Consider the following 55,556-nt stretch of genomic DNA (forward strand, 5'->3'; position numbering starts at 1 on the left):
AAGGGGGCAATGACGAGGATGGGGGCGATAGCGAACGTTGGAGCGGTGGATCGCTAGTCCGGCGTCAGCACCATCTTCAGCGCACCTGCCTCACGCGCTTCGAACAAGCGGTAGGCCTCTGCACCCTCGCTCAGCGGCATGCGGTGGCTGACGTAGCGCTCGGGCCTGAGGCGGCCGGATCGGACGAGCGGGAACAGCGCAGGCAACTCTTCGGGGACCGAGCAGGTGCCGGTGCGGAAGGTGAGGCCGGCGGCGAAGGCGCGCTCCAGCGGGAAGGCGAAGCGGCGGGATTGCTGGACGCCGATGACCGAGACAGTGCCGCGCGGGCGGACGAGGCGGAGGGCGAAATCGACCGTCGCGTCGCTGCCGACGACTTCAACCACGCAATCGAGCTTCTTGCCCTTGCCGTCTGCCTTGATGCGTTCGAGCGCTTCGTCCGGGTGGAGCGTGATCGCGCCTGCGGCTTCAGCGATCGCGCGGCGTTCGGGGATCGGATCGATCGCGTAGACGACGTGGGCGCCCATCACATAAGCGCTGTCAACCGCCATGAGGCCGATGGGACCGAGGCCGATGACCGCGACCGAGGCGCCGGGGACGACGTCTGCATTGCGCACGCCGTACCAGGCCGTCGCCAGCGCGTCGGTCATCATCAAGGCCTGTTCCTCGCTGACTCCTTCCGGGATGGCGACCGCGTTGGCATCGGCGGCGGGGACGCGCACGGCTTCGGCCTGCGAGCCTTGCAGCGCGGCGGAGAGGCCGTAGCAGGCGCCCATATTGAACTCGCAGGTGTTGACCACACCGGCAAGGCACGAGCGGCAGCGGCCGCAGCCGACCGCGGCGGGGATCATCACAAGATCGCCGACCTTGTGGCGCTGCACGCCCTTGCCGACTTCGACGACTTCGCCGACCGCCTCGTGGCCGACGCAGAAGCCGATGTCCTTCGAGAAGCCGTGGCCGTGGTAGATGTGGAGATCCGACCCGCAGATCGAACAGGCGGTGACGCGGACTACGGCATCGCCATCGGACTGCGGCGCGGGGTCGTCCATGCTTTCATAGCGCACATCGCGCGCGCCGTAGTAGCGCAGGGCCTTCACAGCGTGAGCCCTCCATCGACGATCAGCGTCTGCCCGGTGACGTAGCTGGCGAGCGGGCTGGCGAGGAAGAGGACGGCGCCCGCCATGTCTTCCGGCGTGCCGAGACGGCCCTGCGGGATGCGGGCGATCGAACCGGCGAGGCGCTGCGGGTTCTCGGTCGTCACCTTGGTGAGCTTGGTATCGACAAGGCCGGGGGCGATCCCGTTCACGCGGATGCCCTCCCCTGCCCAGGCATTGCCGAGCGTGCGGGTGAGGCTGACCGCACCGGCCTTGGAGGCCGCATAGGCGGGGTTGCCGACATTCGCGCCGAAGCCCGCGACCGAGCTGACGGTGATGAGGCTGCCCTTGGTTTCAAGAAGCTGCGGTTTGAACTTGCGGGCGCAGTTCATCAGGCTGTCGAGATTGACCGCCATGACCTTATCCCAGCCGGGACGCTCGAACTCGCCGCGCTTGTAGACCACGGTGCCCTGGCAGAGGACGAGGACATCGAGGCTGGCGAAGGGCAAAGGCGCGGCATCGATGGCATCGGGATCGGAAACATCGACTGAAGTGTAGCCGAGGCCGGTGAGGTCCGAACCCTCGGAGGGATCGTAGTCCTCTGCCCGCGCGCGGGTGCCCCAGACGTGGACTTCAGCCCCGCGCGCCGCGAAGGCGCGGGCAATGCCGTTGCCGATGCCGCTCGATCCGCCGACGACGAGGACCTTCCGGCCGGTGAAATCGGTATCGCCGCTCATGTCTATCCTGTCTCCCTCGGAGCGCTGCGCTCTCTTGCAGCCTCTTTTTGGCAGCGCCGACCGCTCGCGCAAGCGGGAACCCTGCTTGTTCAGAAAAGTAACCCCCAAGATGAACGCGGGCCAACGCGGCATTCAGGCTCGTGCCACGGCGAATCAGGCAGATTGGCTTCATCGGAACCAGTGAAGGGGAACGACAATGAAGACGATGACCAAGGTTTTTGCAGCGGCGCTCGCTCTCGGCGGCGCGGCGACCAGCACCGGCACGGCCAGCGCACATGACTGGCGCGGCAATGGCTGGGGTTACTCGCAGCAGTATGGCGGCGGCGACCGCGGCAATTTCGGCGGCGCCTGCTCTGGCCAGCGCGGCTACCAGTTGGAACGCGAGCTTCGCTTCAAGACCAGCCGCGGCCTGATCGACTACCGCACCGCGCAGCGCATCCAGCGGGATATCGACAAGCTGCAGTGGAAGGAACAGCACGAATGCCGCGAAGGCGACTGGCGCGCGGTTGGCAAGATTCAGCGCGACTATGCCCGCATCGACCACTGGATCGACGAAGCGGCAGACCAGTATCGCGGCGGGTACTGGCGGCGCTGAAGCGCGCCAGCCCTATCCCCGGCCGCGGTAGGAGGCGACCCCCTGATCGGGCACCCACAGCCCGGCAGGGGGCGCATCCGATTGCCAGAACACGTCGATCGGGATGCCGCCGCGCGGATACCAGTAGCCACCGATACGCAGCCAGCGTGGGCTCATTTCGGCGAACAGGCGCTGGCCGATGCCGACGGTGACATCCTCGTGAAAGCCCGCATGATTGCGGAACGCGCCGAGGAACAGCTTCAGCGACTTTGATTCCACGATGGTTTCGCCCGGCGCGTAGTCGATCACGAGATGCGCGAAATCGGGCTGGCCGGTCACCGGGCAGAGCGAGGTGAATTCCGGCGCGGCAAAGCGCACGAGGAACAGCGATCCGGCGCGCGGATTGGGCACATAGTCGAGCACGGCCTCCTCGGGCGAGGCAGGCAGGCTGCTGGTCTGGCCCAGGTGCAGCGGGATGGCGCCGATATCGGTCATGCGGAAGGTCCTTTCGTGGGCGCGCCTTTGCACCCGTGTGCGCGGCGGGGCAAGCGGGCGCTTGGGGCAGGCCAGAAAAGCGGCGGAATCGCACCATTTTTGGCGTGACGACGGCGGGGGGCGGGGTTAGTCTCCCCCATCAAGGACCCGCAGAGACGGGCCGCATGCAGGACGGAGCTGACCCATGGATTCCCTGGTCTCGACCCAGTGGCTCGCCAGCGAGCTGCGCGCGAGTGATCTGCGCATCGTCGATGCGAGCGCGTTTCTGCCCGAGCACAGCCGCGATCCCGCGCTGGAATACGAGGCGTGCCACATTCCTGGCGCGGTGTTCATGAACCTTGCCGAGCTTGCTGATCCGGCGCGGCCGGGCCTGAACATGCTGCCCAGCGCCGAACGTTTCGCCAGCAAGATGCAGAGCCTTGGCCTCGGCGATGGCAGCCGCATCGTGCTTTACGACGACAGCCCGGTGAAGACCGCGGCGCGCGCGTGGTTCATGCTGACGATGTTCGGCGCGGCCAATGTGGCGCTGCTCGATGGCGGCATCGCCAAGTGGAAGGCGGAAGGCCGCCCCTGCGCGCAGGGCAAGGAAACGCTGCGGCACCGGCACTTCACCGTGTGGAGCGACGACCGGCAGGTGCGCAGCAAGGACGATGTGCTGGCCAACCTCGAGAGCAACGCGGCGCTCGTGATCGATGCGCGGGGGCCCGGGCGGTTCACCGGCGATGTGGCTGAAGTGAAGCCGGGCCTTGCCAGCGGACACATTCCGGGCGCGCGCAACGTCTATTACGCCAGCATGTTCAAGCCCGACGGCACATGGAAATCGCCCGACGAGATCCGCGCTGTGTTCGATGCGGCTGGCGTGGACCTGACTCGTCCGCTGATTAGCAGCTGCGGTTCGGGCGTGACGGCGAACGTGCTGATCTTCGCAGCCCAGTTGATCGGCAAGCACGACGTGGCGCTTTATGATGGCAGCTGGAGCGAATGGGGCTCCGATCCGGCGACGCCGAAAGAGACTGGGGCGGCGCGGTAAAGGGGATCGAAACCGGATCGAATTTCGGTCCGTTTGCGGAGCATCCCGACTTTCCCGAATAGCGCAATTCTGCCATCTTTCCCGGCGGAGTGGAAAGCCCGGCTTAGCTGAGTGCTAACCCCCAAGACTGAGTGGGAAGTCCGGCCAGGCTGTGAGTGCTTCCCCCAAACGGAGTGGGAGGCCCGGTAACGCAGTGGCCTCCCCCCAACTCTGCTAGCCCTGCGCATACCAGACTACTGGCGAGACTGCCTGAGCCGGATGCTTCGACAAGCTCAGCATGAGCGGTTGGGGATGAGCGCCCCTCCCCCTCCCTCGTCATTGCGAGGAGCGTAGCGACGAAGCAATCCAGAGCGGCTGTGTGTGACGCTCTGGCTTGCTTCGCTGCGCTCGCAACGACGAGGTTGGGTGATTGTTTGATGCGGATTGGGCCATTTGGTGCGTGAGCCGATCAACCCCATGATTCCCTTCCCCGCAAAATCCGCCTAAGACCGCTCCATGGCGGAACATGACATCGAAGGCGCAGGCATCGGTACGCGGCTTGTGGGCGTTGGCCGGCGGGCGGAATGGACGGGTAGCGCGGATCATCCCGGTGCGGTGGTCAATCCGCCGGTCTATCGCGCAAGCACGCATCTCTATCCCGATATGGCGGCGCTCAGGGCGCATCCGGCGAACGAGGACGGCAAGTTCTATTATGGCCGGCGCGGCGCGCCAACGCAGTGGGCGCTGAGCGAGGCGCTGACGGCGCTGGAGCCGGGGGCTGAGGGCACGGTGCTCTATCCTTCCGGCGTCGCCGCGATCATGGGAGCGCTGCTGACGGTGCTGCGGCCGGGCGATGTGCTGCTGATGATCGACAATGCCTATGAACCCAGCCGCGCGATGGGGCGCGGTCTGCTCAAGGATTTCGGCGTGGAGACGCGCTGGTTCGATCCGGCGGACCCGGCGGCGTTCGAGGCCGCGATCTGCGAGCGGACCAAGGCGGTGCTGCTGGAAAATCCGGGTAGCCTGACGATCGAAGTCTGCGATGTGCCGCGGCTTTCGGCCATCGCGAAGGCGCATGGGGTGACGGTGGTGCTCGACAACACCTGGGCCTCGCCGCTGGGGTTTCCGGCGCTGGAGCGCGGGGCGGACATCACGATCATGAGCCTGACCAAGCATGTCGGCGGGCATTCCGACGCCATGATGGGCAGCGCGAGCGCGGGTCCGGCGTGGTACCGCAAGCTGCGGCTGCGCGCGCAGGGGCTGGGCAATGTCGTCTCCCCCGATGATGCCGCGCTGATGCTGCGCGGTCTGCGCACGATGGGGCTGCGGCTGGCGCAGGAAACAGGCTCGGCGCTGGCGGTGGCCGAATGGCTTTCCGCGCAGCCGGAGGTGGCCAGGGTGATGTGCCCGATGCTGCCCGGATCGCCGGGGCATGAGCTGTGGAAGCGCGACTTTACCGGCGGCTGCGGGCTGCTGAGCTTCGTGCTGAAAGGCGGCACTTCGGCGGCGCGTGATGCGCTGATCGATGGGCTATCGCTGTTCGGCATCGGCTATTCGTGGGGCGGGTTCGAGAGCCTGGCCACCCCGGTCGACCCAGCCTCCATCCGCACCGCGAGCCCATGGCCGCTGCCCGGGCTGGACGCGGGCGACCTGTTCGGCGTGCGGCTTTCCATCGGCCTCGAGGATGCGGGAGACCTGATCGCAGACCTTGCGCGCGCTCTGACAACATGGCGGGCCGCCGCATGAGCGAGTGGACCAAGCTGCGCCGCACGGTGATCGACTGGGCCGCCTCGCTCGATGACATCGGCTTCGATGTCGGCCGCACGCACATCTCGCTGTTCAACGCGGTGTGGATGGTCGTGGTCGTCATTCTGGTGATCGTGTTCGGGCGTGTGGCCGGCCGTGTCGGCCGGCGCGCGGTACGGGGCATGAAGGGCCTCGACGGGACGCAGAAGGCGCTCGGCGAGAAACTGATGACGGTGACGGTGTGGACCGTCGCGGTGCTCGTCGGCATCGATGCGGTGGGGATCAACCTCACCACGCTGACGGTGTTTTCGGGCGCCTTCGGCCTCGCGGTCGGCTTTGGCCTGCAGAAGACCTTCGGCAACCTGATCGCGGGCGTGATCCTGCTGATGGACCGCTCGATCAAACCGGGCGACGTCGTGGCGGTGAACGACACCAAGGGCAGCACCTTCGGCGTGGTCAGCCGGATCGGGGTGCGCGCGATCACCGTGGCGACGCGCGACAACCGCGAAATCCTGATCCCGAACGAAATCCTGATGACCACGCAAGTCGAGAACTGGTCGCACAGCTCGAAGGAAGTGGGCATCACGATCCCGGTGAACGTGGCCTATGGCAGCGACCTCGACCTTGCCGAAAAGCTACTGCTGGAAGCGGCGATGACGGTGCCGCGCGTGCTGCGCGATCCGGCGCCCTCGATCCTGTTCGATGCCTTCGGGGCGAGCGCGATCCAGCTGCTCATCTACATCTCGATCAACGACCCGGAAAACGGCGTGGGCAACGTGCGGTCCGATGTGCTGAAGGCCGCGTGGCATGCGCTGAAAGACAGCGGCGTGAGCATTCCGCTGCCGCAATCGGACGTGACGCTGCGGGATTCAGATGGGCTGCGGGTGCTGGCTGAGGCGCTGGGCCAGCGGGGAACGCAGGTTCAGACAGGAGGCCGATCTTCCGACGATCGGCGCAACGGCGATAGCGAATGAAATCGCCTTTGCTGCGGGCTGCTGCGGCGTTTTCCGGAATTGCGGTGTTTCTCATCTTCGCGTTCACGCTGCAGGACAGATTTAGCGTACCGTTTGCTCTGACCTACCGCATCGCCTGCGCACTGGCATGTTTCTGGCTCGCTGCAAAACTCATCACCGAATACCCTGATGAGCGCTGGCCAAAGATAGCCTTGTTGATCGCGGCGTTATGCGACCTCGGCTTGTTCTTCTCACCGCTCCGCCACCTTCCGGCGTCAAAGGGGGATATTCTCTTCTTCGCTGCCCCCTACGTTCTGGTATTCCTCACCGCGCGGATCAGCACGTTTCAGGTCAATGATGTCCACCAGCGTGCAGTGCGCCAGCAGATGGTTCTCGGCCTCGTTCTGGCTATCGCCTTCTGTGCCATTTTCTTGTCCATCATGCTAATGCCGGAACATCCGGCGCACTGACGCTGCGAACTTTGCGCGATGCTGGCTTCACCCAGCCGCCGCAGGGCCCCTTGCCGGACGGTAGACTCGGTATTCGATCCCGAGCCCCGGAAGGACGCGGCCTTCGCCAACGAAGAATGTCGTGTTGACCCAGCTGTAGCGCGGGTCTCCGGTCTCCATCCTCGGGTTGGTGACGAAGTACTGATCGGTGAACTCGGTCCCTGTGCCGTTTTCGATGGCGCCCATGACGGCCGCGTTCATTTCGAGCAGCCCGAAATACTGCACGTAGAGAAAGGCCCCGTCGTGGGTTTCGACCTGTGCGCGAACGTCGACCCTGAGGAAGCCATCGGGCCCAATCAGCGCCCACTCGCCGCCCCCGCGGATCACCCCGCTGAGGCGGTCGCCGACCACTTCGCCGCCATCGATCTCGTAGTACATGCGCGTGCCGATGGGGCCTGCGCCGATCGGAAGGGGCGGCTTCAGACCGGCTCTGAAGGTGAACTCGTGCACCAGTTCCATCGGATATCTCCCCCTGCATTTTGACGCGAAGACAGTACCACTCTTTCGAACAGCGGACACAGGCAAACTTCGGCGCTGGCGTGAGCCCACCCCCCAGCCCCTCCCGCATGCGGGAGGGGAGCAACAAGGCGCTACTACTCCCCTACCGCATGCGGGAGGGGTTGGGGGTGGGCGGCGCGCTAAAGCTCACCTAGCCGCCCCCCTAGGTTTCCTCGCTGGCGATTGCGGGGGCGGAGGGCCATCTGGCGCCCATGAGCAATTCGCCCCCCCAGGATTCCGGCAGAATCGGCACCGTCTACCTTGTCGGAGCAGGGCCCGGTGATCCGGACCTTCTGACCTTGCGCGCGGCGCGGCTGCTCGCGGCGGCGGAGCTCGTCGTGCATGACGGGCTTGTCGATCCGGCGATCATGGCGATGATCCCTGCGGGCGCGCGGCTGGTTTCCGTGGCGAAGAGCCGCGCGCGGCACACCTTGCAGCAGCATGAGATCAACGCTCTGCTAGTGCGTGAGGCGCTGGCCGGGCACGATGTGATCCGCCTCAAGGGCGGCGATCCGTTCGTGTTCGGGCGCGGCGGCGAAGAGGCGGAGGCCTGCTATGCGGCGGGGGTTCCGGTTCAGGTCGTGCCGGGTGTGAGCGCGGCGATGGGCGCGGCGGCGGCGGCGCAGATCCCGCTGACGCACCGCGAAAACGCCTCGATCGTCAGCTTCGTGGCGGGCCAGTGCAAGGGCCTTTCCGAGCAGAACTGGGCCGGCCTTGCGGGCGTTGGCCGCACGCTGGTGATCTACATGGGCGTCGCCACGAGCGAGGCGATTGCCGAGAAGCTGATGGCCGATGGCCTCGCGCCCGATATGCCGGTGGCGGTGATCGAGAACGCGGCGCGGCCTTCGATGCGCGTGCTGCGCGGGGCGCTGGCCGGGCTCGGCGCGCTGGTCGAGGAGCAGAAGGTGAAGAGCCCTGCCCTCATCGTGATCGGCGAAGTGACCGCGCGCGAGCGCGCACAAGAATTGCAGAAGATAGCGGAGACCGCTGCGTGAAGATCTTGACGGGAAATGACTTGGGCAGCGGCGATGTCGTCTGGTGGGACGGCAAGGGCTGGTCGCGCGATGTGAACGACGCGGTCGACGTGGGCGATCACGCGGACGCGATCCTCGCTGCCGAGGAAGCCGCGCGGCGCGTGAACGCGAGCTATGCGATTGCCGCGACCCGCACCGAAGCCGGCGTCCGCCCCGCGCATATCAAGGACCGCATCCGGGCGCTTGGCCCGACCGTGCGGCTCGACCTTTCCCTCCGCCCCGGCGATCCCGAAGCCGCGAAGCAGGTGATCTGAACATGTACCAGTATGACCAATACGACCAGGCCATGGTCGATGCCCGCGTCGAGGAATTCCGCGGCCAGGTGGCGCGCCGCATGGCGGGCGAAATCACCGAGGACCAGTTCAAGCCGCTGCGGCTGAAGAACGGGCTCTACCTGCAGCTCCATGCCTACATGCTGCGCGTTGCCATTCCCTATGGCACGCTGAATGGCCGCCAGATGCGCCTGCTGGGCGATATCGCGGACAAGTATGACCGCGGCTATGGCCACTTCACCACGCGCCAGAACATCCAGTACAACTGGATCAAGCTGGAGGACGCACCGCAGATCCTCGCCGATCTGGCGACGGTGGAGATGCATGCCATCCAGACCAGCGGCAACTGCATCCGCAACATCAGCTCTGACCACTTTGCCGGGGCGGCGGCGGACGAGCTGGTCGATCCGCGCCCTTATGCAGAGTTGCTGCGCCAGTGGTCGAGCTTCCATCCGGAGTTCGATTACCTGCCGCGCAAGTTCAAGATCGCGGTGATCGCGAGCGATACCGACCGCGCGGCGATGCGCCTGCACGATATCGGCATCCAGATCGTGACGAACGATGCGGGCGAGATCGGCGCGCGCTTCTTCGTGGGCGGCGGCATGGGCCGCACGCCGATGATCGCGCCAGTGATCCGCGAGTTCGTGCCCGCGCTGCAGATGGTGAGCTACGCCGAGGCCTGCCTGCGCGTCTACAACCGCTATGGCCGCCGCGACAACAAGTACAAGGCGCGCATCAAGATCCTCGTCCACGAGATCGGCGCGGACGAATACCGCCGTCAGGTGGAGGAAGAGTTCGCGCATATCCTAACCCTCGGGCTGGAGCCGCCGCAGGCCGAGTTTGAGCGGATTGCCGCGTTCTTCGCCGATCCGGGCCTCGAAAGCGGCCTCGCCGATGGCTATGACCGCAGCGATCCCGATTTCGCCGTTTGGGCCGACCAGAACACCGCGCCGCACAAGCAGGCGGGCTACAAGGCGGTCGTCATCAGTCTCAAGCCCGCGGGCGGCATTCCGGGCGATGCCACGGCAGACCAGATCCGCCTGATGGCTGACCTCGCCGAAGCCTACAGCCTCGACGAACTGCGTGTGACCCACACGCAGAACATCGTGCTGCCGCATGTGAAGCAGAGCGATCTCTACGCGCTGTGGCAGAAGCTGGATGAAGCGGGTCTGGCCACCGCAAACCTCGACCTGATTGGCGATATCATCGCCTGCCCTGGCCTCGATTATTGCAGCCTTGCCAATGCGCGTTCGATCCCGCTGGCGCAGAAGATTTCGGCGCGGTTCGCCTCGCCGGAGCGGCAGCGCACGCTGGGCGAACTCAAGCTCAAGATTTCGGGCTGCATCAATGCCTGCGGGCACCACCATGCCGGCCACATCGGCATTCTGGGTGTCGATAAGAAGGGCACCGAGAACTACCAGTTGCTGCTGGGCGGTTCGGAAGCATCGGATACCTCGCTCGGCACGATCACCGGCCCCGGCTTCAGCGAAGACGGCATCGTCGACGCGATCGAAACCGCGACCGAAGTCTACATCTCGCAGCGCGCCGAGGGCGAGCGCTTCATCGATACCTACCGCCGCATCGGTATGGCCCCGTTCAAGGAGGCGATTTATGGCTGACACTCTCCTGCGCCTGCGCGTCGATCCGGCAAGCGGAGCGCCCGTGCTGTCGCTCTCAGACTTCCTTGCCTCGGACAACGCCGCAGCCGTGCGCATCGAGCCGGGCGAGGATGCCCGCGCGCTGGTGCCGCATCTCGGGCGCATCGCGCTCGTCGAGGTGAGCTTCCCCGCCTATACCGACGGGCGCGGCTATTCTTCGGCGCGGATCCTGCGCGAAGCAGGCTTCAAGGGCGAACTGCGCGCCGTGGGCGATGTGCTGCTCGATCAGCTCAGCCACATGAAGCGCTGCGGCTTCGATGCCTTCCAGCCCGCGCAGCCGATTGCAGCCGAAGCGGCGCAGCAGGCCTTCGCGACCTGGCCTGATGTCTATCAGAAGACGGTGGACGGCCGCTCGCCCATCTGGGCCAAGCGCCATGGCCTCTAACGAAGCACGCGCAGCAGACCGGATCGACGCCGGACCGCGCTTCACCGAGAGTGACGCGATCCGGCTCAACAATCTGTTTCGCGGCACCGACACGCCCGAGATGCTGCGCAGCGTCCTCAAGGACAGGCTGATCGGCGATGTGGCGGTCGTTTCCAGCTTCGGCGCGGAAAGCGCGGTGCTGCTGCATCTGATTGCGCAGGTCGACAAGTCGATCCCGGTGATCTTCCTCGAAACGCACAAGCATTTCCCCGAAACCATCGCCTACCGCGATGAACTGGTGGTGCACCTTGGGCTGACCGGTCTGCTGATCGTGGAGCCCGATGCCGCGCAGCTGGAAGCCAAGGATGGCAATGGCCTGCGCTGGTCGTGGGATCCCGATGGCTGCTGCGATATCCGCAAGGTGCAGCCGCTGGCGCGCGCGCTGCTTGCGTTCGATGCTTCGGTCAGCGGACGCAAGGGCTTCCAGTCCTCGACCCGTTCGGGCCTGCCGCGCTTCGAGATCGACCGCACCGATGCCGAAGGCCGCCTGAAGTTCAACCCGCTCGCCTCGTGGAGTTCGGACGATCTGGAGGCCTACATTGTCCGCCACGATCTGCCTCGCCATCCGCTGGTGGCGCAGGGCTACCCCTCGATCGGCTGCGCCCCCTGCACCAGCAAGGTCGCGCCGGGTGAAGACCCGCGTTCGGGCCGTTGGAAGGGCTGGGACAAGGTAGAGTGCGGCATTCACGTGCCGGGTTCGCCCGCAAGCGAGAGTGACGGCGAACTGCCTCCGGGGTACGATCCGGCGTTTTGAGGCTTGTGCCTCGCCTTGCCGCTCCTCACCATTGAGCACCTTGCGAGGTCTGGGCGCCAAAGCCTAGGCGCAAGGCCATGGCCCCCGCCCCGCTCACTGTCTGGTACGATGGCGCTTGTCCGCTCTGCACGCGCGAGATTGCGCTGATGCGGCGGCTTGATCGGGCGCGGCGGATCAACTTTGTTGATGTGAGCGAGGACGCGGCGGCTTGCCCGCGCGACCGGGCGCTGCTGCTGGCGCGGCTCCATGCACGGGAGGACGGCGTGCTGCTGGATGGCGCGGCGGCCTTTGCGGCGATGTGGCGAACAATCCCGCTGCTGCGTCCACTTGGCCTGCTGGCGCGGATTCCCGTAATGCTCAAGGCACTCGAATGGGCCTATGTGCGGTTTCTGCGGGTTCGGCCTGCTCTGCAAAGGATGATGCGTTGAGCGACGACAGGTATCGCAAGGTTCCCACCAGCCGCCTGTCGCGCTTTTCGGCGTTCGGCCAGTTGGCGGGCGGCGTTGCGGGCGGTGTGATCGCGGAAGGCGCAAAGCGGATCGCGCGCGGGGAGCGGCCGCAGATGGCGGACCTCCTGCTCACTCCCGCCAATGCGACGCGCGTGACCGAGCAACTGTCCCGCCTGCGCGGCGCGGCGATGAAGCTGGGGCAGATGATCTCGCTCGATGCAGGCGATCTGCTGCCGGCGGAGCTGACCGCAATCCTTGCCCGGCTGCGCGATGCGGCACATTTCATGCCGCCCAAGCAATTGCAGACCGTGCTGGCGGCAACATGGGGCCCGGACTGGCGGCGCAAGTTCGCCCGCTTCGAGGCGACGCCGATTGCCGCTGCCTCCATCGGGCAGGTCCATCGCGCAGTGCTGCACGATGGGCGCACGGTGGCGGTGAAGGTGCAGTATCCGGGGATCGCCGCCAGCATCGATGCCGATATCGACAACGTGGCGACCCTGCTGCGCGTTTCAGGCCTGCTCCCCAAGACGCTCGACATCTCGCCTCTGCTGGTCGAGGCAAAGCGGCAGCTGCACGAGGAAGCGGATTACTTGCGCGAGGCGGAGCAGATGCGCCGCTATGGCGCGATGCTGGCGGGCGAGGACATGTTCGTGGTCCCCGCGCCGGTCGACGAACTGACCGGGCCAAGCGTGTTGACGATGGACTTCATCGCCTCACGCCCGATCGATACGCTGGCCGAGGCAGCACAGGATGTGCGCGACCGGGTGATGGCCGCGATGCTCGATCTGGTGCTGCGCGAACTGTTCGTGTTCGGCTTCATGCAGACCGACCCGAACTTCGCCAACTACCGCTGGCAGCCCGATACGGGCAGGATCGTGCTGCTCGATTTCGGCGCGGCGCGTCCCGTACCGGACGAGACGCGCGCTGCCTATGCGCGGATGATGCAGGCCGGCCTGAATGGCGATCCGGCAGAGCTGAAGCGGCGCATCTGCGAGGTGGGCTTCGCATCCGAAGAACAGATGGCGCGGCACGGCGATGCGTTCGAAGGGGTGATCGGGGTGATCCTCGAGCATGTGAACAAGGCCGAGATCTTTGACTTTGCCGACCGCAGCTTCGTCGCGAAACTGCGCGATTTCGGCGAGCCGGTGGCGCAGGACCGCGACACCTGGCACCTGCCTCCGATGGATACGCTGTTCGTGCAGCGCAAGGTGAGCGGCACGGCGCTGCTGGCGGTGCGGATGAAGGCGCGCTTGCCGCTGCAGAGCATGGTCGCGGCTCGGCTGGCGGGGCTGGTAGAGCCAGCCTGAGGGGCTACTTCAGCCAGCCGGCCTCGCGATACCACGCGGCAGTGGCCTTCAGCCCCTCGCGCGTGTCGATCCGGGGCCGCCACAGCGAGGCGGGCGGCTGCGCGCCCTCCCCCACAGTCCAGTCCGGGTGACAGATGTAGCTCGCACGGTCTGACGTGAGCTTGGCCTTCTTGCCGCGGAACAGCCGGTCGGCCCGGGCGGCGAAGTGGACCAGCCGGGGGGACAGCGACAGCGGACGGATCGGCTTTTCGCGCACCGCCGCACCGATGGCGTGCGCAAGGCGGACGTGTGTCCAGCCGCCGGGTTCGCCATCATCGGGCTCAAAGATCTGGTGCGTGGTTTCCTCGCTGCTTGGAAGCAGCGTGAGCAGCAGTTGGGCCAGATCGGCGACATGGATCACCGAGAGCCGCCCGGGCGGCGGCAACGGCACGAAGCCCCGCCGCGCAAGGCGGAACAGATCGAGCATTTCGGTATCGCGCGGGCCGAACACAGCGGGCGGGCGAACCACGGTCCAATCAAGCCCTGAGGCGCGTACCAGCTTCTCCCCGCGTAGCTTGGATGCGCCGTAAACTGACAGTTGCGGCTCGCGCGCGGAGAGCGAGGAGACGTGGATCATCCGCCCGACGCCCATCTCGTGCGCCGCCTCGATCACGCGCAGGGTGCCCTGAACATTGCCTTCCTCGAAGCCCGCAGGATCGGGGGCGTTGACCACCCCGGCGATGTGGATGACCGCGCTGGCGCCTTCCATCAGGCGCTTGAGGGCGGCCTTGTCGCCCAGATCGCCGTCAATCCATTCGACCCCGCCGCGCAGACGCTGCTTGCGCCGCGTGAGCGCGCGTACTTCGATTTCCTGCCGGCCGGCAGCCAGGAGCACGGCCTGCCCCACGAAACCGGTCGCGCCGGTCACCGCAACGAGCGCGCCCTCTGTCACAGCATCACCAACTGGTCGCGGTGGATCAGCGCCGAGCGCGGCGCATAGCCGAGCAGCGCTTCGTGTTCGGTGGAAGGGTGCCCCATCAGCGCCGCGCATTCCGCCGCATCGTATTCGCTAAGGCCGCGCGCGACGACGGCGCCATCCGGGCCGAGCACGGCAATCGCATCGCCGCGCAGGAAGCTGCCCTCAACCGCCTTTACCCCTGCGGCAAGCAGGCTGGAGCCGCGCGCGAGCGCTGCAGCCGCACCTGCATCGACCGTGACGGAGCCCTTCATCCGCAGCTTGCCGCCAAGCCACGCCTTGCGGGCGCGGGCCTTGCGTCCGGATCTTGCCGGGGGACAGAACAAGGTGCCACGCTCGGCGCCAAGCGCGGCGGCGATGGGGCTTTCCGGGCGGCCATCGATGATCGCCAGCGCGATACCCGCAAGGCCTGCGATCTCGGCGGCCTGCAGCTTCGAGGTCATGCCCCCGGAGCCGAGGCCGGAGGAGGAACCGCCCGTCGCCATTGCATGGATCTCCGGCGTCACGCCGCGCACCACCGGAATGCGCACCGCGCCTTCGAGCCGGGGATCGCGATCATAGAGGCCGTCGATATCCGAAAGGAGAAGCACCGCGCTCGCGCCCGCAGCCTGCCCGACGCGGGCGGCGAGGCGGTCGTTATCGCCAAAGCGGATTTCCTCGGTGGCGACGGTGTCGTTCTCGTTGATGACCGGCACTGCGCCGGCAGCCAGCAGCGTACCGAGCGTGGCGGTGACATTGAGATAGCGGCGGCGGTCTTCAAGGTCTTCAAGCGTCAGCAGCACCTGCGCCGCGATCAGACCGTGCGCGGCAAGGAGTTCAGCCCAGAGCCCGGCGAGCGCGATTTGGCCAACGGCGGCGGCGGCCTGCGCATCGGCGAGGCTCCCCCGCCCGCCCCGCGCAAGGCCGAGCTTGCGGGCGCCGAGCGCAATCGCACCGGACGATACGACGATGACATCCTGCCCACGCGCCCGGGCTGCGGCAATTTCCGCCACCAGCAGCGTAAGCCATGCCCGGCGCGGCTCGCCATCCTTGCCGACAAGCAGCGCCGAGCCGACCTTGATGACAAGACGCGGTGTCTCGGCGGCATCCGTCAGCTGTGGGAGGCGATCAATCGACATGGTGGGGGCCGCTTAGGGGAAATGCGGCAGCGCGGAAAGGGGTTGGGTGGTGTCGCCATGAGCCAAACGCGGAGGAATCGTCTGGCCGCTCTGGATTGCTTCGCTGCGCTCGCAATGACGAAGGAAGACCATACCGCTTCTCGTCATTGCGAGGAGCAAAGCGACGAAGCAATCCAGAGCGCAATGCACTGACGGGGGGAAGTCAGAACCAGATCAGATCGGCGACCAGGGCTTCTGGTCGTCCGCGTCTTCCACTTCACCATCCGGCCGCTCGGTTGCGGTCGCGGCAGGGAGATGTTCGAGCACGGCATCAAGCAGGGCGTTCATGCCCTTGCCCGTGGCGCCGGAAATCGGGAACACGCGGCGCGCACCAGCTGCACGAAGCTCGGCGCGGAAGGCGCTGACGAGTTCGGCATCGACGGTGTCGATCTTGTTGAGCGCGATCAGGCGGGGCTTTTCGTCGAGCCCGCCGCCATAGGCTTCGAGTTCGTCCTGCACGATGTGCAGCGCCTCGGCGGGATCGGTGCCGTTGATATCGATGAGGTGGATCAGCACGCGGCAGCGTTCGATGTGGCCGAGGAAGCGATCACCTACCCCTGCCCCTTCGGCGGCGCCGGCGATTAGGCCGGGAATATCCGCCAGCACGAATTCGCGGTTGCGATGGCGCACTACGCCAAGCTGCGGGCGCAAGGTGGTGAAGGCGTAATCACCCACCTTGGCCTTGGTGTTGGTGATCTGGTTGATGAAGGTGGACTTGCCCGCATTGGGCAGGCCAACAAGGCCGACGTCCGCCAGCAGCTTGAGCCGCAGCCAGACGTACATTTCCTGCGCTGGCCAGCCTGGGCCAACCTGGCGCGGGGCGCGGTTCGTCGAGCTCTTGTAGGAAAGGTTGCCGCGCCCGCCATCGCCGCCGCGCAGCAGAACCTCGCGCTGGCCGGGCTCCGTCAAGTCGAGCAGCACGGTTTCGCCATCCTCGCCGTCGATCACCTGCGTGCCGACGGGGACCTTGATGACGAGATCGTTGCCCGCCGCGCCGGTGCGGTTCTGGCCCGCGCCGCCGCCGCCGCGCTGTGCCCGGAAATGCTGGGTATAGCGGAAGTCGATCAGCGTGTTGAGGCCGGTGATCGCTTCGAAAATGATGTCGCCGCCCTTGCCGCCATTGCCGCCATCGGGGCCGCCATACTGGACATACTTCTCGCGCCGGAAGCTGACCGCACCCGGCCCGCCCGCGCCTGAGCGAATGAAGATCTTGGCCTGGTCGAGAAAATGCATGGCGGTCGCTCTAGCGTAAAACGCGAAAACTGTCGCGCATGGTTGGTTGGCAGGACCAGTATGTCGGAAATTGGCTCCGAGCGAGCCGAGAATGGTGCCGGTCGAGAACCGGCGCGCAGCGACCATTAAGGTCGCGAACACCGGAAGCGCAGAACGGTGCCATTCGCAGGCCGTTCCCCTTATCAACTAGGGGGGGCCAATTTACGGCATACTGGTGGAGCCGAGGGGGATCGAACCCCTGACCTCGTCATTGCGAACGACGCGCTCTCCCAGCTGAGCTACGGCCCCGTTCCCAGTATCTTCCAGCAATCTGGCACAAGGCCATCCTGCCGGGAGCGCGGCCCTTAGCCCAGCGGGACCGCGCTTGCCAAGCGCAAAATGCGCCGAGCCAGATCAGGGTGTTCCGCTGTTCGCGGCAGGCGCGGGCGGCGGGCCGTACCTGGCGTTCCATTCGGCGAGATCGAGCCGGTACTTTTCATAGCGGCGGTAGAAATCGTCGTAGACCACCTCGATGTTCGGCAGGCTGCGGACTGCGAACGCTTCGAGTTCGGCCGGCTTCAGCGTGGGCGTCCTCACCGGGGCCGCCTTGGCGCCCTTCTTCGGAGGCGCAGCCTTGGGCGCAGGCGGCGTTACCGCGTCCAGATCGCTGGTGACGGCAAGCGCCGCATTGCAGAACTCGTTCATCGCCGGCGGTAGCGCGAAATGGTTGTAGACCGAGGTCATGTAAGCCTCGCGCGGGGCGGTGAACTTCGCGCCGTAACGGGCCTTGAACTCGGCATCGACCTTGCGGTTCGCGGCGGCGAGGGTCGCGGTGTAGTTCTTCAGGAAGGCCTTGTAGCGCGGCAGGATCTCGGCGTGCTTGGGGTCGCTGCAATTGAGCGCGGCGACATTCAGGGCCGAGCGCAGGTTCCACAGCATCTGCGTGGACGAGATGTTGCGGTTCACCGACTGGCGCAGACCACTGCCATCGAGCGGCGGGATGGTGAGGTTCTCGCTCGCGCCGGCGGGTGGCTTGGGCTTCGGCGGCGGCGGAATGTAGGGCTTGGCCGGCGGCGGAGGAGGCGGCGGAGGTGGCGGCGGCGCAGGCGCAGCGCAGCTCGCCAGTGCGGCGGCGAGCACGGCAGCGGGCAGGAAGCGGGCAATGCGGTGGAAAGCTGGCGCCACAGGGCGCGAGGTACGAGGCATGCGAGAGGTTCCCCCCGGTTATCTTTGACGCATCCTGTAACCGGCTCGTCGCGCAAAGAAAATGCCCGGCGAGCCGGAAGGCCCGCCGGGCACGTCAACGTGAAGTGACTGGTGCTTCAGATCAGCGGCGGTCGCCCATGAACTGCAGCAGGAACGTGAACATGTTCACGAAATCGAGGTAGAGCGTGAGCGCGCCGAGCACGATCATCTTGCCCGCGAAATCGGTGCCCGCCACGTGATCGTACATCTGCTTGAGCTTCTGCGTGTCGTACGCGGTCAGCCCTGCGAAGATCAGCACACCGAGGAAGCTGATGCCCCAGGCAAGACCCGGCGACTGCAGGAAGATGTTGATCAGGCTGGCGATCAGGATGCCGACGAGGCCCATGATAAGGAACGTGCCGAAGCCCGACAGGCTCTTCGTGGTGGTGTAGCCATAGAGGCTGAGACCGGCGAAGGCGCCTGCGGTGGCGAAGAACGTCGCCGCGATCGACGGACCAGTATAGACCGCGAAGATCGCCGAGAGCGAAATGCCCATCAGCACGCTGAAGGCCCAGAACAGCGACTGCATCGTGAACGTCGAGATGCGGTTCGCCCCAAAGCTCATCACCATGACGATGGCGAGCGGGGCCAGCGCGACGACCCAGCGCAGCGGGGTGCCGAACACCGCCTCTGCCATGCCCGAGGTGGCGAACAGCAGCGCGACGATGCCCGAGAGCAGCACGCCCGAAGCCATGTAGTTGTAGATCGACAGCATGTAGCGGCGCAGACCCGCATCATACGCGGCACCGCGCCCGGCGAGACCCGCCGCAGCGCCGAAGCCTGCCGGGCTCCAGCCTGAAGGCTGGGGGTCATTCCAGTTTGCCATGACGTACCTAACTCCGTTTCAGCCCGGGATGGGCCGAGTGCTGCCAATATCGCCCCAAACCCACGCCTTTTCAAGCATGAGGGCCATAACGGCGTGTATCAAAGCGTAATAAGTTCCGGTTTTGGCCCGGGTCCGGAAGAATGACCGCTGCGCCTCACTTCCGGGCCGCTTCGGTCAGCTCCGCGCTGCGATCACGGGCGGCACGCAGGGTGTCGGCGATCAGCGCGGCGAGGCGCTGATCGGCATCGAGCACCTTGAGCCCGGCTTCGGTGGTGCCGCCGGGGCTGGCCACGCGGCGGGCAAGTTCGCCGGGGGCAGCGGAGGCGGAAGCCGCGAGCGCGGCGGCGCCTTCGACCATGGCCAGCGCGAGCCGATCGGCCTGCACGCGCGGCAGGCCAAGCGCCGCAGCGCCTTCTGCGAGCGCATCGATAAAGCGGTAGACGAAGGCGGGGCCCGAGCCGGCCAGCGCGGTGACAATGTCCATCGCGCCTTCCTCGGCCAGCCATTCGGCGGGGCCAAGTGGGGCCATCAGGGCTTCGGTGCGTTCGCGGGGGGCGCCTTCGGCCGCGCCGTAAAGCGCAATGGGGGATTTGCCGATGGCCGCGGCGAGATTGGGCATGACGCGCACGATCGCAGCAGCCTGCGGGAAAGCGGCGCGCAAGGTGGCCGTATCGACACCGGCAAGGATCGAGAGGAGCAGCGTCCCCTCACCCACATGCGGCGCGATGGCGGGCGCGGAAGCGGCGAATTGCTGCGGCTTGAAGCCGAGCAGTACGACATCGGCAGGCGCGGCCTCAGCAGGTGCTTCGCGCAGCAGGCGCACACCGGTGGGCGCTTCGGCAAGCAGCGGGTCGACCACGGTGAAAGCGGCAGGATCGAAACCGGCGGCGAGCCAGCCGGCAAGCATCGCGCCGCCCATATTGCCGCAGCCGAACTGAAGGAGGGAGAAAGTCACGTTGCGATTCCCGCTTGGAATGAATGGTCGTGAGCGCACATGCCCACCCGCGACCCCTACCGCAAGCGGGAGGGGAGATCAGGCCTCGCCGGCAGCGTCGATCAGCGCGCTGGCGAGGGCTTCGGCGGGGCTCTTGTCGCCCCAGAGAAGGAACTGGAACGCGGGGTAGAAACGGTCGCACTCGTCAACCGCAGCCTCGATCGCGGTCTGCGCCTGAACAAGGCTGAGCAGGCCGTCATCGCCAAGCATCAGGCCGTGGCGGTAGAGCAGCACCGAACCGTTCGACCAGATATCGAAGTGGCCGAGCCAGACCTGTTCGTTGATCAGGGCCATGATCTCGAACATCGCGCCGCGCTTGTCTTCGGGGACGCGGATATCGGGCAGGCACAGGATCTGGAGGACATGGTCCTCGCTGCGCCAAATGCAGCGCAGCTGGTAGCTGGCCCAGCTGCCCTGGATTTCGCCGTGAATTTCGTCCTCGGAAACGAACTCGCAAGGCCAGCCGCGCGCCTCGAACAACGAAGCGAGCATATCGACGGGCGCCGCATCTTCGCGCTCGCTGTCTTCATGGCCGGTTCGCATCGCGTGTTCCTCGGGTCCCGGACTGGGCCCATGCGAGCCATCGCGGAGAGGGCTCTTGGCGGCAATCGGGGCCCCGTCCGGGGCTGGGCAAAACTCGACTAGTCTGTTCATAAGCTGTGGAGAAGCGGTGGAGACCCCCGCCCCTCCGACAGGGCTACTTCGCGCTCAGGCCGTCAACCGCCTGGCCTGCCGGGCTGGTCCACTCGAAGCTCCCCACGCTATCCTTGCGGAGCCGCTCGACAAACGCCAGCGCCTCAGCGTCACTCGCAAAAGGCCCTGTAAGCAAACGATAATTGCTGCGCCATTGGGTGATCGAAGGCTTGCGCCCACGGAGCGCGGCGGAACTGCTGACAAGGCGCTGCCACTCCTTGCCCATCGCCTGACGGTTCGAACCGGTCAGCACCTGAACCCAGATGCGGCTGGGATGCTGCAACTCGGCCTTTTCCTTCTTGGTCTTGGCAGCCTTGCCATTCTCCGGCGGGCATTGGGCCTCAGCCGCGCCCTTGCCCTTGGACTTCGCGGACGCCCTGCCCTTCGCGGGGGTCGCCTTGCCGGCCTTGCCCCTGCCAGACTTACCCTTGGCCGTGGTATCGAGGCAGTCAGTATCGAGCGCGAGCTTTTCCTTGGCGGACTTGGCCTTGGCGTCCTTCGCCAGTTCTTCCTTGGCGAGCTTTTCCTTGCTGCCCCGAGTGACGGTGGGTTCAGGCGCGTCCGCATCGCTGGTGCGCGAAACGGAAGTGGGGCCATCAGGCCGCACGCCGCGATCCTTGGCCGCGCGCTCCTTGGCCTTGGCCGCCGCAGCCGCACGCGCCGATTCGCGCAGCGCCTCGATCCGCGCCAGATCGACCGCCTCGGTGGACGTTGCGGAGGCTTCCTGCTCGGGCGCTTTGAAGCCATCGAACATGCTGCGGAAATCGGCAGGTGCAGGAGCACCCGACGATGTTGCGGCCTGAGTGGGCGCGGGTGGCGGCGGAACTGTGGTGGGCGTCGGTGTGGTTGCAGCTGGGGCTGTAACAAGCGGGGTTACGGTCGGCGGGGTCGAGGCAGCCTGCGTGGGTGCGAGGAGCGCGAACTGCGGGCCGGGCGCAGGGCTAGTGGTGTTCGGCGCGGCGCTTGCCACCTGCGCGGGTGCGGGTGCCGGGGTCACTTCGGCGGGCTTCGAAGTCAGGACCGGATTCGGTGCTGGCGCCGCAGTCGCGGGTTGTGGTGCCGGCGTAGATGCGGACGTCACGGGCCGCGGCTGCGGCGGCGGGGCTAGCGGAGTGCCGGGCGGCACATCAAGCTTTGACAGCACGGTAGGCCGCGCCAGGGTGGACGGCGTAGTGGCCGGGGTTGCCGCCTGCTGCGGCGCGGCAGCCGTGCGGGTGCCGGGCTGCAACCCCCACGGCGCGCTGACGGCGGGCGCGGTCGGCGTGGCCGACTGAAGCGGAGGTGGAGGCGGCGTCTTCACCGCCGGCGCAGGGGCTGGCGCTGGAGTCGCTGCCGCAAACTGGGTTTCGCGCTTGTCTTCCTTGCCCGGACGGCGGCGCTTCGAACGATCATCGCGGCCACGCGCGCCGAGCGCCTCGCCCTGCGGCACGAGCGCAGCATCGACCCGCGGCGTGCGCGGGTGGGCCAGCGCATACTGGACAACTTGCGGATCATCGCGGCCGATATCCGCCGCGCGCGGGAAGCGGCCAAGATTGGCGGCGGCGGCCTGCTGCGCGGGGGTAAGCCGCGGCATGTAGCGCAGATAGGGCGAGATGGCCGCAGCAAGATCAGCCGGCATCGTCGCCTTGGCGATCCCCTCTGCCTCGTCACTTTGCCCGGAAATGGCCATGATGAAGGTGCGCACGCGCCACGCGCCGCGATCCTGGCGCTCGAGCAGAGGCTGGATCACAAGCTCTGCGCCGCGGCGATCTCCGGCGATGACCAGGCTCAGCGCATAACGGCGGCTGGCCTCATCATTCCGCCCTGCGGAAAGCGCGAGCTGATACTCGCGCTGCGCGGCGGCGTTGTCTCCGATCAGATCGTAGGCAAGGCCGCGATCGGTCGCCATTTCGGTGCGATTGAAACCGGTCTGGTCGGCCAGATCGAACCAACGGATCGCCTCGAACGGCTGGTTCGAGCGCAGCATGGCAATGCCCATCCGCGCGCGCACTCCGGCGGTTCCGGGCGCAACCTGTTCGGCGCGAGTAAGGAAGCCGATCGCGGCATCGGTATCGCCAAGATCGAGCGCAGCCCCGCCGGCATCGAGCAGAGCGGTGAGATCGCGTGGATCGCGCGCAAGGCGGGCAAGCGCGGTGTTGAGCGTCTTGGTCGGGCTTGGCGCGAGCGACTGGACCACGGGTATCGAGGTGGTGGCGACCGGCTCGGTCGCGTCATCATCGATCGTTGCGCCCCGCTGCTGTGCCATTGCCGGATGGGCCATGGCCAGCACCATGCCCACGACCATGGCCGATGCGCTGTACCGGAAACCGGAGCGGAGAAAGCGGCTGATCATGGGGCAGACCTTATCGCGGCTTGGGGGGACACGCCAGCCGCCCCCGGCCGGCATATCCCTTCCTGCCGGGCGACCTGCGCCCGGCAGCGGAGCCTTACTGGTTGTTCTGGCGGCCGAGGAAGCGCGGAATGTTGAGCGCGCTGCCATCTTCCGGATCGGCATCATCCTCACCCACGCGGCCCCCGCCGCGCGAGAGATTGGCCATGCGTTCGAACAGCGTGCTGCCCGGCGGGCTGCGCGGCACATCGCCCGACGGATCGGGCTGGGCACGGCCAAAGCGGGGCGGGATCGGTTCAGCATCGCCGAGGCCCAGCGCAAGCTCGCCCGGCTCCCCGGCGGGAGGCGCGGCTTCCTGCGCGTCGGACAGGTCGAGCGTCAGATCGAGCGGATCTTCGGCCGGCGCAGCAGCTGCGGGCTCCGGCTCGCTCTCGGCAGGCTCGGGCGCGACATAGTTCGGCGGCGGCGCGAAAGGTTGCGGTGCAGCGGCAACGGGCTCAGGAGCAGGCGCCGGTTCAGGAGCGGCAGCACGGGAAAGGCCGCCCGGGAACGCCGGACCGCGCATACCGCCGGTCATCGCCGGGCGCGCAGCCGCTTCGGCCATTTCGCCGGTCTGCTCGATGCCGGTGGCAACCACCGAGACGCGGATCTTGCCATCGAGGTTCGGGTTGAACGCCGAACCCCAGATGATGTTCGCGTTGGGATCGACCAATTCACGGATATGGTTGGCGGCTTCGTCGACTTCGAGCAGCTTCATGTCGTCGCCGCCGATGATCGAGATGATGACGCCCTTTGCGCCTTGCATCGAGACGCCATCGAGCAGCGGGTTCGCAATTGCGCGTTCCGCCGCTTCGAGCGCGCGGTTCGGACCCTCGCCCTCGCCGGTACCCATCATCGCCTTGCCCATCTCGCCCATGACCGAGCGCACGTCGGCGAAGTCGAGGTTGATGAGGCCGGGCATGACCATGAGATCGGTGATCGAACGGACGCCCTGTTGGAGCACTTCGTCGGCCAGCTGGAAGGCTTCCTTGAACGTGGTCTCCGCCTTGGCGACGAGGAACAGGTTCTGGTTCGGAATGACGATCAGCGTATCGACGTGCTTCTGCAGCTCGGCAATGCCGCTTTCCGCCGCGCGCATGCGGCGCGTGCCTTCGAACAGGAACGGCTTGGTGACGACGCCGACCGTCAGCACGCCCTTCCGGCGAGCCGCTTCAGCGATGACCGGAGCAGCGCCGGTGCCGGTGCCGCCGCCCATGCCGGCGGCGATGAAGCACATGTGGACGCCTTCAAGCGCGCGCTCGATTTCCTCGATCGTCTCTTCCGCAGCGGCGCGGCCGACTTCGGGACGGGCGCCAGCACCAAGGCCCTGCGTCATGTCAGGCCCGAGCTGGATGCGGTTGTCCGCGATCGAATTGTTGAGCGCCTGCGCATCGGTGTTGACGACGACGAAGTCGACGCCCTCGATCTTGGCGTTGATCATGTTGGCGATGGCGTTGCCACCCGCCCCGCCCACGCCGATGACCGTTATGCGCGGCCGCAGTTCGTCAATGGCCGGCGGTCCGATGTTGATGCTCATAGCGCTCTCCCATGCGGGTCTGCGGGGGGCCGGAAACGGTGCCCCGTAAAATGTAACTTTTGCTTTGGCACGGAACGTTTCACCGAATCAAAGCTTCGACAGGTTTTTCCACAAGTAGGAGGGCGTGAAGCACTCCACTCATCAGAAATATTCCCTCATCGCACGCCAGATGCGCTGGAGGAGGCCAAGCCCGCTGTAGGATTGCGTAGGGCCCCAGGTCGGCCCGATCTTGCGGATATCGACCGGATCGGCCGCAGCATAGAGCATGAGGCCGACGAGCGTGGAGGAACTGGGCGTCGCATGGCCCGGCGGCAGGCCCAGCATCGTCGGCGGGGAACCGATGCGCACGGGCCGTCCGAGCGCGGCCTGCGCGTAGTCAGCTAGGCCGGGGAGCTGCGAGCCGCCACCTGTCAGCACCACCTGCTGCCCGCGTTTGCCATTGAAGCCGAGCGACTTCAGCGCGCGGCCGACTTCATCAGTGAACACGCCGAGTTGCTGAGTGATGACCGAGACAAGCTCGGCGCGGGGAATGCGGTTCTTGTCATCGGCGTGGCGCGCCATCGGGCCGCCCTGCTCGGGATCGCCGGGTGCGTTGACCGGGATCATCTCGCGGTGATCGGCGGGGCTGGCGAGCGCGGACCCTGCCATGCACTTGAGCCGCTCGGCCTGATAGCGGCGGATGCCGAAGGCCGAGGCGATGGCATCGGTGATATCGCCCGAGCCGAACGCGATGGCCTGCATGCCGAGCAGCATGCCCCCGGCATAAACCGAGACGGTGGTCACTTCCGCACCGAATTCGATCAGCGCGACGCCAAGCTCACGCTCCTCGTTGGAAAGGCAGGCGTGGCCGGCCGCGATGGGCGAGCCGACGACAGCCTCCACGCGCAAGTGCGCGTTCTCGACCGTTTCCTTGAGATTGCGCACCGGGGCGCCATCGGCGAGCATGACGTGGATATCGACCGCGAGCCGCTCGGCGTGGAGGCCCTTGGGATTGGGCACGCCGTCCGCGCCATCGAGCGTATAGTGCGCAGGCTGGGCGTGGAGCACGGTGCGGCCATCGGGCTGGATCACCTCGCGCCCGGCGATGAGCAGGTGCTCGATATCATCGCTTTCGATGCGGCGGCCGCCGATCTCGACTTCGACCTTGGCGGTGGTGCTGGCAAGCCCGGCGCCGGAACAGCCGATCCACACGCTCTGAACGCTGGCATTGGCCATCTTCTCGGCGCGCTCGATCGCATCGCGCACCGAATGGGTGGCGGCGACCATATCGGTCACGTAGCCGCGCTTGATCCCTTGCGACTGGCGGTGGCCGGAGCCCATGACGACCATCTCGCCCGCCTCGGTCAGCCCGGCGATGATCGCCGAGACGCGGAACGAGCCGAGATTGACGGCCGCGAAGACCTTGGTGATGCGGGGGGCAGCCATGCCGGAAAATCAGTCCTGCGCAGTCTTGCTGCCGGGAGCCTTCGTGGGCGCAGCCGAAGCGACAGCGCTGCGGGCGGCTTCGGTCTTGGCAGCAGCGGCATTGGCCTTGGCGGTCACTTCGGCGCGCGCGGCGGCGGCGAGTTCATCTGCGCGGCCGGGCACGCGCATGTAGATGCGGTCCGGATTGCGCATGTCGAAACTGGCTACCTTGCCGCCGAGCAGGCGATCAACGCCGTCCATGCGCGCGAAGGTGAGCAGCGCGCTGGCGGCTTCGGTATCACCCTCGGGCAGCGCGACGACCTGCCGGGTCTTGAAGGTGAGGTTCCAGCGGCGGCTGCCGATCCATTCGGCCTCGGCAACCTGCGGCCGCAGCGCCGGTGCCGCATCGAGCAAGTGGACGAGATCAGGCACGCGCGCTTCGGCGCCATTGCCGGAGAGGACAAGCAGCCCCTTGGCCTTGGCGGGATTGACGTTCTCGAGCGGGTGGCCCGTCTCGTCGATCAAGGTAAGCTTGCCATCACGGCGCAGCACCGCATGGGGGCTGCGCTCGACCACATCGACCACGAGGGTATCGGGGAGCTGGCGCGAAACGCGGGCATCCTTCACCCACGAGAGCTGGAGCAGATCATCGCGCAGGGTTGCGATATCAAGCCGCGGCATCGCCTGATCGCGCTGGCCGAGGACCTTCTCATAGATCTTGAGCTCGTTCATGCGGTTGACGCCGCGCACTTCGACGCGCTTGACCTCAAACCCGGACTTCGACGCGATCATCGCCATCTCGGCTTCCGCAAGCTGCGGCACGCCCGCCATGCTGGCGACAATCCATGCGAGCAGAGCCGCACCGCCGAGGATCACCACCATCAGGATGCGGTGCAGCGTTTCCTCGCTGAAGGGGATCCACTGCATCACCTGATCGAGCAGCGAACCGGTCTGGCGCCGCGCGGCGTTGACCTTGCGCTTGGTGCCGCTGGCCGCAGCAACCTTGCGCACCGCTTTGCCGCCCCGGCGAATGGTCTGCGCCATGGCTCAGGCCTCCTTCTTCGCTGAAGCGAGCGCGTCGGCCACGCCTAACGTCCGATGCGCAAGCGCATCGGAAACAATGGCTTCCACGAGATCGCCATAATCCATGCCGAGCGCCTTGGCTTGTTCAGGCACGAGGCTGAGCGGGGTCATGCCCGGCTGGGTGTTGACCTCAAGCAGGAACAACCCTTCGACGCCCTGCTCGTCATCCCAGCGGAAATCGCTGCGGCTGGTGCCCTTGCAGCCGAGCAACTGGTGGGCGCGCAGGGCGATGTCCTTGCAGGCTTCGGCGATTTCATCGGGGATGTCCGCCGGGCAGATGTGGTCGGTCATGCCGTCGGTATACTTGGCGTCGAAATCGTAGAAGCCGGATTTGGGGCGCAGTTCGGTGACGAGGAGGGCCTTGTCGACCAATACTGCCGTCGTCAGTTCGCGCCCGCGGATGAAGGGTTCGGCGAGAAGTTCGTCGAATTCGTTCCACGGGCCGATGGCATCGCGGTTGATCGGATCGCCGTAGTTGCCGCCCGCCGTCACGATGGCGACGCCGACCGAAGAGCCTTCGTTGACCGGCTTCACCACATAGGGGCGCGGCAGAGGATCGCGTTCGAACAACTCTTCGGATTGCACGATGCGGCCGCCGGGCATGGGGATGCCGTGGGGCACGAGCGCCTGCTTGGTCAGCTGCTTGTCGATCGCGATGACCGAGGTTGCGAGGCCGGAATGCGTGTAGGTGAGGCCCATCAGGTCCATCAGGCCCTGCACGGTGCCGTCCTCACCTGGCGTGCCGTGGAGCGCGTTGAACACGACATCGGGCGCGGCTTCGGCCAGCTTCTGCGCAACATCGCGGCCCATGTCGATGCGGGTGACGCGGTGGCCCTTGGCCTCGAGCGCCTTGGCGACGCCTTCGCCGGACATGAGCGAAACGGGGCGTTCGCTGGACCAGCCACCCATCAGGACCGCGATATGTAGTTTGGGAAGAGTCACGGCCGGCCTACTCGCTGAATTTCCCACTGCAACTCCACGCCCGACTGTTCCTTCACGCGCCGCCGCACTTCCTCGCCCAGCGCCTCGATCTCGGCGCTAGTGGCTTCGCCGGTGTTGATGAGGAAGTTGGTGTGCTTTTCAGAGACCTGCGCGCCGCCGATGGTGAGACCTCGGCAGCCGGCCTTGTCGACGAGTTCCCACGCCTTCCCGCCATCCGGGTTCTTGAACGTGCTGCCGCCGGTCTTGCTGCGCAGCGGCTGGCTGGCTTCGCGGGCGGTGCTGATGCGGTCCATTTCGGCCTGGATCCTGGCGGGTTCGCCCGGATGGCCCCGGAAGCGCGCGGCGACGACGATGGAGCCGTCGGTAAGTTCGGAATGGCGATAGGTGTAGCCGAGTTCCGAGAGCGGCAGCGTGACGATCTCACCCGAGCGGATCACCAAGTCGCAATCGATCAGCACGTCCTTGACCTCACGGCCATAGGCGCCGCCGTTCATGCGCACGAAGCCGCCGACTGTGCCCGGGATCGAGCGGAGGAATTCGAGGCCAGCAATGCCGTTGTCGCGTGCGGTGCTGGAAACGAGAATGCCGCTGGCTCCGCCGCCGCAGTTGAGGGTGGTTTCGTCCACGCGCTCGACCTTGGCGAAGGCTTTGCCGAGACGGATGACCACGCCGGGAACGCCGCCATCGCGGACGATCAGGTTGGAGCCGAGGCCGAGCGCCATGACGGGGACTTCGGGCGCGAGGCCGGCGAGGAAGTCCTGGAGATCGGCCACGTCCTTCGGCTCGAACAGCCACTCAGCGGTGCCACCGGACTTGAACCACACCAGCGGAGCGAGCGGGGCATCGGGCGTGAGCTTGCCGCGAACAGGAGGAAAGGCGGTCAGCGTGGTCACGCCGCCCCCCGCTGCTGCGCAATCGCACCGGCCAGACCGGCGGCCCACTTCGTGATATCGCCAGCGCCGAGGCAGACGACCATATCGCCCGGCTGGACCACGCCCGCGAGTTCGGCGGCGAGCGCATCCGCGCCTGCGATCAGGTGCGCCGAGCGGTGGCCGCGCGCCTTGATGCCTTCGACCATGGCGGCGCTGTCGACGCCTTCGATAGGCTGCTCGCCCGCCGGGTAGACTGGGGCGGCATAGACCATGTCGGCGTCATTGAACGCGCCCTGAAACTCTTCCATGTGATCGCGCAGACGCGTGAAGCGGTGCGGCTGGACGACGGCGATCACCCTGCCCTGCACGCCCTCGCGCGCGGCGGCGAGGACGGCGCGGATTTCGACCGGATGGTGGCCGTAGTCATCGATTACTGTAACGCCATCGACTTCGCCGACCTTGGTGAAGCGGCGCTTGACCCCGCCGAACTTGGCAAAGCCGGTGCGGATCAGGTCTTCCGAAACGCCCATTTCCACCGCCACGGCAACGGCGGCGAGCGCGTTCTGTACGTTGTGGCGGCCCGGCATGGGCAGTTCGATACCCTCGATGCGGCGGAAGCTGCCGTCGCGCTGGCGCAGCACTGCGGTGAAGCGGTTGCCGCCCGGAATGGGGGTCACCGCCTCGCCGCGCACGTCTGCCTGCGCGGAGAAGCCGTAGGTCACGACGCGGCGGTCGCGCACCTTGGGGATGATCGCCTGCACCTCGGGATGATCGATGCAGAGCATGGCGGCGCCGTAGAACGGCACGTTCTCGATGAATTCGACGAAGGCCGACTTCACCTTGTCGAACGAGCCGTAGTGATCGAGGTGCTCGGGATCGATATTGGTGACGACCGCCAGCGTGCCGTCGAGCCGCAGGAACGAGCCGTCGCTCTCGTCGGCTTCCACCACCATCCAGTCGCTATCACCGAGGCGCGCGTTGGAGCCGTAGGAATTGATGATGCCGCCGTTGATCACGGTGGGATCGATCCCGCCCGCATCGAGCAGGCAGGCGACCATCGAGGTGGTGGTGGTCTTGCCATGCGTGCCGGCCACCGCGACGGTGTTCTTGAGCCGCATCAGCTCCGCCAGCATTTCGGCGCGGCGCACCACGGGAACGCGGGCTTCGAGCGCGGCGACGACTTCGGGGTTGTCGCGCTTCACCGCAGTCGAGGTGACTACGACAGCGGCGCCTGCGACGTTCTCGGCGCGCTGGCCGATCATCACCGGAATGCCGCGCGAGCGCAGGCCATCGACGACATAGCTTTCCGCCATGTCCGAGCCCTGCACGCTGTAGCCCATGTTGTGCATGACCTCGGCAATGCCGGACATGCCGATGCCGCCGATGCCGACAAAGTGGATCGTGCCGATTTCAGTGCCGACGCCTTTCATCGCGCGGCACCTGTCGTGCCAGCGTGCTTCGGCAGGCTCAGCACGAGCGAGAATTGGGAAAGCATAATGGTCCGCTCATCCTGAGCTTGTCGAAGGATCATTCGGCGGATTCCTTGGCCAGTGCCTCGCGGGTGGAGTGCGCGGTTGCCGCGCCTTCCATGCGGATGACGTCCATCAGCGGCACGCCGCCAAAGCCTTCGACAAGATCGGCAAGATCCTTGACCGCATTGGGCAGGCCGCAGTTCCACGCCGCGTGGGCGGCATTGGCGAGTGAGGTGGGGTTGAGCGCCATCGTCTGAATCTGCTTGGCGAGTTCCTTGGGGGTGAAGCCCGACTGGCGGATGGCGCGGGCACCTCCGGCCTTGACCATCTCGCGCGCGTTGACAGCCTGATGGTCGTCGGTCGCGATGGGCAGCGGGATCAGGATTGCCGGACGACCGACAGCAGTCAGCTCGGCAATCGTCGAAGCGCCCGAGCGGCCGATGAACAGATGCGCATCGGCAAGCCGGGTCGCCATATCCTCGAAATAAGTGCCGAGCTCCGCCGGGATCTGGTGCCCGGCATAGCGTGCGCGCACGGCCTCGATATCCTCGGGCCGACACTGCTGCGTCACCTGCAAGCGGTGGCGCAGCGCGGGCGGGAGCATGGCAAGGCCATCGGGCACGACTTCAGAGAGGATCGAGGCGCCCTGGCTGCCGCCCGTTACCAGCACGCGGAACAGGCTGTCGTCGCTGAAGGGCGGAAACGGCTCACCGCGCAGGGCAAGGACTTCCTCGCGGATCGGATTGCCGACACGGTGGACCTTGCCCCAGAGCTTGGGATCAAGCCGTTCGACTTCCATGTACGCCGTGGCGATCGCATCGACGCCCTTGGCGAGCAGGCGGTTGACCCGGCCGAGCACGGCGTTCTGTTCGTGGATCACCGTGGGAATGCGGGCCGAACGCGCAGCGAGCAGCGCAGGCAGCGCCGGATATCCGCCGAAGCCGACGACGCAGGACGGCTGGAAGCTTTCGAACAGGCGCAGCGCCATCGCGCGGCCGCGCCAGATCGCGGCCAAACCCTTGGCGAGGGTGACGGGGTTCTTGCCAAGGCGGCCGGCGGGCAGCACGTGCGCAGGGAGGAATGCGGGCTTGCCCGGTATCTTCGCGCCGCGCTCGTCGGTTACCAGCGCAACATGGTGGCCGCGCCGCTCAAGTTCGGTCGCAAGGGCAAAGGCCGGCAGCAAGTGCCCGCCGGTGCCGCCCGCCGCGAGGACGAAATGGCGCGACACGCCGGGAATATGTTGTGTCATGTGCGCACGAGCTCCCTCAGGTCCATCGTCTCGCGCGAGAGATAGGGATTGCGCCGCGTGATGGCGAGGAGGAACCCGACGCCGAGCAGGAGCGCGATGGTGGAGGAGCCGCCGTAGCTGATGAGCGGAAGCGTCATGCCCTTGGAGGGGAACAGCTGCAGGTTGACGAGAATGTTGATGAAGGCCTGCCCCGCGAGCTGCGCAGTGAGCCCTGCGGCGGCGAGCACGGTGAACAGGTCTTCCTCATCCGCCAGCCGCATCATCACGCGGATCACGATGGCGCAGTAGAGCACCACGACCAGCGCGCAGGCGATCAGGCCGAATTCCTCGCCGATGACGGAGAAGATGTAGTCGGTATGCGCCTCGGGCAGTGCCATCTTGCGGCTGCCGAGCCAAAGGCCGGTGCCGCTCCACCCGCCGCTGACGAGCGTGCGCATGGCAAGGTCGACCTGATCGAACTCGCTGCCGCCCGAGAGGAATGCGTCGATCCGGTGGGTGGCGTTGGGATAGAAGAAATAGGCGAGGATGACGCCGACAATGCCGCCGAGCACGCTCCAGCCGACCATCTTGAGATCGAGGCCCGAGAGCAGCACGAGCACGAACCAAACGCCGCCAAACAGCACGGTCGAACCGAAATCGGGCTGCGCCATCAGCAGCGCGGCGATCAGGCCCATGAGGCCGATGGTGATCGGGATAACCGGGATATTGGGATCGCGCACTTTCCACGAAAGAATCCACGCCACCGCGACCGCGAAGCCCGGCTTGAGGAATTCGGACGGCTGGAGGCTGAAGCCGATGAACAGCCAGCGCTTGGCGCCCTTCACTTCGTTGCCCAGGAACGGCACCAGCACGAGCGCGACAAGCATCGTCGCGGCAAGCAGGATGGCGAGCCGCCGCGTGGTTTCCTTGGGCAGGAGCGAGGCGACAAACATCGCAAAAAGCCCGACCGAGAGCCAGCGCAAGTGGATCCAGAAGAAGTAGAGATCGCCCAGCGACTTGGTCTGCGTCGAAAGGCGGTGCGCGCTGGCCGGAGACGAAGCCGCGACGGCGACCGTGCCAACGGTGACCAGCATGAGCACGAGCGCGAGCAGCACGCGGTCGATCTCACGCCACCAGATGACGAGTTCGCTGCGGCGGGTGCGGCGATAGCGGTTGGTCCGCGGCGCAATGCGCACGCCGCCACCGGGCAGCGCGGTGGCGACCTGCCGGGTGGGCTGGTGGCCGTTCATGCGGCAGCACCCTTCTCGTCGATCAGTGCGGTGACGATCTGGCGGAAGCTGTCACCCCGCGCCTCGAAATCGCGGAACTGATCGAAGCTGGCGCAAGCGGGCGAGAGCATCACAACATCGCCGGGCTCAGCTGCGTCCATCGCCTGACGCACCGCATCGCACAGCATCTCGCTACGCTGGACGGGCATTACGGGTTCAAGGATTTTAGCAAAGCGGGGGCCAGCCTCACCGATGGTGTAGGCCTGCACGACATGGCTGAAATAGGGGGCGCAGGCATCGAGGTCGTCGCCCTTGGGCAGGCCGCCGAGGATCCAGTGGACGCGCGGCCATGCGCCGAGAGCAGGCGCGGTCGAAGCGGGGTTGGTCGCCTTGCTGTCGTTGATGAAGAGCACGCCGTTCGCCTCGGCTACGCGCTCCATGCGGTGCGGCAGGCCGACAAAGCTGGCGAGCGCAGCGCGCCAGACCGGCTCTGCGATGCCGAGGCGCTTCGCCATGGCGACCGCGATCGCGGCGTTCTGCAGGTTGTGCGGGCCTTGCAGCGAGGGCCAGTCGGCCTGTCCGGTCAGCGCAGCGGGATCGACCACTGCGACATCGCCCTCGGGCCGGCTGGCGGCGATCTCGGCGGCGATGCGGCGGGTATCCTCATCGCCGCAGCCGAAAACGGAGAACTGGCCGGCCTGCTGCATCTGGAACAGGCGCGCTTTCGAGGCGGCATAGCCTTCGTAGCCATCATAGCGATCGAGGTGATCGGGGCTGAGGTTGATGAAGGCTGCGAGATCGGCGTGGAGGCTGTAGGTGAGGTCGATCTGGTAGCTGGAAAGCTCCAGCACATAGACCCCGCCTTCGGACAGCGGCGGCTGGCCGAGGATGGGGAGGCCGATGTTGCCGCCCATCACGGTCGGGAACCCGGCTTCCTTCACGATGTGGTGGACCAGCGATGTGGTGGTCGACTTGCCGTTGGTGCCGGTTATCGCGACCACCTTGTGCGGCGGCAGGCTGGCGCGGGCCTGCGCGAACAGTTCGATATCGCCGATGATCGGCACGCCAGCCGAGCGCGCATGGGCGGCAATGGGATGGCGATTGAGCGGCACGCCGGGGGAGACGACCATGCCATCGAACCCGGCGAGGTCGATGGAAAGCGGGTCGGCGATCGTCGCGCGGCCTTCGACTGCGGCGCGCGCATCCTCGCGCCCGTCCCATGCCGTCACTTCGGCCCCGCTTGCCAGCAGCGTGTCCACGCTGGCGAGCCCCGACCGGGCGAGCCCGAGGACTGCGTAGCGTTTGCCGGCAAAGGCGGGCGAGGTAATCACGGTGCGCTTACCGCACCTTCAGCGTGGCAAGGCCGAGCAGCGCGAGCACGATCGAGACGATCCAGAAGCGGATGACGACGGTCGATTCCTTCCAGCCCAATTGCTCGAAGTGGTGGTGGATCGGCGCCATGCGGAACACCCGCTTGCCGGTGCGCTTGTAGACGAAGACCTGCACGATGACCGAGACCGCCTCCATCACGAAGAGGCCGCCGACGATGCCGAGCACGATTTCGTGGTGGATCGAGACGGCGATCACGCCGAGCGTACCGCCCAGCGCAAGGCTGCCGGTATCGCCCATGAACACGGCTGCGGGCGGCGCGTTGAACCAGAGGAAGGCAAGCCCCGCGCCCATCACTGCGCCGCAGAAGATCGAAAGTTCGCCCGCGCGCGGCACGTGCTGGATGCCGAGATAATGCGCATAGTCCACGCGCCCCGCGAGGTAGGCGATGATCGCGAAGGTGCCCGCAGCGATAATCACCGGCATCGTCGCGAGGCCATCGAGCCCGTCCGTCAGGTTCACCGCATTGCCCGCGCCAACGATCACGAAGGCGGCAAAGAGGTAATAGGCGGGGCCCATCGGCACGTAGAGGTTGCTGAAGATCGGCAGGTAGAGGTTCGTGTCCGTCACCACCAGCGCAAGCGCGGTGCCCGCGACGGCAAATTCCGCCAGCAGGCGAATACGCGCGGAAAGGCCCGCATGGGCGTACTTGGTGACCTTGGCGTAATCGTCGAGGAAGCCGATCAAGCCGAAGCCCAGCGTCACGACAAGGCAGGCCCACACGAACTTGCTGGTGAGGTCCATCCACAGCAGCAACGAAATCGCGAGGCTGATCACAATCATCAATCCGCCCATCGTCGGCGTACCGCGCTTGGCGAGGTGCGACTGCGGACCATCAGCGCGGATCGGCTGACCCTTGCCCTGTCGCACGCGGAGCATGTTGATGAAGCGCGGGCCGATGATGAGGCCGATGACCAGCGCGGTCATCAGCGCCGCGCCCGAGCGGAACGACTGGTAGCGGATCAGGTTGGCGATGCCTTCAAAGTGCAGCCAGTGCGCCAGCAGGTAGAGCATTCAGTTTTCCCCGGCCTTCTTGGCCCCAGCCGTAAGCGCGCGCACCAGGGTGCCCAGCCCGACCGAATTCGACCCCTTAACCAGAATGGCGTCGCCCCCCTGCGGAGCGTCCGCAGCAAGGCATTCCGCCGCTTCTGCAGCGTTTTTGGCATGGTCGAGTTCGATTCGCGCGGCAAGCGCGGGGTCTGCGCTTTTCCCCAGCGCCCTTCCCAGTGCTTCGCCCAATGGAGCCATTTCGGGGCCGACCAGAATGATCCGCTCAACCCCGGCAGCGATCAACGGCTCGGCGAGCGCGGCGTGGTAGCCATCGGATGCATCGCCCAGTTCCTTCATCGCGCCCAGCACGGCGATGTGGCGGCGGGCCGGCACTTCGCCCAGAGCGGCGATGGTCGCGCGCATCGAGGCAGGGTTGGCGTTGTAGCTTTCGTCGATCACCAGCGCCTTGCCCGAACCATCGCCACCCGGCGCGGGGACCACATGGCGCGCGCCGCGTCCGGCAAGGCCTTCCATTTCGGACAACGCGAGACCTGCGGCGCCGAGATCGCCGCCCGCTGCCGCGACGGCGGCCATGACGGCAAGCGAGTTGTCCACCCAGTGCGCGCCGGGCTGGGCAATCGTGTAGCACAGCTTGCGCGCACCCAGCGGCCCGGAGAACGCGGCGGTTACCAGCGTGCCGCCGCCCGGTGCGGGCACGGCATCGAGGAGGCGGGCATCGGCGTGGGCGCTGCGCCCGAAGCTGACGACATCGCCCGCATGGCGCGCGGCAGCTTCGCGCAGCAGCGCGAAGTGCGGGTTATCAGCCGGGATGATCGCGATGCCGCCCGCTTCCAGTCCTTCGAAGATTTCGGCCTTGGCGTGGGCAATGGCATCCTCGCCCGAAAAATGGCCGATGTGCGCGGGCGCGATGGTGGTCACGATGGCGATATGCGGACGCACCAGCCGGGTCAGCGCGGCGAGTTCGCCTGCGTGGTTCATCCCCATCTCGAACACGCCGAAGCGGGTACGCGGCGGCATCCGCGCAAGGCTGAGCGGCACGCCGACGTGGTTGTTGTAGCTCTTGACCGAACGATGCGCGCGGCCCCGACTGCCGCGATCAAGCGCAGCGAACAGCGCTTCCTTGACGCCGGTCTTGCCCGCCGAGCCAGTCACGCCGATAATCACCGCCTCGGCGCGTTCAGCCCGCTCGCGGGCGGCATGGCCAAGATCAACGAGCGCCTGCGTGGTGCTTTCGACCAGCACATGCGGATAGGGGACAGGCCGATCGACCAGGGCTGCGGTAGCCCCGCGCGCAAAGGCGCCCTCGAGGAACTTGTGGCCATCGCTTTCGGCGCCGATCAGGGCGATGAACAGGTCACCGGGCTGGATCTCGCGGCTGTCTGTGGCGCAGCCTGATACCTCGAACACGCCGGATGCGGTGCCGCCAGTTGCCTCGGCGATTTCCTCCGCCGTCCACAGCGCAAGGCCGATGCCATCGCTCGGCTCGACCGGCCATTGCAGCAAGGCTCTCATCGCATTCATTGGCTGCACTCCCGCGCCACTTGCACGTCGTCGAAGGGAAGGACACGCGTAGCCTCGCCGCGTCCCACGATCTGGCCCTGTTCGTGGCCCTTGCCCGCTACCAGCACGATATCACCCGCGCCCGCTTCGGCAATCGCGGCGGCGATGGCTTCCCGCCGGCCGGGCACTTCACGTGCGCGATCGTTGCAACCGCCCATCACGGCGGCGCGGATCAGCGCAGGGTCTTCGCCGCGCGGGTTGTCGTCGGTGACGATGACCAGTTCGGAACCCGCGCAGGCGGCGCGGCCCATTTCGGGGCGCTTGCCTTCGTCACGGTCGCCGCCTGCGCCGAACACGGTGATCAGCTTGCCCTTCTCACCGACATGCGGGCGCAGCGCGGCAATGGCGGCGGTAATCGCATCGGGGGTATGCGCGTAATCAACATAGACCGGCGCGCCGCTGCGAGTGATCGCCGCCCGCTCTAGTCGACCGCGGACGGGCTGGATGCGGGAAAGCGCGGCAAGCGTCGCTGCCGGATCGCCGCCCGTCGCTATAACAAGGCCCGCCGAAACCAGCGCGTTGGCGGCCTGATAGGCGCCGATCAGCGGCAGATCGAGCTTGCGAGTGGTGCCTTCGAACGCGAGCTCGAGCGTCTGGCCGAGCAGCGTGGGCGTGCGCGAAAGGAGGCGCAGCGTTTCGCCCTGCTCGCCCACAGTGATGAGCTTGAGCCCGCGCGAACGAGCCGCGGCGATGGCCTGCGGGGACCATGCATCGTCCGCCCAGATCACCGCCGCGCCGTCTTCCGCCACGACATCGCCAAACAGACGCATCTTGGCCTCGAAATAGGCATCCATCATGCCGTGGTAATCGAGGTGATCGCGGCTGAGGTTGGTGAAGGCGCCGGCTGCGACCCGAGGGCCTTCGTTGCGGAACTGATCGAGGCCGTGGCTGGAGGCCTCGTAGGCGACATGGCTCACCCCTTCGCGGGCAAGCCCGGCGAGATTGGCGAGGAAAGTGACGATATCGGGCGTGGTCAGCCCGGTGGAAACGCTTTCGTCTGCCGTCGTAACACCCAAAGTGCCGATCGATGCGGCGCGGAATCCGGCCATGCGCCAGAGCTGACGCGTCATCTCGACGGTCGAGGTCTTGCCGTTGGTGCCCGTGACAGCAACGAGCGTCTCGGGCACCGGCGCGAAGAACGGCGCGGCAAGGCGGGCGAACATGCGGCGCGGGGAGGCGTCGGCGATATGGACCGCGCCAGCGACCCTGGCTTCGGGCCGCGCGACGACGGCAATCGCGCCCGCCTTCACGGCATCGGCAATGAAGTCCTCGCCATTGAAGCGCGCGCCGACGAAGGCGCCGAACACTGTGCCGGGAGCGACCTTGCGGTGATCGATGGCAAAGCCTGTGACCTGCGCGCCCGCCAGCGCTGCGTCGGTTTCAGGCAGGGCGACGCCCGCCGCAGCGGCAAGCCCGCCAAGGTTCATTCGCCTTCTCCGGAGCCGACCAGCGGACTGAGGTCGGAAATGTCGACATCATGGTGGGCATCGGGCGTCACGCCCAGCATCGGGCCGATGCGCGGCACCAGCCGGCCAACGATGGGCGCAGCGTTCCACGCGGCGGTCCGCTGGCCGCTGGTCTGCTGGGTGGCCTGAGGTTCGTCGAGCATCACGATCACCACATAGCGCGGCTTGTCCATCGGAAAAGCCGAAGCGAACGTGGCGATGAGCGAGGTCTTGCGGTAGCCGTTCGCGCCCGGCTTCTCGGCCGAACCGGTCTTGCCGCCGACGCGGAAGCCGGATGCATCGGCCTTGCGGCCCGTGCCATCGACCACGATCATGCGCAGCAGCTGGCGCATGCGCGCGCTGGTCGAGGCCTGAAACACGCGGCGGCCCGGAGCGAGGTGTGCGGGATCGACCTTGTAGAGCGTGGCCGGGCGCCAGATCCCGCCATTGACCAGCGCGGCATAGGCCGAGGCGAGGTGGAGCGGCGTGACCGCGATGCCATGGCCATAACTGACCGTCATGGTCGTCAGCCGCGCCCAATCACCCTTGCCACCTTCGCTGCCGCCACGCGGCCAGAGCGGGAACCCCCGCGCGGGCAGCTCGATCGTCGGGCGCTCGTTCATCCCGAGCTGCTCCATCGTATGCTTGAGCGCGACCGGCCCAAGCAGGTCGGCGACATGCGCCAGCACGACGTTGGAGGAGTGGATCAGCGCTTCTGGCACATTGAGCGAGCTGCCGAAATTGTGGCTATCGTGAATTGTGAACTTGCCGATCTGGAACGGCACCGAAGGATAGCGCACCGCAAGATCGGTGACGACCCCGGCATCGATGGCAGAGGCAATGGTGATCGGTTTGAAGGTTGAACCGAGTTCGTAGACCTGGTTCGAGACCCGATTGAATACGAGATCGTTGTAGGCAAGGTCAGACCGATTGGGATTGAACGAAGGCAGCGAGGCAAGCGCGATGACTTCGCCGCTGTCGGCATCGAGGATGACCCCGGCCGCGCCCTTCGCCATGGTCTCCATCATGCCGCGGCCAAGCTCGTCTTCCAGCGCACCCTGCGCCCGCGCGTCGATCGACAGCGCGGTGGGCGTGCCCCGGTAGGCCGGATCGAGCAGGCGCGGTTCGAGCACTTGCTCCATGCCGACATGGCCCTTGCCCGCTTCGTCGACATAGCCAAGCACGTGGGCGGCGAGCGAACCCTGAGGGTAGAAGCGCTGCTCCTCGCGCGGGAATTCGAGCGCGGGTTCGCCGAGTGCAAAGACCTTGTTGGCATCTTCCGGCAGCACGCGGCGGCGCAGGTAGCAGGGCTTGCCCGCCTTTAGCCGCGCGACGAGATCGGCGTAGTCCGCATCGGGAAAGATGCCGACGAGCGCGCGGGCGACTTCCTCGGGCGTTTTGACCAGCGGCGCGCCGCCCTCACCCATCGCCTTGGGGTTGTACCACAGCGAATAGGAGGCGAAGGCACGCGCCAGCGCAATGCCGTTGCGATCGGTGATCTCGCCTCGCGAAGGCAGCAGCGCTTCGGCCAGCGAAGTGCGTTCGGGCGTCTGTTCGAACATGCCGAGCTGGGCGATGCGCACACAGGCCGTCAGCGTCGCGAAGATGAACAGCACCATGATCCACAGTGCACGCAGCCGCGCCGTGACCAGCGCGCCCTGGCGCACGTTGGCAAGCTGGACGCGGCCGGTCGCGATAGCGGCGGAGGCGGTGAGCGAGTTCACTGGGCGGACTTGCTCCCGCCCTTGGCCGGCTTTGGCGCAGGCTTTGCGGATTTGGCGGACTTTTCGGACTTCGCGGCAGGGGCCTTTCCAGCCTTCGCTTCGGTCTTGCCGGCAGCAAGCTTGGCGCCCTTGCCGGGCTTCGCCGCGTCGTCCTTGGCGGTCTTTGCGGCCTTGGCGAGACCGGCCTTCTTGTCGCCGTCCTTGGCCTTGCTGTTCTTCTCGGCCTTGCTCTTGCCCGGCTTGTCGTCCTTGCCGTCCTTCTTGAGCGGCGTGACCATGGCAAGGCGCGCGCCGAGGTTGGCCGTCGCCTTGGCGCGATCGGCTGCATCGGCAGGCTTGGCATCGGGCTTGTCTTCTTCGTCATCCGACTTGCTGACCGGCGCGGCAATATCGGCGGCAAGGCCGGCGATCACCGAGGGAAACGCCGCTTCCGCTGCAATAGCATCATCCGCGCTCGCCACGCGGATCGGCTCGGGCGAGTCAGGGCCATCGGGCTTGGCGAAGGCGGCCAGTTGGCGCTCGTTCGAAAGGTATTGGCTCGCTGTCGGCGCGACATAGCCGAATTCGACATCGTTCCAGAGCTTCAATTGCTGCTGGTTGGCGCGGGTTTCCACCTCGGTCTCAAGGTAGAGCTTCTCCTTGCGCAGCGCGACGATCTGCTGCTCGGTGCGATGGACCTGGCTGCGCAGCGCGTTGACGCGGAACGCCATCACCATGACCAGCGCAGCGCAGACCAGCAGCAGCGCGATCCAGCCGATCGAACGGAAACGGTTGGCGCTGACCATCATGCTGCCAGACCCTTTCCAGAACCTGCTCCTCTAGCCGGAGCTGCCGTGCGGACCGCCCAGCGCAGCGTGGCAGAGCGCGCGCGGGGGTTGCGCGCCTGCTCTTCGGCGCCGGGGCGGATCGCGGCGGAGGGCTTTTCGAACACCGGCGCGGCTGCGGGCGAGCTCATGGGAAGATGGCGCGAACCTGCCGGCAGGGCGCCGGCCCCTTCGCGCAGGAACTGCTTCACGATGCGGTCTTCAAGGCTATGGAAGCTAACAACGGCAAGGCGGCCGCCGGGCGCGAGCATGCGTTCTGCGGCGGCGAGGCCAGCATGGAGCTCATCCAGCTCGCCGTTCACATGGATGCGCACGGCCTGAAAGCTGCGCGTGGCGGGATCCTTGGGCGCACCGGGGCGATAGCCCAGTGCCTTGCGCACGACATCGGCGAACTGGCCAGTGGTCGTCAGCGGGCGGGCAGCAACAACGGCGCGGGCAATCCGGCGCGACTGGCGCTCCTCGCCGTAGTGGTAGAGCACGTCGGCAATCGCTTCCTCGCTGGCGCCGTTGAGGAAATCCGCCGCGCTCTCGCCCGATTGCGACATGCGCATGTCGAGCGGGCCGTTGCTGGAAAAAGCAAACCCGCGCGCGGCCTGATCGAGCTGCATCGAACTGACGCCGATATCGAACACGACGCCTTGTACCGAAGCGACGCCCGCTTCGGCCAGACCCTCGGCCAGCTCAGAGAAGCGACGGGCGTGAAAAACAAGCCGCGGCGGGCTTTCGGAAACTTCCCCCCAGGCCCGCCCAGCCGCGATCGCATCGGGGTCGCGATCGAAGGCGTGGACGGTGGCGCCGGCACCGAGCAGGCGGCGGGTGTATCCGCCTGCGCCGAAGGTGGCGTCCACGACAAGGCTGCCGCGCTCGGGGTGCAGCGCGGCGACAACCTCATCGAGGAGCACGGGGATGTGGGGGGCGGGGGCCGCGCTCATTTGCGGGAGGCCTTGGCCGTGAATTCGGCCATCCGGGCACGGCAGGCCGATTTGACCGAGTCCCATTCGGAACCCATCGCGAACAGCGCATCGGGCGCCCAGATGGTGATCTGGTGCATGCCGCCATGGAAATAGAGCGCATCGCCCACCTGCGCTTGTTCGCCGAGGTATTCGGGCAGGACGAAGCGGCCGGAATCATCGAAGCTGATGCGTGCAAAACCGCCGATCTGTGCGGCGCGCAGGTCCATGTCGAAGGGTTCGCCGCGTTCGATAGCGACGCGCTCCTCATGCGCAAGCATCTCGGCAAAGCTGTCGGCGCGGGATTCGCCGAAACCGACAAGGCAGGGGTGCTTGTGGTGCTTGTCGAGGCAGAGGGTGCGGCTGCCCTTGGAGGCCTCGCGGACGGTCTGGCGGAAATCCGAGGGAAGGACAAAGCGGTTCTTCTCGCCGCGCGGCGAAAAGCCCTGCCCCCAGTAATGCGACTGTGCCCCAGCCACGTGCCGCTTCCCCGCGTCAGACGAAAGCCTCCCGACCCGGCCGCACACACCCGTGCGACCGACTCATCCCCCGCGGATGCGTCATGGAGTCCGTCCTGATGAGCTATTGTCTTAACGCGGGAGGGTCCGGGCGAAAAGGGGAAAATGCGGGAAATTGCGTCCAAACTTTGATTCTAGTGGATGAATCTTTGCTTGGGGCAATCATCTCGACTTGGCACTCGTCAGCAGCCTTTCCGGCAAAGCCGCGGAAATCAGCCAGATTCCGTGAAGGGTCTACAAAGCGAGCAGCGGCGTACGCGCCGTTCCCGCGCTTTCCCGCGGACAGCGCATGTGGACTAACCTGTGGAAAAATCAGCGGATGAACGCACGCCGCATCAAGCTGCGCAATGCCTGCGCCCGCGTGCCCGCGTCGGGACCGTCTGCAGGCTCCAGCAGCGCGGCATCGGCGACAATCAGGGCAAAACCCTTGCCAATGCGGCACTCTGCGATCAGTCGCGCCTGCTCGATCCGGCAGTACCGCGGTCCCTCGGCAAGCGAGCTGAACTCTCCGGGCGCATCCACGGGAAACGGCGTTCCCGCATTTTCCCGCCCCTCTCCCGCTTCGTGCAACACAAGGCCCCAGTGCGAAAGGATCGGGCCGAGCAGCACGGTATCGGCCGGACGGCGCGGATCACCAAGGGCGAACCGGCTTTCGGCGGTGAGCAAGGGATCGGCGAACAGCAGCAGGTGCCCGCCGGCGCGCACCCAAGCATCAAGCGCGACGTTCTCCGCCGGCTCCAGCGGGCGCGGCTGCGCGACCACCAGATCGGCGACCGCCTCCGGATGCAGCAGCGTATCAAGCGGGACGAGACGGTGGCCATCCTCGAGCACGGGCCGCGCCCAATGCGGCTTTGCGGGTGCGGCCAGTTGCGCGGAGACGCTGTCAGCCTCGCTCCACAGGATCGGCAGGCTGGTGAACAGGCCAAGCGTGGGCGGCGGGGACGAGCGCGTGCAGCCGGCCAGCGCAAGCGCGCCGATCACTACGCCCACTATTGTGCGGAAGCGGCTCAGTTGCCGGGCGGGCGCTGCGCAGGCCGGGCCGGCTTGGTCCCGCCGCCCACCGGCAATTCAGGAGCAACGCCCATATCGACCAGCGGATCATTGGCCGTGCTCGGGCTGGCGCTTGGGCTGGCGGCGACTGCGGGCGTACCGGCGGTCGTCCGCTCAACCTGCTTGGCGCGGTCCATGATGACGTTGGCGAGGCTGACGATCAGCAACATGCCGGCAAGGCCAAACAGGCCGATCTGGAGCCGGTGCACCGCCTGCGCGCGCAGTTCGCGTGGGCCGGGATGCGCGGGCTGAAGCGCGGCCATGCGGGCGGCTTCTGCGGAATCTCCCGCAGGGGCCGCCTGCTCCGCCGAGCGATCAGGGATGAGGCCGAACAGTGCCATCGGCCTGATACTACGCGCTTATGCAGGCCAAGGGAAGATCACCCGAGCCACGGGAAGACGGGCAGCCCCTTCGCGCGCAGCCATTCCGGGTTGTAGAGCGACGAGAGGTAGCGGAAGCCGGTATCGCACAAGATCGTCGCGATGCGCTTGCCGGGGCCGAGTTGTTTGCCCAGCGCGACCGCACCTGCGACGTTGATGCCGCTAGAAAGGCCAAGGCACAGGCCTTCCTCAGCGAGCAGGCGGCGCACCCACTCGAGGCCTTCCTCGTCCGAGATGCGGAACTGCGTATCGATCGGCGCACCTTCGAGATTGGCGGTGATGCGGCCCTGCCCGATGCCTTCCGCCACCGAGGAGCCTTCGGCCTTCAGCTCGCCATGCGCGAAGTAGTTGTAGAGCGCCGCGCCGTGCGGATCGGCGAGGCCGATCGTGACGTTTTCATCGAATGCCTTGAGGCCAAAGCCGACGCCCGCGACCGTGCCGCCCGTGCCCGCCGCGCAGATAAAGCCATCGACGCGGCCTTCCATCTGCGCCCAGATTTCCGGCGCGGTGCTTTCGATATGGGCGCGGCGATTGGCGATGTTGTCGAACTGGTTGGCCCAGATCGCGCCCTCGGTCTCCTCGGCAATGCGGCGCGAGGTGTGGACGAAGTGGCCCGGATTGGAAAACGGCGCGGCAGGAACGAGGACAAGTTCGGCCCTCAATGCCCGGAGCGTATCCATCTTCTCGCGCGATTGCGTCTCGGGCATCACGATCACGGACTTGTAGCCCAGCGCATTGGCCACGAGCGCAAGGCCGATGCCGGTGTTGCCGGCAGTGCCTTCCACGATCGTGCCACCGGGCTTGAGCACGCCCTTGGCTTCTGCATCCCGCACGATCCACAGCGCGGCGCGGTCCTTCACCGAAGCGCCGGGATTTGCGAACTCGCACTTGCCATAGATCTCGCAGCCCGCCGCCTCACTCGGTCCCTTGAGCAGGACGAGCGGCGTGTTGCCGATCAGCGAAAGGGTATCATGCAGCGGTGCGGGTGGCGGGACGGTCTGGGTCATGGCGTGGGAGGTAATGCGCCGCCGCGCGCGCCGCAATGCAATTGCGCTTTCAAGGCTGCAAAGATGGATGTTGGCGCTGCCTACTCTCGCCCCGCCCGGATCGCGCCCGCCGCCGCAAACGGCGCAATTGCAAGCGCAGCAAGGCTCGAGGCGGCGAGGAGCAGCAGACCGCCCTCCCCGCCCGGCTGGAGCGAGCCAGCGCCGAAGATCAGCAGCGGCACCGTCAGCGGGATCGCCAGCAGCCCGCCCAGCGCTGCGCCCGCACGCAGCCCCGCCGTGAGCGCGGCGATGGTGACACCGATGGCGGCAAGGCCGGGCGTGCCGAGCAGCAGCCCCACTTCGACCGTCCACAGCTGTGCGCCATCCAGATTGAGCAGCCCTGCCGCGAGCGGCGCGGCGAGCATCAGCGGCACGCCGAAGCTGAGCCAATGGGCAACAATGCGCAAGGTGAGCACGCCTTCCTCGGCAATGCCGCGCAGGGCCCACTGGTCGAAAAACCCGGCTTCGAGATCGGGCTCCACCAGCCGGTCGAGCGGGAGGATGGCGGCGAGCAGCGCGGCAACCCAGATCACCCCTGCGCCGGTCCGGGCGAGCAGCTTTGCATCGGGCCCGACCGCGAAGGGATAGAGCATGGCGACCGCGAGGAAGAACAGCAGCGGGAGCAGCGCCCCGCCCCGCCCCGGCGCGCCCATCAGCAGCAGCGTGAGGTCGCGCCGGAAGATCGCCCACAGACTGCGGATCATCGGGCAGCCCTCACGGCAGATACTCCAGCAGCGCGAGCTTCTTCAGCCTCTGCAATTGCAAGGGCTGGTGCGAGGCGATCACAGCAATGCCGCCAAGCGCGCGGTGCGCCTCGATCGCGGCTTGTGCGCTGGCGCCCCAATGCGCGTCGAGGCCGTTCAGCGGCTCGTCGAGCAGCCAGATCCGCGCGCCGCTGGCAGCCATGCGGGCGAGCGCGGCGCGCTTCCTCTGCCCGGTGGAAAGATAGCGCACCGGCACATCGAGCAGGTCTTCGAGGCCGAAATCGGCGCGCGCTTCGCCCGCCCGGTCAATCTCGCGCCAGAAGGCCAGCGCCTCACCCAGCGGGCGGTGCGCATCGAGCGCGGGACGTTCATCGGCGAGCGCCAGCGTGCCTTCGTGCTCGACATGTCCGTTGTAGGGCCGCAGCAGGCCGGCAAGGATGCGCATGAGGCTGGACTTGCCGATGCCATTGGGGCCGGCCAACTGGAGCGCATCGCCCTGATGCAATTCAAACCCCACGCCCCGGAACAGGAGCCGGTCCCCGCGCCGACAGGCAAGATCATAGGCAGCAAGACGGGCAGGTTGCATCGCTGCGAGCGATAGGGGAAAGACCGGGGCATGCCAAGAAGACCATTGGCAAGGAGACCCTGAGAATGGCGATTGCCCAGTTGACCGAAGCCGAACGCACCGCCGCGCTTGCCGCGCTGCCCGAATGGACCCTGCGCGAAGACGGCCTCGCGATCACCCGCACCTTCCGCTTCGCCGATTTCGCCGAGGCCTTCGGCTTCATGACCCGCGTGGCGATCCTAGCCGAGAAAGCGGATCACCACCCCGAATGGTTCAACGTCTACAACCGCGTCGAGATCACGCTGACCACGCATGACGCAGGCGGTTTGAGCAAGCGCGATGTGGCGCTGGCGAGCGCAATTGACGGGTTCGGGCACTGAGCCCCCTGCAATTGCAGACCCAAGGCATTGCAGCTAAAGCCAGAATTCGAGTTCCTGCCGGGCGAAAGGATCGCGGTGTGCGCATCATTCTGGTGATCCTCAGTCTCTTTCTCGCAAGCTGCTCGCAATCCCGGATGAACGACACGCTGGCGACGCCGCAGGAAAAGGCGATCGCGACCCGGTTCATCGCGGCGCTGCAATCGGGACGGCTGGAATCGGTCAAGGCCAATCTGGAGCCACAGCTTTATACCCAGACCGACGAGATCGAGCCGCAGATCCAGCCGGGCTTGCCGAAAGAGGCAAACTACACGCTGGTGACCGTCAACGTTCAGACGAACACGGCGAACGGTGTCTCGAAGACGCTCAAGGCGTTGAACTACGAGTTCGGTGCCGGCACGAAATGGACGGTCTTCCAGATCGTCCTCAGCGATGCATCCGGCAGAACTCTGGTGATAGGCTGGCATGCCTTGCCCTCCGACCATCAGCCGACGGCGGGCGGGGACTTCACGCTCGCCGGCAAAAGTGCGCTGCACTACGCCTGGCTGGTCGCCATGGCGCTCTCGACGATCACCATCGTGTTCACGCTGATCGTTGTCGGGCGCAGCAAGGGCGTGAAGCGGCGCTGGCTCTGGGCCATCGGGTCCGCGCTCGGCCTCGGCCAGTTCACGCTCAACTGGTCGACCGGCGCCTTGATGGTTCGGCCGCTGGGCTTTTTCGTGCTCGGCAGCGCGGTGTTCAAGGCTTCCCCGTTCGATCCGTGGATGCTGTCGTTCTCGCTGCCGATCGTCGCGGTAATCTTCCTGCTGCGCCGAAAGGCGCTGATGGCGCAGCAGAACGGGACCGGGGACTTCGAGTAGGTTCCGCGCGCCCTACTCGCCCAGCGCCCCACCCTGCCTGCCAACCTGTTTGCGCAGCGCGCCGGGCATCCAGCGGGCGGCGAAGGCGAGGCGGTTGGCAGTCTTGCCGACGAGGGTGTGGAGCTTCTTGCCGTGGACGGCAGCCCAAGCCGCTTCGGCAACCGCGCTGACGGGCGTGATTTCAAGACCCGCAGCAAGCACCCCGCCGCGGATATCCTCATTCGAGGCGCGGTTGGGGGCGTGATCGAGCAGCGGGGTTTCGATGAAGCTCGGCATCAGGTCGCGCACCAAGATGCCGTCATCCCGCCACTCCGCATCGAGCGACTCGGTGATCGAACGGACGCCGAACTTGGTCGCGGAATAGATCGAGGCGCCGGGCACCCCGTAGATCCCCGCCGCGCTGGCGGTGTTGAGCAAGCAGGAACCGGGGGCCGAGGCCTTGAGGTATGGGTAGGCCGCCTGCGCGCCGAAGATCACGCCCTTGAGATTGATATCGAGCGTGCGCCCCACTTCCTCAGGCGTGCAATCGGTGATGCGCCCGCCGAGGGGAATGCCGGCGTTGTTGAACACCACATCGATCCTGCCGCCCGAGGCTTCGGCGCAATCGGCCAGTGCCACGTCCCATGCGGCGCGTTCACGCACATCCAGTTTGTGCTGCGAACTGAAACCGGCGGAGATCAGCGCGGCGGTGCCGGCCATGCCTTCCTCATCGATGTCAGCGATCCCGACGAACCAGCCTGCCCGCCCAAACCGCTCGGCCACCGCCCGCCCGATGCCAGATGCGCCGCCGGTGATGAAAATCGTCCTGTTCGCCACAACGTTGCACCCTTGGCCGTTCTCATTGCGGAAGGAGCTTACAGCGCCGGATTATCATAGCAATGCCACGTGAAGATGGCCGCCGCGCCGCGGTGCGGGCGCCAATCGTCGGCGAGAGAGCGGGCTTCCTTCTCGCTCGGCCGTTCGGCGAGGCCGAGGAGCTTTGCCATGCCCGCCTGCACGGCAAGATCGCCCGCAGGCCAGATATCGGGGCGGCCTTCCGCAAACAGCAGGTAGATTTCCGCCGACCAGCGGCCGATGCCCTTGATCCGGATGAGCTGCGCGATGGCTTCCTCGTCGTCGTCCGGCAGCGAATGAAGATCGAGTTCGCCCGTGACCACGAGTTCGCATAGCGACCGCGCATAGCCCTGCTTCTGGCGCGACAGGCCGCAGCCGCGCAGCGCATCGAAATCGGCCTCGAGCAGGTCCTGCGGCGGCAAGTCATCGCCCAGCAGCGCTCTCAGCTTGGTCCAGACCGAGGTGGCGGCAGCGACGCTGACCTGCTGGCCGATGATGGTGCGAAGGAGCGTGGCATAGCCGCGCGGGCGAATGCGCGGCTCCGGATGGCCGACGCGTGCGACGGCTTCGGCGATCCTGGGGTTGCGGGCGGCGACGTAATCAAGCCCCTCGGCGATCTGGGTGGTGGTGAGGCCCATGAGTAACAGCTTTCCTTTTGAGGCCATGATGCAGCGCAGCACCTTGCCAAAGTGGCCCCCGCGCGATAGCAGCCCAGCGCAAATGGGGCCAGAGAGCGCGGGACTCGTCCTTACGCGCGCGCTCAACAGGAGATAAGATCGATGCCGAAGCTTGTCGTGGTGAACCGCTCGGGTGAAGAATCCACTGTCGAGGCCGCTGCCGGCCTTTCGGTGATGGAAGCGATCCGCGACAACGGCTTCGACGAACTCCTCGCGCTGTGCGGCGGCTGCTGCTCGTGCGCGACCTGCCACATCTATGTCGACCCCGCCTTCGCCGAAAAGCTGCCGAAGATGAGCGAAGACGAGAACGACCTGCTCGAGAGCTCGGACCACCGCAACGACACCTCGCGCCTTTCGTGCCAGGTGCAGCTGACCGCCGATCTCGACGGCCTCAAGGTCACGATCGCTCCAGAAGATTGATCGCAGCGCGCAGCTGCGCGCGGTCATTGCCAACCAGACAGACGCCCCGGCGCAGCGATGCGCGCGGGGCGTTTTGCCGTGCGCTCCATGCCTTGCCGGCGGCGCCGCGAGTATGACTCAACCTGTCATGAAACAAGCATAAAACTGTCACCTCAAGCGCTTAGCGGGCGCAGCATTCCAAGGCTTCATGAGGGAGTTTATAATGCGCCTTGCTACCCTGCTGCTCGCCACCACTGCGTTCGCAGCCACACCCGCCTTCGCAGCCCCCGAACCGCAGGCCGCGCCTGCGGCTGAAGCTGCCGACACGCCCGCAACCGATGGCGGCGACGGTGAAGCCATCGTCGTCTACGGCACCGGCAAGACCCGTCAGGTGCAGGAACTTTCGGGCGCCGACCTTGCCATCCAGGCCGCCGGCACCAGCCCGCTTCGCGCGATCGCCAAGCTGCCTTCGGTGAACTTCCAGTCGGCCGATGCCTTCGGCACCTATGAATGGTCGACCCGCATCACGCTGCGCGGCTTCAACCAGAACCAGCTCGGCTTCAACCTCGATGGTATCCCGCTCGGCGACATGTCGTACGGCAACTACAACGGCCTGCACATCAGCCGCGCAATCACGGCCGAGAACATCGGCTCGACCGTCGTTTCGCAGGGTTCGGGCTCGATCGACACGCAGTCGACCAACAACCTCGGCGGTACGCTGAACTTCTATTCGATCGATCCCAAGAATGCGCTCGGCCTTGATGCCAGCGGCACCTATGGCTCGAACAACACCTGGCGCGGGTTCCTGCGCGGCGGCATCGGCACCGAGAGCGGCGCGCGCGCCTTCGCCTCGGTCGTCTATGCCACCACCGACAAGTGGAAGGGCGACGGCAAGCAGCGCCAGCTCAACGTCAACGCCAAGGGTATCGTGCCGCTGGGCGACGTCACGCTCGACGGCTACTTCAGCTACTCCGACCGCGCCGAGCAGGACTATCAGGACCTCAGCCTCGATCAGATCAAGCGCCTTGGCTACAACTGGGACAACTTCGGCCCCGGCAACTATGCGCTGGCGATCCAGGTGGCGGACATAGCAGCCAATCGCGGCGATACCGGCACCACCCCGCTCAACCCGGCGGCTGGCACGGTCTACCCTTCGCCGATCAAGACTGCCGACGATGCCTATTACGACGCTTCGGGCCTGCGCCGCGACACGCTGGCATCGGTTGGCCTGACCGCCCCGCTCGCACAGAATGTGACGTTCAAGGTCAAGACCTACCTGCACAAGAACGAGGGTCAGGGCACCTGGGGTTCGCCCTATGTCAACAGCCCGACCGGCGTGCCGATGGCGCTGCGCACCACCGAATACAACATCAACCGCAAGGGTGTGTTCGGCAGCCTCAACGCTGATCTGGGGATGAACAACATCACCGTCGGTGCGTGGTACGAGAACAACGATTTCGAGCAGGCGCGCCGGTTCTATGCCTACACCAGCCGCACAAATCCGGGCCGGGATCACCTGAAGTTCCAGCACGATCCGTTCTTCACGCAGTGGGACATCGCGTTCAACACCAAGACGTTCCAGTACTACGTCGAGGACGAGATCAAGCTGGGCGATGCCAGGATCAGCCTCGGCTGGAAGGGCTTCCAGGTCAACAACCACGCCACCCCGATCGTCGCGGGCGGGCGCACCCAGGGTGATCTCAAGACCACCGACTGGTTCCAGCCGCACGCGGGTATCAGCTATCGCCTCTCCAGCGAGATCGAGGCCTTCGCCGGCTTCACGCAAGTGACGCGTGCCTTCGCCTCAGCCACCACGGCAGGTCCGTTCTCCTCGAGCCAGGCCGGGTTCGACGCGATCAAGCCCTTCCTCAAGCCCGAGCAATCGGACACCTATGAGGCCGGTCTGCGCTACAACAGCGGCATCTTCCACGGCGTGCTCGCGGGCTACATCGTCAACTTCCGCAACCGCCTGCTGGCGATCCCGACCTCGGTCGGCATCGTGGGTGCGGCGAACGCGCTGCAGAACGTCGGCGGTGTACGCTCGGCCGGTATCGAGGCGAGCGGCGAACTGCGCCTTGGCCATGGCTGGTCGGCACTGGCTTCGTACAGCTACAACGACAACACCTATCGCAACGACGTGGTGATCCGCGCCAATGGCACGGTGACCACGATCCCGACCGCGGGCAAGACCGTCACCGACAGCCCTAAGCACCTTGTGCACGGCGAGATTTCGTACGATCAGGGCCCGCTCTATGGCCGCGTCGGGGTCGACTACATGTCGAAGCGCTACTTCACCTACACCAACGACCAGTCGGTGCCGGGTCGTGCGCTAGTCGATGCGACGATCGGCTACCGCTTCGATCTGGGCCTGCGCAAGCCGGTTGAGCTGCAGGTCAACGCGACCAACCTCTTCGACAAGAGCTATGTCGCCACGATCGGTTCGAACGGCTTCGGCAATAGCGGCGACAACCAGACGCTGCTCGCCGGTGCTCCCCGGCAGGTCTTTGCAACTGTGAAGGTAGGTTTCTGATGATGCGACGCGCGCTCCCTCTCGCTTTTCTCGCTGCTCTTGCGGGTAGTGCACTGGCAGGGGAAGCGCGCGCCGCTCCCGTCCTGCTCATCTCGATCGACGGGCTTCGCCCCGGCGACGTGCTTGATGCAGAGGCGCGCGGCCTCAGGGTTTCGAGCCTGCGCCGCTTTGTTGACGAAGGCAGCTATGCCACCGGCGTGGTCGGCGTGCTGCCTTCGGTCACTTATCCCAGCCACACCACGCTGATTACCGGCGTATCGCCCGCCAAGCACGGCATCGTGAACAACACGACCTTCGATCCCATGCAGATCAACCAGAGCGGCTGGTTCTGGTATGCCGAGGACAACAAGGCACGCACGCTGTGGGATGCCGCACACGATGCGGGGCTCACCACGGGCAACGTCCACTGGCCGGTTTCCGTGGCGGCCAAGAACGTGACATGGAACCTGCCGCAGATCTGGCGCACCGGCCATGAGGACGACCGCAAGTTGGTCAAGGCGCTGGCAACTCCGGGGCTGGTGACCGAACTCGAGACATCGACCGGCGCAGGCTATGCCGATGGCAAGTCGGAGGACGTGCTGGGAGACCAGATCCGCACCGAATTCGCCGTCGACATGATCGTGAAGCACCAGCCTGGCTTCATGACGATGTATCTCGCCGCGCTCGACCATATGCAGCACGAAACCGGACCCGGCTCAGCGGAATCGCATGCCGCGCTTGAACAGATCGACGGGTTCGTTGGCGAACTCGTGGCGGCGGAACTGGAGGCGCACCCCGATGCGGTGATCGCGCTCGTCAGCGACCACGGCTTCGCGCCGGTGGATACCGTCATCAACCTCTACCGCCCGTTCATCGATGCCGGCCTCGTCACGCTGGGAGCAGACGGCAAGATCGCTTCTGCCGATGCGACGCCGTGGGGCTCGGGCGGATCGTTCGCGATCCGGCTGGCGCGGCCGAACGACGCTGCGCTCAAAGCCCGGGTCAAGGCTGTGCTCGACAAGCTGGCCGCCGACCCCGCCGCACGGTTCGACCGCGTGATCGAAGGGCCCGAAATTGCAAAGGAAGGCGCCAATCCCGACGCGAGCTTTTATGTGAACCTCAAGCTCGGCGCCGTGGCAGGGCCATTCGTGAACGGTACCCTGCCGCTCTCCTTCCCCTCACCGCTGAAGGGCATGCACGGCTATTTCCCCGCCGCGCCCGAGATGCGCTCCACCTTCATGATCATGGGCCAGGGCATTCCCAAGGGGCGCAAGCTGGGCGAGATCGATATGCGCGCGATTGCCCCGACGCTGGCCAAGCTGATGGGTGGCTCGCTGCCAGATGCGGAAAAGCCCGCGATCAGTTTCGGGAAGTAGGCGCTACCAACCGCGGCTGCCGGGTCCACCCTTGAAGGGCCCGGCGACCGCGCTGGTGATCCAGCCGCCGTAGAATTCGCCCGGCTGCGGCACCACCGTCTCGCCATCGACGCTGCACCGATCGAACGGCGCGGCATAGAATGCGACATGATCCTTGAGCGCGAGGAAACCGCGCGTCGGATTGGGGTAGCTCCAGCCGACATGGGGGAGGACTTCACCGTCCACCACCACGTCCCAATAGATCGCCGCGCCCTTCCATTCGCACAGCGAGGAGCCGGAAGCGCGGCGCAGCACACCCGGTTCGATGTCGTCCGGATGGATGTAGTAGCTCGGTGGATGGCTGGTCTCGAGCGTCTGCACGGAGCGGCGTGTATCAGCGATGATCCGTCCGCGATGTTCGATCACGACGTGTGCGGAGCAGGCCCGCGCCACGGCAGGGCGAGGATAGTCCCAGACGCTTTCCTGCCCCGGACCGACCGGATCAGGCTTTGGCCACATTACAGACGCAGCCCCGCCGTCTCGGGCAGGCCGCTCATCAGGTTGAGGCTCTGCACCGCCGCGCCGCTCGCGCCCTTGCCGAGGTTGTCGAGCAGGGCGACGAGGCGGGCCTGCGAGCCGTCGTTGCTGCCGAAGACGTAGAGGTCCAGCCCGTCACGCGGCGCGTCAGAGCGGCGCAGGAGCAGTTCATCGGGCACGCCATCGCGCACGCGCACCAGCGGGCTGCCTTCGTAAAACGCCTTGAGTGCATCACGCAACGCATCGGGTGCAGCGGCGCCGGGAATGGCTGCAATCGGCACCGGCACTTCCACGACCATGCCGCGATGCGCAGGAACCACTGCGGGCGAGAAGATCGGCGCATGCTTGAGGCCGGCATGGCCCTGCATTTCGGCGATATGTTTGTGCCCAAGGCCAAGGCCATAGGCACGGAAGGCGATATCGGTATCGTCCTCGAACCGGGCAATCAGCGCCTTGCCGCCGCCCGAATAGCCCGAGACGGCGTTGACCGTGTAGGGCCAGTCCGCCGGGAGCAGGCCAACGCGAAGCAGCGGCACGAGCAGGCCGAGGAAACCGGTGGGGTAGCAGCCGGGGTTCGAGACGCGGGTTGCCTGCGCCACCGTTTCACGGCCGACCATTTCGGGAAAGCCGTAAGTCCAGCCCGGCGCGACACGGAATGCGGTCGAGGCATCGATCACGCGGGTGCGGTCGTTGGCGATCAGCGAGACGGCTTCGCGGGCGGCGTCATCGGGCAGGCACAGGATGGCGACATCCGCCGCATTGAGGGCCTCCGCACGCGCCCCTGCATCCTTGCGCTCGGCATCGCTCAGCGCGATCAGGCTGAACTCGCTCCGGCCCGCAAGCCGATCGGCGATCTCAAGTCCGGTCGTCCCCGCCGCGCCGTCGATGAAGACCTGTGTGGTCATGGCTCCAGCGCCGTCAGCGGGAGATAGCCGACGAGGCCGTCTTCGCCCTGCTGTCCCCAAGCCCAGCCGCCCGCCTTGTCGAGCAGGTTGAAGATTTCGCCCGCCGGCAGGGAACCAATCGCCTCGGCATCCTCGCGGCCTGCGTTCCGCAGCACTGCCCCGGCGGCACCCACGGCGCGCGGCATCGGCACGGCATAGTGCGATACAAAGACCTGCCCGGCATAGCGGATATGCGCGACATCGCCGCGCACCGCGCGGTTGTGCGCATGGGCATCTGCCTTGGGAGCAGGCCCCGTCAGCGCATGCGACGTCTTCAGGCTGGGCAGGATGAGATCGTTCACGTCAGGCTTTCCGGCAAATGCGAAAGCGCGCCGCTTAGAGGCATCCGGCTCCGGGTTCAAGGCGCGCCGGTCCTGCCTGATTGGCCAAAACGAGACTGGATCAGCCCCCACGCCGCGCGCAGGCCCAGCGCCTCGCCGCCCTTGGGTCGGCCGGGCTTGCTGGCAGGGCGCCAGGCGAACGTATCAAAGTGCGCCCAATCAACGCCTTCCGCCACGAACCGGTCCAGAAACAGCGCCGCGACGGTCGCCCCGGCAAATCCGCCGGAAGGGCTGTTTTGCAGATCGGCGACATCGGATTTGAGCATTTCCCGATAGCCATCGTGGAGCGGCAGCCGCCAGCACGGATCGTCGCGCTCCAGCCCGGCAGCGAGCAGGCCGTTCGCCGTCTCGTCGGTGCGGGCGAACATGGCCGGCAGATCAGGGCCAAGCGCCACGCGCGCCGCGCCGGTCAACGTGGCGAAATCGATCATCAGTTCAGGCTTGGTCTCGCAGGCGCGGACCAGCGCATCGCCCAGCACCAGCCGCCCTTCGGCATCGGTATTGGTGATCTCCACCGAAAGCCCCGCGCGCGAGCGCAGCACATCGCCGGGGCGGAAGGCATTGCCGGAAACCGCGTTTTCCACCGCCGGGACCAGCACATGCAGCCGCACCGGGAGCCCCGCGCCCATCACGAGGCCCGCCAGCGCCAGCGCATGAGCGGCGCCGCCCATGTCCTTCTTCATCAGCGCCATCGCCGAACTCGGCTTCATGTCCAGCCCGCCGGAATCGAAGCACACCCCCTTGCCGACGATGGCAAGGCGCGGGTGCGCCGGATCGCCCCATTCGATCTCGATCAGCCGGGGTGCATGGCTGCGGGCAGCGGCGCGGCC

General features: G+C 66.5%; 56 protein-coding genes and 1 tRNA gene (1 of these 57 running past the window's edge). 17 read left to right on the top strand and 40 right to left on the bottom strand.

The features are described 5' to 3' along the window. Nucleotides 1-53: 53 nt before the first annotated feature. Complete coding sequence (locus tag NSE01_RS04635) at nt 54-1,094, bottom strand: alcohol dehydrogenase family protein (RefSeq protein ID WP_147158478.1); 1,041 nt, start codon at nt 1,092-1,094, stop codon at nt 54-56. Then, nucleotides 1,091-1,828: an SDR family NAD(P)-dependent oxidoreductase gene (locus NSE01_RS04640; RefSeq protein WP_147158479.1), complete on the bottom strand. Its 738-nt coding sequence runs from the start codon at nt 1,826-1,828 to the stop codon at nt 1,091-1,093. Before NSE01_RS04640 ends, NSE01_RS04635 begins: the two co-directional genes overlap by 4 nt. Nucleotides 1,829-2,024: 196 nt before the next feature. Here NSE01_RS04640 and NSE01_RS04645 point away from each other — a divergent pair, with 196 nt between their 5' ends. Further along, nucleotides 2,025-2,423 carry a hypothetical protein gene (locus tag NSE01_RS04645; protein ID WP_147158480.1) on the top strand — a complete coding sequence of 133 codons (399 nt, stop codon included), beginning with the start codon at nt 2,025-2,027 and terminating at the stop codon, nt 2,421-2,423. A gap of 12 nt (nt 2,424-2,435) precedes the next feature. Here the strand turns inward: NSE01_RS04645 and queF are convergent, their stop codons facing one another. Then, nucleotides 2,436-2,897, bottom strand: a complete 462-nt coding sequence (queF, locus tag NSE01_RS04650) for a preQ(1) synthase (RefSeq protein WP_147158481.1) — start codon at nt 2,895-2,897, stop codon at nt 2,436-2,438. Between the two features lie 184 nt (nt 2,898-3,081). Here queF and sseA point away from each other — a divergent pair, with 184 nt between their 5' ends. The 4 genes from sseA (at nt 3,082) to NSE01_RS04670 (ending at nt 7,075) form a co-directional block, all read left to right on the top strand. Continuing rightward, the gene (gene sseA, locus NSE01_RS04655) at nt 3,082-3,927 is read left to right on the top strand and encodes a 3-mercaptopyruvate sulfurtransferase (protein WP_147158482.1); all 846 of its coding nucleotides are present in this window, start codon (nt 3,082-3,084) and stop codon (nt 3,925-3,927) included. Nucleotides 3,928-4,422: 495 nt separating this feature from the next. Next, nucleotides 4,423-5,652, top strand: a complete 1,230-nt coding sequence (gene metC, locus NSE01_RS04660; RefSeq protein ID WP_147158483.1) for a cystathionine beta-lyase — start codon at nt 4,423-4,425, stop codon at nt 5,650-5,652. Next, a complete protein-coding gene (locus NSE01_RS04665; protein ID WP_174811994.1) occupies nt 5,649-6,626 on the top strand; it encodes a mechanosensitive ion channel family protein in 978 nt (325 codons plus the stop codon). Before metC ends, NSE01_RS04665 begins: the two co-directional genes overlap by 4 nt. Beyond that, nucleotides 6,623-7,075 carry a hypothetical protein gene (locus NSE01_RS04670; RefSeq protein ID WP_147158485.1) on the top strand — a complete coding sequence of 151 codons (453 nt, stop codon included), beginning with the start codon at nt 6,623-6,625 and terminating at the stop codon, nt 7,073-7,075. The genes NSE01_RS04665 and NSE01_RS04670 overlap by 4 nt, the downstream gene beginning before the upstream one ends. 27 nt (nt 7,076-7,102) lie before the next feature. Here the strand turns inward: NSE01_RS04670 and NSE01_RS04675 are convergent, their stop codons facing one another. After that, nucleotides 7,103-7,573, bottom strand: a complete 471-nt coding sequence (locus NSE01_RS04675) for a DUF3237 domain-containing protein (RefSeq protein ID WP_147158486.1) — start codon at nt 7,571-7,573, stop codon at nt 7,103-7,105. Nucleotides 7,574-7,824: 251 nt separating this feature from the next. Here NSE01_RS04675 and cobA point away from each other — a divergent pair, with 251 nt between their 5' ends. The 7 genes from cobA (at nt 7,825) to NSE01_RS04710 (ending at nt 13,510) form a co-directional block, all read left to right on the top strand. Next, nucleotides 7,825-8,607: a uroporphyrinogen-III C-methyltransferase gene (cobA, locus tag NSE01_RS04680; protein WP_147158487.1), complete on the top strand. Its 783-nt coding sequence runs from the start codon at nt 7,825-7,827 to the stop codon at nt 8,605-8,607. Next, on the top strand, nt 8,604-8,900 hold the full coding sequence (locus NSE01_RS04685; protein ID WP_147158488.1) for a DUF2849 domain-containing protein: 297 nt from the start codon (nt 8,604-8,606) through the stop codon (nt 8,898-8,900). The genes cobA and NSE01_RS04685 overlap by 4 nt, the downstream gene beginning before the upstream one ends. 2 nt (nt 8,901-8,902) lie before the next feature. After that, nucleotides 8,903-10,537, top strand: coding sequence for a nitrite/sulfite reductase (locus tag NSE01_RS04690; protein ID WP_147158489.1), 1,635 nt, complete (start codon nt 8,903-8,905; stop codon nt 10,535-10,537). After that, nucleotides 10,530-10,961 carry a DUF934 domain-containing protein gene (locus NSE01_RS04695; protein WP_147158490.1) on the top strand — a complete coding sequence of 144 codons (432 nt, stop codon included), beginning with the start codon at nt 10,530-10,532 and terminating at the stop codon, nt 10,959-10,961. The genes NSE01_RS04690 and NSE01_RS04695 overlap by 8 nt, the downstream gene beginning before the upstream one ends. Next, nucleotides 10,951-11,754: a phosphoadenylyl-sulfate reductase gene (locus NSE01_RS04700; protein WP_147158491.1), complete on the top strand. Its 804-nt coding sequence runs from the start codon at nt 10,951-10,953 to the stop codon at nt 11,752-11,754. Before NSE01_RS04695 ends, NSE01_RS04700 begins: the two co-directional genes overlap by 11 nt. A gap of 77 nt (nt 11,755-11,831) precedes the next feature. Beyond that, nucleotides 11,832-12,182 carry a thiol-disulfide oxidoreductase DCC family protein gene (locus NSE01_RS04705; protein ID WP_147158492.1) on the top strand — a complete coding sequence of 117 codons (351 nt, stop codon included), beginning with the start codon at nt 11,832-11,834 and terminating at the stop codon, nt 12,180-12,182. Next, nucleotides 12,179-13,510 (top strand): ABC1 kinase family protein, encoded by a 1,332-nt coding sequence (locus tag NSE01_RS04710; RefSeq protein ID WP_147158493.1) that lies wholly within the window; start codon nt 12,179-12,181, stop codon nt 13,508-13,510. Before NSE01_RS04705 ends, NSE01_RS04710 begins: the two co-directional genes overlap by 4 nt. A gap of 4 nt (nt 13,511-13,514) precedes the next feature. Here the strand turns inward: NSE01_RS04710 and NSE01_RS04715 are convergent, their stop codons facing one another. From NSE01_RS04715 to ccmA, 30 genes are all read right to left on the bottom strand, one after another. After that, entirely contained in the window at nt 13,515-14,441 is a 927-nt protein-coding gene (locus NSE01_RS04715; RefSeq protein WP_246135035.1) for an NAD-dependent epimerase/dehydratase family protein, read from the bottom strand. Next, nucleotides 14,438-15,583: a glutamate 5-kinase gene (gene proB, locus NSE01_RS04720; protein WP_147158495.1), complete on the bottom strand. Its 1,146-nt coding sequence runs from the start codon at nt 15,581-15,583 to the stop codon at nt 14,438-14,440. Before proB ends, NSE01_RS04715 begins: the two co-directional genes overlap by 4 nt. Nucleotides 15,584-15,796: 213 nt before the next feature. Next, entirely contained in the window at nt 15,797-16,855 is a 1,059-nt protein-coding gene (gene obgE / locus NSE01_RS04725) for a GTPase ObgE (protein ID WP_147158496.1), read from the bottom strand. Between the two features lie 212 nt (nt 16,856-17,067). Then, nucleotides 17,068-17,143 (bottom strand) — tRNA-Ala (locus NSE01_RS04730). Between the two features lie 105 nt (nt 17,144-17,248). Continuing rightward, complete coding sequence (locus NSE01_RS21470) at nt 17,249-18,040, bottom strand: hypothetical protein (RefSeq protein WP_176590045.1); 792 nt, start codon at nt 18,038-18,040, stop codon at nt 17,249-17,251. 121 nt (nt 18,041-18,161) lie between these two features. Continuing rightward, a complete protein-coding gene (locus NSE01_RS04740; protein WP_147158497.1) occupies nt 18,162-18,905 on the bottom strand; it encodes a Bax inhibitor-1/YccA family protein in 744 nt (247 codons plus the stop codon). 154 nt (nt 18,906-19,059) lie between these two features. Further along, a complete protein-coding gene (gene proC, locus NSE01_RS04745) occupies nt 19,060-19,860 on the bottom strand; it encodes a pyrroline-5-carboxylate reductase (protein ID WP_281289470.1) in 801 nt (266 codons plus the stop codon). 78 nt (nt 19,861-19,938) lie between these two features. Next, nucleotides 19,939-20,442 (bottom strand): type III secretion system chaperone family protein, encoded by a 504-nt coding sequence (locus tag NSE01_RS04750; protein ID WP_147158498.1) that lies wholly within the window; start codon nt 20,440-20,442, stop codon nt 19,939-19,941. Between the two features lie 154 nt (nt 20,443-20,596). Continuing rightward, nucleotides 20,597-22,924 carry an SPOR domain-containing protein gene (locus NSE01_RS04755; RefSeq protein WP_147158499.1) on the bottom strand — a complete coding sequence of 776 codons (2,328 nt, stop codon included), beginning with the start codon at nt 22,922-22,924 and terminating at the stop codon, nt 20,597-20,599. Between the two features lie 94 nt (nt 22,925-23,018). Then, the gene (gene ftsZ, locus NSE01_RS04760; protein ID WP_147158500.1) at nt 23,019-24,497 is read right to left on the bottom strand and encodes a cell division protein FtsZ; all 1,479 of its coding nucleotides are present in this window, start codon (nt 24,495-24,497) and stop codon (nt 23,019-23,021) included. Between the two features lie 141 nt (nt 24,498-24,638). Continuing rightward, nucleotides 24,639-25,922, bottom strand: a complete 1,284-nt coding sequence (ftsA, locus tag NSE01_RS04765; protein ID WP_147158501.1) for a cell division protein FtsA — start codon at nt 25,920-25,922, stop codon at nt 24,639-24,641. 9 nt (nt 25,923-25,931) lie between these two features. Beyond that, nucleotides 25,932-26,945: a cell division protein FtsQ/DivIB gene (locus tag NSE01_RS04770; RefSeq protein WP_147158502.1), complete on the bottom strand. Its 1,014-nt coding sequence runs from the start codon at nt 26,943-26,945 to the stop codon at nt 25,932-25,934. A 3-nt stretch (nt 26,946-26,948) separates the two neighbouring features. Continuing rightward, the gene (locus tag NSE01_RS04775; RefSeq protein WP_147158503.1) at nt 26,949-27,926 is read right to left on the bottom strand and encodes a D-alanine--D-alanine ligase; all 978 of its coding nucleotides are present in this window, start codon (nt 27,924-27,926) and stop codon (nt 26,949-26,951) included. After that, entirely contained in the window at nt 27,923-28,819 is an 897-nt protein-coding gene (gene murB / locus NSE01_RS04780; RefSeq protein WP_174811995.1) for a UDP-N-acetylmuramate dehydrogenase, read from the bottom strand. Before murB ends, NSE01_RS04775 begins: the two co-directional genes overlap by 4 nt. Beyond that, a complete protein-coding gene (gene murC, locus NSE01_RS04785; protein ID WP_147158504.1) occupies nt 28,816-30,228 on the bottom strand; it encodes a UDP-N-acetylmuramate--L-alanine ligase in 1,413 nt (470 codons plus the stop codon). The genes murB and murC overlap by 4 nt, the downstream gene beginning before the upstream one ends. Before the next feature lie 97 nt (nt 30,229-30,325). Continuing rightward, nucleotides 30,326-31,507 carry an undecaprenyldiphospho-muramoylpentapeptide beta-N-acetylglucosaminyltransferase gene (gene murG, locus NSE01_RS04790; protein WP_147158706.1) on the bottom strand — a complete coding sequence of 394 codons (1,182 nt, stop codon included), beginning with the start codon at nt 31,505-31,507 and terminating at the stop codon, nt 30,326-30,328. An 8-nt stretch (nt 31,508-31,515) separates the two neighbouring features. Continuing rightward, the gene (locus tag NSE01_RS04795) at nt 31,516-32,748 is read right to left on the bottom strand and encodes an FtsW/RodA/SpoVE family cell cycle protein (RefSeq protein ID WP_147158505.1); all 1,233 of its coding nucleotides are present in this window, start codon (nt 32,746-32,748) and stop codon (nt 31,516-31,518) included. Continuing rightward, nucleotides 32,745-34,058 carry a UDP-N-acetylmuramoyl-L-alanine--D-glutamate ligase gene (gene murD, locus NSE01_RS04800; protein ID WP_147158506.1) on the bottom strand — a complete coding sequence of 438 codons (1,314 nt, stop codon included), beginning with the start codon at nt 34,056-34,058 and terminating at the stop codon, nt 32,745-32,747. The genes NSE01_RS04795 and murD overlap by 4 nt, the downstream gene beginning before the upstream one ends. 7 nt (nt 34,059-34,065) lie before the next feature. Beyond that, on the bottom strand, nt 34,066-35,130 hold the full coding sequence (mraY, locus tag NSE01_RS04805; RefSeq protein WP_147158507.1) for a phospho-N-acetylmuramoyl-pentapeptide-transferase: 1,065 nt from the start codon (nt 35,128-35,130) through the stop codon (nt 34,066-34,068). Continuing rightward, nucleotides 35,131-36,648, bottom strand: coding sequence for a UDP-N-acetylmuramoyl-tripeptide--D-alanyl-D-alanine ligase (locus NSE01_RS04810; protein WP_147158508.1), 1,518 nt, complete (start codon nt 36,646-36,648; stop codon nt 35,131-35,133). After that, entirely contained in the window at nt 36,645-38,114 is a 1,470-nt protein-coding gene (locus NSE01_RS04815; RefSeq protein WP_147158509.1) for a UDP-N-acetylmuramoyl-L-alanyl-D-glutamate--2,6-diaminopimelate ligase, read from the bottom strand. The genes NSE01_RS04810 and NSE01_RS04815 overlap by 4 nt, the downstream gene beginning before the upstream one ends. Further along, nucleotides 38,111-39,856 carry a peptidoglycan D,D-transpeptidase FtsI family protein gene (locus tag NSE01_RS04820; RefSeq protein ID WP_246135036.1) on the bottom strand — a complete coding sequence of 582 codons (1,746 nt, stop codon included), beginning with the start codon at nt 39,854-39,856 and terminating at the stop codon, nt 38,111-38,113. The genes NSE01_RS04815 and NSE01_RS04820 overlap by 4 nt, the downstream gene beginning before the upstream one ends. Further along, nucleotides 39,853-40,644, bottom strand: a complete 792-nt coding sequence (locus NSE01_RS04825; RefSeq protein ID WP_147158510.1) for a hypothetical protein — start codon at nt 40,642-40,644, stop codon at nt 39,853-39,855. Before NSE01_RS04825 ends, NSE01_RS04820 begins: the two co-directional genes overlap by 4 nt. Further along, a complete protein-coding gene (gene rsmH, locus NSE01_RS04830; RefSeq protein WP_147158511.1) occupies nt 40,641-41,612 on the bottom strand; it encodes a 16S rRNA (cytosine(1402)-N(4))-methyltransferase RsmH in 972 nt (323 codons plus the stop codon). Before rsmH ends, NSE01_RS04825 begins: the two co-directional genes overlap by 4 nt. After that, nucleotides 41,609-42,109 carry a division/cell wall cluster transcriptional repressor MraZ gene (locus NSE01_RS04835; protein WP_147158512.1) on the bottom strand — a complete coding sequence of 167 codons (501 nt, stop codon included), beginning with the start codon at nt 42,107-42,109 and terminating at the stop codon, nt 41,609-41,611. Before NSE01_RS04835 ends, rsmH begins: the two co-directional genes overlap by 4 nt. A gap of 351 nt (nt 42,110-42,460) precedes the next feature. Then, complete coding sequence (locus NSE01_RS04840) at nt 42,461-43,129, bottom strand: motility-associated ABC transporter substrate-binding family protein (RefSeq protein WP_147158513.1); 669 nt, start codon at nt 43,127-43,129, stop codon at nt 42,461-42,463. A 26-nt stretch (nt 43,130-43,155) separates the two neighbouring features. Beyond that, entirely contained in the window at nt 43,156-43,539 is a 384-nt protein-coding gene (locus NSE01_RS04845; protein ID WP_147158514.1) for a hypothetical protein, read from the bottom strand. Between the two features lie 38 nt (nt 43,540-43,577). Continuing rightward, nucleotides 43,578-44,585: a cysteine synthase A gene (locus NSE01_RS04850; RefSeq protein ID WP_147158515.1), complete on the bottom strand. Its 1,008-nt coding sequence runs from the start codon at nt 44,583-44,585 to the stop codon at nt 43,578-43,580. An 80-nt stretch (nt 44,586-44,665) separates the two neighbouring features. After that, nucleotides 44,666-45,328, bottom strand: coding sequence for a heme exporter protein CcmB (ccmB, locus tag NSE01_RS04855; protein WP_147158516.1), 663 nt, complete (start codon nt 45,326-45,328; stop codon nt 44,666-44,668). Nucleotides 45,329-45,338: 10 nt separating this feature from the next. Beyond that, on the bottom strand, nt 45,339-45,914 hold the full coding sequence (gene ccmA, locus NSE01_RS04860; RefSeq protein ID WP_147158517.1) for a heme ABC exporter ATP-binding protein CcmA: 576 nt from the start codon (nt 45,912-45,914) through the stop codon (nt 45,339-45,341). Nucleotides 45,915-45,979: 65 nt separating this feature from the next. Here ccmA and NSE01_RS04865 point away from each other — a divergent pair, with 65 nt between their 5' ends. Both NSE01_RS04865 and NSE01_RS04870 read left to right on the top strand, forming a co-directional pair. Next, entirely contained in the window at nt 45,980-46,273 is a 294-nt protein-coding gene (locus tag NSE01_RS04865) for a 4a-hydroxytetrahydrobiopterin dehydratase (RefSeq protein ID WP_147158518.1), read from the top strand. Between the two features lie 77 nt (nt 46,274-46,350). Then, complete coding sequence (locus NSE01_RS04870; protein WP_147158519.1) at nt 46,351-47,130, top strand: hypothetical protein; 780 nt, start codon at nt 46,351-46,353, stop codon at nt 47,128-47,130. A 12-nt stretch (nt 47,131-47,142) separates the two neighbouring features. On the opposite strand, the gene NSE01_RS04875 is transcribed toward NSE01_RS04870, so the two are convergent. Beyond that, a complete protein-coding gene (locus tag NSE01_RS04875; protein WP_147158520.1) occupies nt 47,143-47,946 on the bottom strand; it encodes an SDR family oxidoreductase in 804 nt (267 codons plus the stop codon). Nucleotides 47,947-47,984: 38 nt separating this feature from the next. After that, nucleotides 47,985-48,602: a DNA-3-methyladenine glycosylase family protein gene (locus NSE01_RS04880; protein ID WP_147158521.1), complete on the bottom strand. Its 618-nt coding sequence runs from the start codon at nt 48,600-48,602 to the stop codon at nt 47,985-47,987. Between the two features lie 141 nt (nt 48,603-48,743). Here NSE01_RS04880 and NSE01_RS04885 point away from each other — a divergent pair, with 141 nt between their 5' ends. The 3 genes from NSE01_RS04885 to NSE01_RS04895 all read left to right on the top strand — a co-directional run bounded on the left by NSE01_RS04885 (nt 48,744) and on the right by NSE01_RS04895 (nt 52,925). Then, nucleotides 48,744-49,061 carry a 2Fe-2S iron-sulfur cluster-binding family protein gene (locus NSE01_RS04885; RefSeq protein ID WP_147158522.1) on the top strand — a complete coding sequence of 106 codons (318 nt, stop codon included), beginning with the start codon at nt 48,744-48,746 and terminating at the stop codon, nt 49,059-49,061. Between the two features lie 202 nt (nt 49,062-49,263). Further along, nucleotides 49,264-51,570, top strand: a complete 2,307-nt coding sequence (locus NSE01_RS04890; RefSeq protein ID WP_147158523.1) for a TonB-dependent receptor domain-containing protein — start codon at nt 49,264-49,266, stop codon at nt 51,568-51,570. 2 nt (nt 51,571-51,572) lie between these two features. Then, nucleotides 51,573-52,925 (top strand): alkaline phosphatase family protein, encoded by a 1,353-nt coding sequence (locus NSE01_RS04895; protein WP_147158708.1) that lies wholly within the window; start codon nt 51,573-51,575, stop codon nt 52,923-52,925. Nucleotides 52,926-52,928: 3 nt separating this feature from the next. Here the strand turns inward: NSE01_RS04895 and NSE01_RS04900 are convergent, their stop codons facing one another. The 4 genes in view from NSE01_RS04900 to NSE01_RS04915 are tightly spaced (at most 56 nt apart) and all read right to left on the bottom strand, a layout consistent with a single transcriptional unit that may run on beyond the window. Continuing rightward, complete coding sequence (locus tag NSE01_RS04900; RefSeq protein ID WP_147158524.1) at nt 52,929-53,423, bottom strand: DUF427 domain-containing protein; 495 nt, start codon at nt 53,421-53,423, stop codon at nt 52,929-52,931. After that, nucleotides 53,423-54,346 carry an N-acetyl-gamma-glutamyl-phosphate reductase gene (gene argC, locus NSE01_RS04905; protein WP_147158525.1) on the bottom strand — a complete coding sequence of 308 codons (924 nt, stop codon included), beginning with the start codon at nt 54,344-54,346 and terminating at the stop codon, nt 53,423-53,425. Before argC ends, NSE01_RS04900 begins: the two co-directional genes overlap by 1 nt. After that, nucleotides 54,343-54,687 carry an SH3 domain-containing protein gene (locus NSE01_RS21660; protein WP_246135038.1) on the bottom strand — a complete coding sequence of 115 codons (345 nt, stop codon included), beginning with the start codon at nt 54,685-54,687 and terminating at the stop codon, nt 54,343-54,345. The genes argC and NSE01_RS21660 overlap by 4 nt, the downstream gene beginning before the upstream one ends. A gap of 56 nt (nt 54,688-54,743) precedes the next feature. Next, nucleotides 54,744-55,556 carry the 3' portion of a leucyl aminopeptidase family protein gene (locus NSE01_RS04915; RefSeq protein ID WP_147158526.1) on the bottom strand. The gene runs 609 nt beyond the window's last position, so 813 of the gene's 1,422 nt are visible here — the last part of the coding sequence; its start codon lies off the right edge, out of view; the stop codon is at nt 54,744-54,746.

The sequence above is a fragment of the Novosphingobium sediminis genome, from assembly GCF_007991615.1.
GTDB classification, from domain to species: Bacteria; Pseudomonadota; Alphaproteobacteria; order Sphingomonadales; family Sphingomonadaceae; genus Novosphingobium; species Novosphingobium sediminis.

Excerpts from the sequence above, each read along its gene's own strand:
- NSE01_RS04640 (WP_147158479.1), bottom strand. The coding sequence starts at position 1,828 with ATGAGCGGCGATACCGATTTCACCGGCCGGAAGGTCCTCGTCGTCGGC.
- NSE01_RS04645 (WP_147158480.1), top strand. The coding sequence starts at position 2,025 with ATGAAGACGATGACCAAGGTTTTTGCAGCGGCGCTCGCTCTCGGCGGC.
- queF (WP_147158481.1), bottom strand. The coding sequence starts at position 2,897 with ATGACCGATATCGGCGCCATCCCGCTGCACCTGGGCCAGACCAGCAGC.
- sseA (WP_147158482.1), top strand. The coding sequence starts at position 3,082 with ATGGATTCCCTGGTCTCGACCCAGTGGCTCGCCAGCGAGCTGCGCGCG.
- metC (WP_147158483.1), top strand. The coding sequence starts at position 4,423 with ATGGCGGAACATGACATCGAAGGCGCAGGCATCGGTACGCGGCTTGTG.
- NSE01_RS04665 (WP_174811994.1), top strand. The coding sequence starts at position 5,649 with ATGAGCGAGTGGACCAAGCTGCGCCGCACGGTGATCGACTGGGCCGCC.
- NSE01_RS04670 (WP_147158485.1), top strand. The coding sequence starts at position 6,623 with ATGAAATCGCCTTTGCTGCGGGCTGCTGCGGCGTTTTCCGGAATTGCG.
- NSE01_RS04675 (WP_147158486.1), bottom strand. The coding sequence starts at position 7,573 with ATGGAACTGGTGCACGAGTTCACCTTCAGAGCCGGTCTGAAGCCGCCC.
- cobA (WP_147158487.1), top strand. The coding sequence starts at position 7,825 with ATGAGCAATTCGCCCCCCCAGGATTCCGGCAGAATCGGCACCGTCTAC.
- NSE01_RS04690 (WP_147158489.1), top strand. The coding sequence starts at position 8,903 with ATGTACCAGTATGACCAATACGACCAGGCCATGGTCGATGCCCGCGTC.
- NSE01_RS04695 (WP_147158490.1), top strand. The coding sequence starts at position 10,530 with ATGGCTGACACTCTCCTGCGCCTGCGCGTCGATCCGGCAAGCGGAGCG.
- NSE01_RS04700 (WP_147158491.1), top strand. The coding sequence starts at position 10,951 with ATGGCCTCTAACGAAGCACGCGCAGCAGACCGGATCGACGCCGGACCG.
- NSE01_RS04705 (WP_147158492.1), top strand. The coding sequence starts at position 11,832 with ATGGCCCCCGCCCCGCTCACTGTCTGGTACGATGGCGCTTGTCCGCTC.
- proB (WP_147158495.1), bottom strand. The coding sequence starts at position 15,583 with ATGTCGATTGATCGCCTCCCACAGCTGACGGATGCCGCCGAGACACCG.
- obgE (WP_147158496.1), bottom strand. The coding sequence starts at position 16,855 with ATGCATTTTCTCGACCAGGCCAAGATCTTCATTCGCTCAGGCGCGGGC.
- NSE01_RS21470 (WP_176590045.1), bottom strand. The coding sequence starts at position 18,040 with ATGCCTCGTACCTCGCGCCCTGTGGCGCCAGCTTTCCACCGCATTGCC.
- NSE01_RS04740 (WP_147158497.1), bottom strand. The coding sequence starts at position 18,905 with ATGGCAAACTGGAATGACCCCCAGCCTTCAGGCTGGAGCCCGGCAGGC.
- NSE01_RS04750 (WP_147158498.1), bottom strand. The coding sequence starts at position 20,442 with ATGCGAACCGGCCATGAAGACAGCGAGCGCGAAGATGCGGCGCCCGTC.
- NSE01_RS04755 (WP_147158499.1), bottom strand. The coding sequence starts at position 22,924 with ATGATCAGCCGCTTTCTCCGCTCCGGTTTCCGGTACAGCGCATCGGCC.
- ftsZ (WP_147158500.1), bottom strand. The coding sequence starts at position 24,497 with ATGAGCATCAACATCGGACCGCCGGCCATTGACGAACTGCGGCCGCGC.
- ftsA (WP_147158501.1), bottom strand. The coding sequence starts at position 25,922 with ATGGCTGCCCCCCGCATCACCAAGGTCTTCGCGGCCGTCAATCTCGGC.
- NSE01_RS04770 (WP_147158502.1), bottom strand. The coding sequence starts at position 26,945 with ATGGCGCAGACCATTCGCCGGGGCGGCAAAGCGGTGCGCAAGGTTGCT.
- murC (WP_147158504.1), bottom strand. The coding sequence starts at position 30,228 with ATGAAAGGCGTCGGCACTGAAATCGGCACGATCCACTTTGTCGGCATC.
- NSE01_RS04795 (WP_147158505.1), bottom strand. The coding sequence starts at position 32,748 with ATGAACGGCCACCAGCCCACCCGGCAGGTCGCCACCGCGCTGCCCGGT.
- mraY (WP_147158507.1), bottom strand. The coding sequence starts at position 35,130 with ATGCTCTACCTGCTGGCGCACTGGCTGCACTTTGAAGGCATCGCCAAC.
- NSE01_RS04810 (WP_147158508.1), bottom strand. The coding sequence starts at position 36,648 with ATGAATGCGATGAGAGCCTTGCTGCAATGGCCGGTCGAGCCGAGCGAT.
- NSE01_RS04815 (WP_147158509.1), bottom strand. The coding sequence starts at position 38,114 with ATGAACCTTGGCGGGCTTGCCGCTGCGGCGGGCGTCGCCCTGCCTGAA.
- NSE01_RS04825 (WP_147158510.1), bottom strand. The coding sequence starts at position 40,644 with ATGATGGTCAGCGCCAACCGTTTCCGTTCGATCGGCTGGATCGCGCTG.
- rsmH (WP_147158511.1), bottom strand. The coding sequence starts at position 41,612 with ATGAGCGCGGCCCCCGCCCCCCACATCCCCGTGCTCCTCGATGAGGTT.
- NSE01_RS04845 (WP_147158514.1), bottom strand. The coding sequence starts at position 43,539 with ATGGCACTGTTCGGCCTCATCCCTGATCGCTCGGCGGAGCAGGCGGCC.
- NSE01_RS04850 (WP_147158515.1), bottom strand. The coding sequence starts at position 44,585 with ATGACCCAGACCGTCCCGCCACCCGCACCGCTGCATGATACCCTTTCG.
- ccmB (WP_147158516.1), bottom strand. The coding sequence starts at position 45,328 with ATGATCCGCAGTCTGTGGGCGATCTTCCGGCGCGACCTCACGCTGCTG.
- ccmA (WP_147158517.1), bottom strand. The coding sequence starts at position 45,914 with ATGCAACCTGCCCGTCTTGCTGCCTATGATCTTGCCTGTCGGCGCGGG.
- NSE01_RS04865 (WP_147158518.1), top strand. The coding sequence starts at position 45,980 with ATGGCGATTGCCCAGTTGACCGAAGCCGAACGCACCGCCGCGCTTGCC.
- NSE01_RS04880 (WP_147158521.1), bottom strand. The coding sequence starts at position 48,602 with ATGGGCCTCACCACCACCCAGATCGCCGAGGGGCTTGATTACGTCGCC.
- NSE01_RS04885 (WP_147158522.1), top strand. The coding sequence starts at position 48,744 with ATGCCGAAGCTTGTCGTGGTGAACCGCTCGGGTGAAGAATCCACTGTC.
- NSE01_RS04890 (WP_147158523.1), top strand. The coding sequence starts at position 49,264 with ATGCGCCTTGCTACCCTGCTGCTCGCCACCACTGCGTTCGCAGCCACA.
- NSE01_RS04895 (WP_147158708.1), top strand. The coding sequence starts at position 51,573 with ATGCGACGCGCGCTCCCTCTCGCTTTTCTCGCTGCTCTTGCGGGTAGT.
- NSE01_RS04900 (WP_147158524.1), bottom strand. The coding sequence starts at position 53,423 with ATGTGGCCAAAGCCTGATCCGGTCGGTCCGGGGCAGGAAAGCGTCTGG.
- argC (WP_147158525.1), bottom strand. The coding sequence starts at position 54,346 with ATGACCACACAGGTCTTCATCGACGGCGCGGCGGGGACGACCGGACTT.